This is a genomic window from Pseudomonas sp. IT-P176, from assembly GCF_949767245.1.
Classification (GTDB): domain Bacteria; phylum Pseudomonadota; class Gammaproteobacteria; order Pseudomonadales; family Pseudomonadaceae; genus Aquipseudomonas.
This window is the reverse complement of the sequence record NZ_CATKPN010000090.1, coordinates 1-55,617: the sequence shown is the minus strand read 5'-3', so window position 1 is coordinate 55,617 and position 55,617 is coordinate 1. Positions and strand designations below refer to the sequence as shown.

The 55,617-nt window shown below is 60.8% G+C and carries 53 protein-coding genes and 1 tRNA gene; 33 read left to right on the top strand and 21 right to left on the bottom strand.

Annotated elements, in window-relative coordinates:
- Positions 1-42: 42 nt before the first annotated feature.
- Positions 43-1,494, bottom strand: a complete 1,452-nt coding sequence (pyk, locus tag ACM6IP_RS23015; protein ID WP_095165807.1) for a pyruvate kinase — start codon at positions 1,492-1,494, stop codon at positions 43-45.
- A gap of 156 nt (positions 1,495-1,650) precedes the next feature.
- Between pyk and ACM6IP_RS23010 the strand changes: the two genes are divergently transcribed.
- Both ACM6IP_RS23010 and ACM6IP_RS23005 read left to right on the top strand, forming a co-directional pair.
- Positions 1,651-2,022: a hypothetical protein gene (locus ACM6IP_RS23010; protein WP_095165805.1), complete on the top strand. Its 372-nt coding sequence runs from the start codon at positions 1,651-1,653 to the stop codon at positions 2,020-2,022.
- A gap of 230 nt (positions 2,023-2,252) precedes the next feature.
- Positions 2,253-2,612, top strand: a complete 360-nt coding sequence (locus tag ACM6IP_RS23005; protein WP_414862336.1) for a PilZ domain-containing protein — start codon at positions 2,253-2,255, stop codon at positions 2,610-2,612.
- Between the two features lie 24 nt (positions 2,613-2,636).
- Here ACM6IP_RS23005 and ACM6IP_RS23000 read toward each other — a convergent pair whose 3' ends face one another.
- From ACM6IP_RS23000 to ACM6IP_RS22975, 6 genes are read right to left on the bottom strand one after another with little or no spacing between them, the layout of a single operon-like run.
- A complete protein-coding gene (locus ACM6IP_RS23000) occupies positions 2,637-3,968 on the bottom strand; it encodes a DUF58 domain-containing protein (RefSeq protein WP_414862335.1) in 1,332 nt (443 codons plus the stop codon).
- 40 nt (positions 3,969-4,008) lie between these two features.
- On the bottom strand, positions 4,009-5,010 hold the full coding sequence (locus tag ACM6IP_RS22995) for an AAA family ATPase (RefSeq protein ID WP_095165800.1): 1,002 nt from the start codon (positions 5,008-5,010) through the stop codon (positions 4,009-4,011).
- On the bottom strand, positions 5,007-6,167 hold the full coding sequence (locus tag ACM6IP_RS22990; protein ID WP_414862334.1) for a DUF4350 domain-containing protein: 1,161 nt from the start codon (positions 6,165-6,167) through the stop codon (positions 5,007-5,009). The genes ACM6IP_RS22995 and ACM6IP_RS22990 overlap by 4 nt, the downstream gene beginning before the upstream one ends.
- Positions 6,164-7,705 carry a DUF4129 domain-containing protein gene (locus ACM6IP_RS22985; protein WP_401126355.1) on the bottom strand — a complete coding sequence of 514 codons (1,542 nt, stop codon included), beginning with the start codon at positions 7,703-7,705 and terminating at the stop codon, positions 6,164-6,166. Before ACM6IP_RS22985 ends, ACM6IP_RS22990 begins: the two co-directional genes overlap by 4 nt.
- On the bottom strand, positions 7,692-8,672 hold the full coding sequence (locus ACM6IP_RS22980) for a stage II sporulation protein M (protein ID WP_414862333.1): 981 nt from the start codon (positions 8,670-8,672) through the stop codon (positions 7,692-7,694). Before ACM6IP_RS22980 ends, ACM6IP_RS22985 begins: the two co-directional genes overlap by 14 nt.
- A complete protein-coding gene (locus tag ACM6IP_RS22975) occupies positions 8,669-9,394 on the bottom strand; it encodes an RDD family protein (protein WP_401126358.1) in 726 nt (241 codons plus the stop codon). Before ACM6IP_RS22975 ends, ACM6IP_RS22980 begins: the two co-directional genes overlap by 4 nt.
- A gap of 185 nt (positions 9,395-9,579) precedes the next feature.
- Here ACM6IP_RS22975 and sbcB point away from each other — a divergent pair, with 185 nt between their 5' ends.
- A complete protein-coding gene (gene sbcB, locus ACM6IP_RS22970; protein WP_414862332.1) occupies positions 9,580-11,007 on the top strand; it encodes an exodeoxyribonuclease I in 1,428 nt (475 codons plus the stop codon).
- A 99-nt stretch (positions 11,008-11,106) separates the two neighbouring features.
- Here the strand turns inward: sbcB and mvaT are convergent, their stop codons facing one another.
- Positions 11,107-11,481: a histone-like nucleoid-structuring protein MvaT gene (gene mvaT, locus ACM6IP_RS22965; RefSeq protein WP_005790963.1), complete on the bottom strand. Its 375-nt coding sequence runs from the start codon at positions 11,479-11,481 to the stop codon at positions 11,107-11,109.
- Between the two features lie 346 nt (positions 11,482-11,827).
- On the opposite strand from mvaT, the gene purU reads away from it, so the two are divergent.
- Positions 11,828-12,676, top strand: coding sequence for a formyltetrahydrofolate deformylase (gene purU, locus ACM6IP_RS22960; protein ID WP_095165714.1), 849 nt, complete (start codon positions 11,828-11,830; stop codon positions 12,674-12,676).
- A 71-nt stretch (positions 12,677-12,747) separates the two neighbouring features.
- Positions 12,748-12,921 carry a hypothetical protein gene (locus tag ACM6IP_RS22955; protein ID WP_174244594.1) on the top strand — a complete coding sequence of 58 codons (174 nt, stop codon included), beginning with the start codon at positions 12,748-12,750 and terminating at the stop codon, positions 12,919-12,921.
- Positions 12,922-12,939: 18 nt separating this feature from the next.
- Here ACM6IP_RS22955 and ACM6IP_RS22950 read toward each other — a convergent pair whose 3' ends face one another.
- Positions 12,940-14,829 carry a methyl-accepting chemotaxis protein gene (locus tag ACM6IP_RS22950; protein ID WP_095165712.1) on the bottom strand — a complete coding sequence of 630 codons (1,890 nt, stop codon included), beginning with the start codon at positions 14,827-14,829 and terminating at the stop codon, positions 12,940-12,942.
- Positions 14,830-15,020: 191 nt separating this feature from the next.
- On the opposite strand from ACM6IP_RS22950, the gene ACM6IP_RS22945 reads away from it, so the two are divergent.
- Positions 15,021-16,508 carry a helicase HerA-like domain-containing protein gene (locus tag ACM6IP_RS22945; protein WP_414862331.1) on the top strand — a complete coding sequence of 496 codons (1,488 nt, stop codon included), beginning with the start codon at positions 15,021-15,023 and terminating at the stop codon, positions 16,506-16,508.
- A gap of 123 nt (positions 16,509-16,631) precedes the next feature.
- Here the strand turns inward: ACM6IP_RS22945 and ACM6IP_RS22940 are convergent, their stop codons facing one another.
- On the bottom strand, positions 16,632-17,087 hold the full coding sequence (locus ACM6IP_RS22940) for a DUF721 domain-containing protein (RefSeq protein WP_095165711.1): 456 nt from the start codon (positions 17,085-17,087) through the stop codon (positions 16,632-16,634).
- A gap of 307 nt (positions 17,088-17,394) precedes the next feature.
- Between ACM6IP_RS22940 and secA the strand changes: the two genes are divergently transcribed.
- From secA to ACM6IP_RS22920, 4 genes are all read left to right on the top strand, one after another.
- Positions 17,395-20,130: a preprotein translocase subunit SecA gene (gene secA, locus ACM6IP_RS22935; RefSeq protein ID WP_095165709.1), complete on the top strand. Its 2,736-nt coding sequence runs from the start codon at positions 17,395-17,397 to the stop codon at positions 20,128-20,130.
- A gap of 138 nt (positions 20,131-20,268) precedes the next feature.
- Positions 20,269-21,486 carry a bifunctional glutamate N-acetyltransferase/amino-acid acetyltransferase ArgJ gene (gene argJ, locus ACM6IP_RS22930; RefSeq protein WP_159997643.1) on the top strand — a complete coding sequence of 406 codons (1,218 nt, stop codon included), beginning with the start codon at positions 20,269-20,271 and terminating at the stop codon, positions 21,484-21,486.
- Between the two features lie 100 nt (positions 21,487-21,586).
- Complete coding sequence (locus ACM6IP_RS22925) at positions 21,587-22,219, top strand: glutathione S-transferase family protein (RefSeq protein ID WP_414862330.1); 633 nt, start codon at positions 21,587-21,589, stop codon at positions 22,217-22,219.
- Positions 22,216-23,160: a Nudix family hydrolase gene (locus tag ACM6IP_RS22920; RefSeq protein WP_414862329.1), complete on the top strand. Its 945-nt coding sequence runs from the start codon at positions 22,216-22,218 to the stop codon at positions 23,158-23,160. The genes ACM6IP_RS22925 and ACM6IP_RS22920 overlap by 4 nt, the downstream gene beginning before the upstream one ends.
- A gap of 96 nt (positions 23,161-23,256) precedes the next feature.
- On the opposite strand, the gene ACM6IP_RS22915 is transcribed toward ACM6IP_RS22920, so the two are convergent.
- The 3 genes from ACM6IP_RS22915 to ACM6IP_RS22905 are packed head-to-tail and all read right to left on the bottom strand — an operon-like array spanning position 23,257 to position 26,840.
- Entirely contained in the window at positions 23,257-23,838 is a 582-nt protein-coding gene (locus tag ACM6IP_RS22915; protein ID WP_095165702.1) for a cob(I)yrinic acid a,c-diamide adenosyltransferase, read from the bottom strand.
- A 2-nt stretch (positions 23,839-23,840) separates the two neighbouring features.
- Entirely contained in the window at positions 23,841-25,877 is a 2,037-nt protein-coding gene (locus ACM6IP_RS22910) for an ATP-binding protein (RefSeq protein WP_095165700.1), read from the bottom strand.
- Between the two features lie 45 nt (positions 25,878-25,922).
- A complete protein-coding gene (locus ACM6IP_RS22905) occupies positions 25,923-26,840 on the bottom strand; it encodes a putative 2-dehydropantoate 2-reductase (RefSeq protein WP_320332899.1) in 918 nt (305 codons plus the stop codon).
- 144 nt (positions 26,841-26,984) lie between these two features.
- Between ACM6IP_RS22905 and ACM6IP_RS22900 the strand changes: the two genes are divergently transcribed.
- Positions 26,985-27,470: a YajQ family cyclic di-GMP-binding protein gene (locus tag ACM6IP_RS22900; protein ID WP_095165697.1), complete on the top strand. Its 486-nt coding sequence runs from the start codon at positions 26,985-26,987 to the stop codon at positions 27,468-27,470.
- 136 nt (positions 27,471-27,606) lie between these two features.
- Positions 27,607-28,443 carry a mechanosensitive ion channel family protein gene (locus ACM6IP_RS22895; RefSeq protein ID WP_095165695.1) on the top strand — a complete coding sequence of 279 codons (837 nt, stop codon included), beginning with the start codon at positions 27,607-27,609 and terminating at the stop codon, positions 28,441-28,443.
- 247 nt (positions 28,444-28,690) lie between these two features.
- Here the strand turns inward: ACM6IP_RS22895 and ACM6IP_RS22890 are convergent, their stop codons facing one another.
- Positions 28,691-29,989 (bottom strand): OprD family porin, encoded by a 1,299-nt coding sequence (locus ACM6IP_RS22890; protein WP_159997635.1) that lies wholly within the window; start codon positions 29,987-29,989, stop codon positions 28,691-28,693.
- Between the two features lie 910 nt (positions 29,990-30,899).
- Here ACM6IP_RS22890 and ACM6IP_RS22885 point away from each other — a divergent pair.
- Together ACM6IP_RS22885 and ACM6IP_RS22880 are read left to right on the top strand one after the other, a co-directional pair.
- A complete protein-coding gene (locus ACM6IP_RS22885; RefSeq protein WP_095166122.1) occupies positions 30,900-31,325 on the top strand; it encodes an HIT family protein in 426 nt (141 codons plus the stop codon).
- A 3-nt stretch (positions 31,326-31,328) separates the two neighbouring features.
- On the top strand, positions 31,329-31,535 hold the full coding sequence (locus ACM6IP_RS22880) for a SlyX family protein (protein ID WP_159997633.1): 207 nt from the start codon (positions 31,329-31,331) through the stop codon (positions 31,533-31,535).
- A 94-nt stretch (positions 31,536-31,629) separates the two neighbouring features.
- Here ACM6IP_RS22880 and ACM6IP_RS22875 read toward each other — a convergent pair whose 3' ends face one another.
- Entirely contained in the window at positions 31,630-32,235 is a 606-nt protein-coding gene (locus ACM6IP_RS22875) for a cold-shock protein (protein ID WP_095165690.1), read from the bottom strand.
- 380 nt (positions 32,236-32,615) lie between these two features.
- Here ACM6IP_RS22875 and ACM6IP_RS22870 point away from each other — a divergent pair, with 380 nt between their 5' ends.
- The 19 genes from ACM6IP_RS22870 (at position 32,616) to nadA (ending at position 47,875) form a co-directional block, all read left to right on the top strand.
- Positions 32,616-33,086: a Dps family protein gene (locus ACM6IP_RS22870; RefSeq protein WP_414862328.1), complete on the top strand. Its 471-nt coding sequence runs from the start codon at positions 32,616-32,618 to the stop codon at positions 33,084-33,086.
- Between the two features lie 297 nt (positions 33,087-33,383).
- Positions 33,384-33,719 carry a ribbon-helix-helix domain-containing protein gene (locus ACM6IP_RS22865; RefSeq protein WP_095165686.1) on the top strand — a complete coding sequence of 112 codons (336 nt, stop codon included), beginning with the start codon at positions 33,384-33,386 and terminating at the stop codon, positions 33,717-33,719.
- 177 nt (positions 33,720-33,896) lie between these two features.
- Positions 33,897-34,118: an FmdB family zinc ribbon protein gene (locus ACM6IP_RS22860; protein WP_010457489.1), complete on the top strand. Its 222-nt coding sequence runs from the start codon at positions 33,897-33,899 to the stop codon at positions 34,116-34,118.
- 107 nt (positions 34,119-34,225) lie between these two features.
- Positions 34,226-36,001, top strand: coding sequence for an aspartate--tRNA ligase (gene aspS / locus ACM6IP_RS22855; RefSeq protein ID WP_401126375.1), 1,776 nt, complete (start codon positions 34,226-34,228; stop codon positions 35,999-36,001).
- Positions 36,002-36,114: 113 nt separating this feature from the next.
- A complete protein-coding gene (locus ACM6IP_RS22850) occupies positions 36,115-36,861 on the top strand; it encodes a YebC/PmpR family DNA-binding transcriptional regulator (protein WP_095165683.1) in 747 nt (248 codons plus the stop codon).
- Between the two features lie 190 nt (positions 36,862-37,051).
- The gene (gene ruvC / locus ACM6IP_RS22845; RefSeq protein WP_008147379.1) at positions 37,052-37,576 is read left to right on the top strand and encodes a crossover junction endodeoxyribonuclease RuvC; all 525 of its coding nucleotides are present in this window, start codon (positions 37,052-37,054) and stop codon (positions 37,574-37,576) included.
- A gap of 119 nt (positions 37,577-37,695) precedes the next feature.
- Positions 37,696-38,307, top strand: a complete 612-nt coding sequence (gene ruvA, locus ACM6IP_RS22840) for a Holliday junction branch migration protein RuvA (RefSeq protein ID WP_095165679.1) — start codon at positions 37,696-37,698, stop codon at positions 38,305-38,307.
- Complete coding sequence (gene ruvB, locus ACM6IP_RS22835) at positions 38,308-39,369, top strand: Holliday junction branch migration DNA helicase RuvB (protein ID WP_095165677.1); 1,062 nt, start codon at positions 38,308-38,310, stop codon at positions 39,367-39,369. It begins immediately after the preceding gene.
- Positions 39,370-39,505: 136 nt separating this feature from the next.
- Positions 39,506-39,973 (top strand): tol-pal system-associated acyl-CoA thioesterase, encoded by a 468-nt coding sequence (ybgC, locus tag ACM6IP_RS22830; protein ID WP_095165676.1) that lies wholly within the window; start codon positions 39,506-39,508, stop codon positions 39,971-39,973.
- Positions 39,963-40,658, top strand: a complete 696-nt coding sequence (gene tolQ / locus ACM6IP_RS22825; RefSeq protein ID WP_034149144.1) for a protein TolQ — start codon at positions 39,963-39,965, stop codon at positions 40,656-40,658. Before ybgC ends, tolQ begins: the two co-directional genes overlap by 11 nt.
- A gap of 23 nt (positions 40,659-40,681) precedes the next feature.
- Positions 40,682-41,134, top strand: coding sequence for a protein TolR (gene tolR / locus ACM6IP_RS22820; RefSeq protein ID WP_162530237.1), 453 nt, complete (start codon positions 40,682-40,684; stop codon positions 41,132-41,134).
- Complete coding sequence (gene tolA, locus ACM6IP_RS22815; protein WP_401126378.1) at positions 41,134-42,213, top strand: cell envelope integrity protein TolA; 1,080 nt, start codon at positions 41,134-41,136, stop codon at positions 42,211-42,213. The genes tolR and tolA overlap by 1 nt, the downstream gene beginning before the upstream one ends.
- Positions 42,214-42,230: 17 nt before the next feature.
- Complete coding sequence (gene tolB / locus ACM6IP_RS22810; protein ID WP_174244593.1) at positions 42,231-43,511, top strand: Tol-Pal system beta propeller repeat protein TolB; 1,281 nt, start codon at positions 42,231-42,233, stop codon at positions 43,509-43,511.
- A 52-nt stretch (positions 43,512-43,563) separates the two neighbouring features.
- The gene (gene pal, locus ACM6IP_RS22805) at positions 43,564-44,061 is read left to right on the top strand and encodes a peptidoglycan-associated lipoprotein Pal (protein WP_003178634.1); all 498 of its coding nucleotides are present in this window, start codon (positions 43,564-43,566) and stop codon (positions 44,059-44,061) included.
- Positions 44,062-44,067: 6 nt separating this feature from the next.
- Positions 44,068-44,895, top strand: coding sequence for a tol-pal system protein YbgF (ybgF, locus tag ACM6IP_RS22800; RefSeq protein WP_320332896.1), 828 nt, complete (start codon positions 44,068-44,070; stop codon positions 44,893-44,895).
- Positions 44,896-45,062: 167 nt separating this feature from the next.
- Complete coding sequence (queE, locus tag ACM6IP_RS22795; protein ID WP_095165669.1) at positions 45,063-45,710, top strand: 7-carboxy-7-deazaguanine synthase QueE; 648 nt, start codon at positions 45,063-45,065, stop codon at positions 45,708-45,710.
- Position 45,711: 1 nt separating this feature from the next.
- Positions 45,712-46,404 carry a 7-cyano-7-deazaguanine synthase QueC gene (gene queC, locus ACM6IP_RS22790; RefSeq protein ID WP_159997625.1) on the top strand — a complete coding sequence of 231 codons (693 nt, stop codon included), beginning with the start codon at positions 45,712-45,714 and terminating at the stop codon, positions 46,402-46,404.
- Positions 46,405-46,467: 63 nt separating this feature from the next.
- Positions 46,468-46,543, top strand: a tRNA-Lys gene (locus ACM6IP_RS22785).
- Positions 46,544-46,816: 273 nt separating this feature from the next.
- Positions 46,817-47,875, top strand: coding sequence for a quinolinate synthase NadA (nadA, locus tag ACM6IP_RS22780; protein ID WP_095165666.1), 1,059 nt, complete (start codon positions 46,817-46,819; stop codon positions 47,873-47,875).
- Between the two features lie 74 nt (positions 47,876-47,949).
- On the opposite strand, the gene ACM6IP_RS22775 is transcribed toward nadA, so the two are convergent.
- The 6 genes from ACM6IP_RS22775 to gcvH form a co-directional block, all read right to left on the bottom strand.
- Complete coding sequence (locus tag ACM6IP_RS22775; RefSeq protein WP_095165665.1) at positions 47,950-48,438, bottom strand: RDD family protein; 489 nt, start codon at positions 48,436-48,438, stop codon at positions 47,950-47,952.
- Between the two features lie 97 nt (positions 48,439-48,535).
- Entirely contained in the window at positions 48,536-48,748 is a 213-nt protein-coding gene (locus ACM6IP_RS22770) for a cold-shock protein (RefSeq protein ID WP_003175786.1), read from the bottom strand.
- Positions 48,749-49,149: 401 nt separating this feature from the next.
- Entirely contained in the window at positions 49,150-50,274 is a 1,125-nt protein-coding gene (gcvT, locus tag ACM6IP_RS22765; protein ID WP_401131319.1) for a glycine cleavage system aminomethyltransferase GcvT, read from the bottom strand.
- A 42-nt stretch (positions 50,275-50,316) separates the two neighbouring features.
- Positions 50,317-51,693 (bottom strand): L-serine ammonia-lyase, encoded by a 1,377-nt coding sequence (locus tag ACM6IP_RS22760; protein WP_095165661.1) that lies wholly within the window; start codon positions 51,691-51,693, stop codon positions 50,317-50,319.
- Between the two features lie 204 nt (positions 51,694-51,897).
- Positions 51,898-54,750, bottom strand: a complete 2,853-nt coding sequence (gene gcvP, locus ACM6IP_RS22755) for an aminomethyl-transferring glycine dehydrogenase (RefSeq protein WP_414862327.1) — start codon at positions 54,748-54,750, stop codon at positions 51,898-51,900.
- Between the two features lie 11 nt (positions 54,751-54,761).
- Positions 54,762-55,145 (bottom strand): glycine cleavage system protein GcvH, encoded by a 384-nt coding sequence (gcvH, locus tag ACM6IP_RS22750; protein ID WP_095165658.1) that lies wholly within the window; start codon positions 55,143-55,145, stop codon positions 54,762-54,764.
- Positions 55,146-55,617: the final 472 nt, after the last annotated feature.

Below are 55,617 nucleotides of genomic sequence, written 5' to 3'. Positions count from 1 at the left end.
CCATTCACATGGCGGGGCTTTGGTTTTTCAGCGCTTGGTCAATCAGACCATCTTGTCGCCAACGTGCAGGATTTTCATGCCGTTGGTGCCGCCGATGGTGTGGTAGCTGTCGCCCTTGGTCAGGATGACCCAGTCGCCTTTCTCGACCACGCCGCGAGCCAGCAGCTCGTCGATGGCCGCCTGGCTGACTTGCTCAGGTGGCAGGGATGCCGGGTCGAACGGGACGGTGTAGACGCCACGGAACATCGCCGCGCGGGCCTGGGTTTCACGATGCGGGGAGAACGCGTAGATCGGCACCGAGGAACGAATGCGCGACATGATCAACGGCGTGTAGCCACTTTCGGTGAGGGCGATGATCGCCTTGACGCCCGGGAAGTGGTTGGCGGTGTACATGGCGGCCAGGGCGATGCTCTGGTCGCAGCTTTCGAAGACCTTGCCGATGCGGTGGCTGGAGGTCTTGCTGGTCGGGTGCTTTTCCGCGCCGACGCAGATACGCGCCATCGCCTGCACAGCTTCCAGTGGGTACAGGCCGGCAGCACTTTCCGCCGAGAGCATCACGGCGTCGGTGTAGTCGAGCACGGCGTTGGCCACGTCGGACACTTCGGCGCGGGTCGGCATCGGGTTCTGGATCATCGACTCCATCATCTGGGTCGCAACGATCACCGCTTTGTTGTGGCGGCGTGCGTGCAGGATGATCTTCTTCTGGATACCCACCAGCTCGGCGTCGCCGATTTCCACGCCGAGGTCGCCACGGGCAACCATCACTGCGTCGGAAGCCTTGATCAGGCCATCGAGGGTTTCGTCGTCGGCCACGGCTTCGGCACGTTCGATCTTGGCCACCAGCCAGGCGGTGCCGCCGGCTTCGTCGCGCAATTGACGGGCGTATTCCATGTCGGCGGCGTCACGCGGGAAGGACACGGCGAGGTAGTCGACCTGCATTTCGGCGGCGAGCTTGATGTCGGCCTTGTCTTTTTCAGTCAGGGCCGGAGCGGTCAGGCCGCCACCACGACGGTTGATGCCCTTGTGGTCCGACAGCGGGCCGCCGATGGTCACGGTGCAATGCAGTTCGGTGGCGCTGGCGGTATCAACACGCATTACCACGCGGCCGTCGTCGAGCAGCAACTCGTCGCCAACGCCGCAGTCCTTGACCAGGTCCGGGTAGTCGATGCCGACCACTTGCTGGTTGCCTTCGGTCAGAGGATGGCTGGTGGAGAAGGTGAATTGATCACCGATCTTCAGCTCGATCTTCTTGTTGGCGAATTTGGCGATACGGATTTTCGGGCCTTGCAGGTCGCCCAGCAGAGCGACGAAGCGCCCGTGCTTGGCCGCGAGGTCACGGACCAGCTTGGCGCGAGCCTTGTGCTCGTCGGGGGTGCCGTGGGAGAAGTTCAGGCGGGCAACGTCCAGGCCAGCGAGAATCAGCTGTTCGAGAACTTCCGGCGAGTTACTGGCCGGGCCAAGGGTAGCGACGATTTTGGTACGACGGACGGACATGCAAAGACTCCTGAGTTCAAGCGCTGAGTGAGGCTACTATGCTGGGAAGTTGTAGTCATTGTTCGTTTGCACTACTTATTGGATTCTTTATTGAACACGCCGCACTGAAGATTTTTGCCGCCGGGTCGATACAAAGCCCAAGACAGGAGAACTCTCATGCGATTCGTGCTTTTAGCTGCCCTGGCCCTGAGTGTCGTGGGCTGTACCCGTTGGTCGATGGACCATCACCTGAACACCGCCTACCGTGCCTACGACGCCGGCAACTGCGAGCGGGTGATGCTCGAACTGTCCCAGGTCGATCGCAAGAGCCGGGCGCGGCGCTACATCCAGCCTGAAGTGTCGATGTTGCGTGGCCAGTGCCTGGAGCGGCAGAAGCTCTATGTCGATGCCGCCCAGACCTACCAGTTCATCATGGCGCAGTACCCGAACAATGAGTACGCCTACCGTGCCCGCGCGCGCCTGGAAACCTTGCAGTCGCTGGGCTGGTACCCGCCGCGCAGCGCCAGAAGCATTCCCGCGGCATTGTAATGTCGGGTCTCATTTAACCACTGGCCGTGTTTCAGCCTTGAGCTAGTCTCTAGTGAGACGTTTCAGCGGGTCGACCCTGGACGTCGTTGATACCTGAGAACGGCAGAAATAGCGCGAGCGCAACGCGGGGGCGTTCGCACCGTAATCGGGGACAGCGAGCTCGCTCTGCCGGCTCGTTGCGAAGCAGTAGTGCGACCCTGCTCAAGGGCCTTGGCAAAGCGATACTCAGTATGTTCACAGAACGCCGGATCGAGCGGCACCAGTTGCCGTATTTTCTCAAAGTCTTCAACCGTATCACCGACAAACCCATTGGCTACATCGGCAATGTCTCGGAAGACGGGCTGATGCTGATCAGTCAGTTGCCGCTGATGCTGGGGGCGGTCTTTGACTTGCGCCTGAAGATCCCCGACGGCGATGGAACCTGTCAGGTCATCGACCTGCGGGCCTGTTGCCTGTGGTGCCATGAAGACGCCACGCCCCATCATTACGACGCCGGGTTCGCCCTGCAGAATCCCCCGCCTGAATACGGCCAGATGGTCAGCGCGTTGCAGCGCTATTTCAGTTTTTATCCGGTCTCGGCATCGGCCTAGCCCCGGCCCCAGGCAGGGGCAGCGCTAAAGCACGCCAGCTTTCTTCCAACTCAGGTAACGGGTGACCAGTTCGGTGCCCAGCTCACCGGGACGGGTGTCCAGCACCGGCACGCCATGGGCGCTCAAGCGTTCATGCTGATCGGCCCGGGCGTTCAGGTAGTCCACCGTGCCGCAGTAGGCCAGGGCTTCGGGCAAGGTTTGCACCGGGACCTGACGTAGCCGGTCGAGGACTTCCTCGCGCAGGCTCGCCACCAGCACCCGGTGCTGTCGGCCCAGGCGCTGGACCGCGCCGAGCAGGGTTTCGTCGGCTTCATCGCGCAGGTTAGTCACCAGCACCACCAGTGCCCGGCGCTGCTGGCGGGCGAGCAGTTGGCTGGCGGCGGCCTGGTAGTCAGCAGGGCGCTGGCTGCTGTCCAGGTCATAGAGGTTATTGAGCAGCACGTTCAATTGACCGTTGCCCTTACTCGGGGGCAGGTAGCGCGCCTGCTCGGTGGCGAACGTCATCAGGCCGACCGCGTCGCCCTGGCGCAGGGCGATGTAGCTGAGCAGCAGGCACGCATTGAGGGCGTGATCGAAGTGCGACAACTCGCCCTCCTGACTACGCATCGAGCGACCGCAGTCGAGCATGAAGATGATCTGCTGGTCCCGTTCGTCCTGGTACTCCCGGGCAATCGGTGTGCGTTGTCGGGCCGTGGCTTTCCAGTCGATCTGGCGCAGGCTATCGCCTTCGCGAAACTCGCGCAGTTGATGAAACTCCAGTCCCAGCCCGCGCCGCTGGCGCTGGCGTACGCCCAGTTGGCTGAGCCAGTTGTCGACCGCCAGCAGTTGTGCGCCATACAGGTGGGCGAAATCCGGATAGACCCGGGTGCTGTCCTGCAACGTCAGGTACCTGCGGGCCGACCAAAGCCCCAAGGGCCCCGGCAGGTTGATTTCGCAACGCTCGAAACTGAAGTGCCCACGGCGCAAGGGGCGCAGTCGGTAGCTGAGTAGGTGAGTCTGGTCGGGATGCAGTTCGACCGTCTGGGGCAATCCCTCGAAGTCCAGGCCATCGGGAACATGATCGAACAGCTGCACGCTCAGGGGCTGTACGTAATCATGTTGCAGGCTGATCTGCACTTCGCTCCAGCGCCCCAGTGCCAGGCTGCCGGGCAGTTGCCGTTGCGCCCTGGGGGAGGGCCGGCGAATCAGGCGCGCAGCGTCGAGCAGGGCCAGCAGCAACAAAGCCAGCAACAATCCCCAGTTAATCGCCAGCAAGCTAGGTGCCACGTCGACGCCCAGGGCCCGGCAGGCGCCCAGCACGATGCTCAGCCCCAACAGGGTGGCGAGCCAGGCCAGCAGCAGACGGGTCGGCTTCATGGTCAGGGCTTCCCAGGGACGATCATCGTCATGGTGCTATTCACAATCTGGGCGCCGGAACCTGGTCAAGCATTAGCTTGAGTACCTGGTCGACGTCCAGCCCTTCGATGTCCAACTCCGGTGCAATCCGCACGCGGTGGCGCAGCACCGCCAGCGCGCAGCCCTTGATGTCATCCGGGATAACGAACTCACCGCCGCGCAGCAGTGCCCGCGCCCGGGCCACCCGCACCAGCGCGATGGAGGCTCGAGGACCGGCGCCCAGAATCAGCCCCGGCCAACTGCGGGTGGTGCGGGCCAGGCGTACGGCATAGTCCAGTACCTGCTCATCCAGCGGCAGGTCGCTGGCAATCCGTTGCAGGGCGAGGATGTCCTTGGCTTGCAGCAAAGTGCGCAGCGGTTGCACGTCGAGCATGTCAGCGCGGGTCGAGCGGCTGACCTGGCGCACCATGTCCAACTCCTGCTCGGCATCGGGGTAGTCCATGCGCACCTTGAGCATGAACCGATCGAGCTCGGCTTCCGGTAGCGGGTAGGTGCCTTCCTGTTCGATGGGGTTTTGCGTGGCCAGGACCATGAACGGCTGGGCGATCGGCAAGGCGCGACCTTCCAGTGTCACCTGGCGTTCCTGCATGGCTTCGAGCAAGGCGGCCTGGGTCTTGGCCGGGGCGCGGTTGATCTCGTCGGCCAGCAACAGGTTGGTGAACAGTGGGCCCTTGCGCAACTTGAACTGCTCGGTCTGCAGGTCGTAGACGGCATGCCCGGTGACGTCGCTGGGCATCAGGTCGGGGGTGAATTGAATCCGCGCGAAGTCGCCGCCAAAGCAGCGGGCCAGGGCGCGCACCAGCAAGGTCTTGCCCAGGCCCGGCACACCCTCGAGCAGCACATGGCCCCCGGCAATCAAGGCGCTCAACACATCGTCGATCACGCTTTCCTGGCCGATCACGGCCTTTCTCAATTCGACACGCAGGGCTTGCGCCAGTTGGCTGGCGCGTTGCCGTTGTTGCGCTGCGCGGGGTTGGCTAGGCGGTTCGAAGGCTTCACTCATAAGGCATTCCTGAGGGTTTGCAGGTGGGCGACCTGGCGGCTGAATTCGCTGCTGGACAGTCGTCGTTTCGCCAAGGGACCGAGCAACTGGCCAATGGTGTCGGCCGGGTGGCCGGTCAAGCGTGCGATGACCTGCCATTGTTCGGCAGTTTCCAGCTGTTCCAGGCCCGGGTGCCGCTGCCGGGCGCGGCGTTGCACATCGTGTTGCAGGCCTTGCAGAAGGCTGTGTTGCCCGGCGTTGCGCAGCAGGAAATCAGCACTGGCGCCCACGTGCTCCTGCAACTGCCGGCGAGCCTTGGTCGCTGGGGCGATTAATGGGCCCTGGCGCCAGCCGACGTGCCAGCACCACAGGCCAAGCAATGCAGCGAGAGCCACCAGCGCCTGGGGGAAATAGCGCAGCAACAGGGTGAGCAGGTGGTCGTGGTCAATGTCGAACAGCAGGGTGACTTCGGTGTCGGCGTTCAGGTACCAGAGCAGCCAGGCGTTGTCATAGTGGCCGATGTTGGGGTTTTTCCACAGGTCGGCATCGGTGATCACCGTGATCAGGCCTTCGCCGTAGGGCAGTTGCATCATGTGCGTGGCCAGGGCGCTGTTGGCCCAGGCCTGGGCCAGGTTGTGCGGGTCTTCGAGGTGGAACTGCGGATCGAAGCTGGCATAGGCCGGCGCTTGTTCGTCTTCCAGGTAAAGCTTGGTCAGCGTGGGATAGGGGTCTGTCGTAGCCTCGGGCGGTGGTTCCTTGAGGTCCTTGCTCATGGATTGCTGCACCTGGACCCGGTCCAGCAGCAGGTCGGCGCTTTTGCCGGCCTTGGCGTCCCACAGGGCCTCGGCAACCAGCAGCAGGCGGCCGCCGGCGTGGGCCCAGGCCAGCACTTGCTCGACCTGCGCCGGGGTCATGTCGACACGCTCCCCCAGGAGCAACAGGCTGTGTTGCCGGGAGGGCAGCGGGGGCAGGGTCTCGAGGCTGTTGGCGTGGCTGACGCGCAGCCCTTGCTGGCGCAAAAAGTGCTCGGCGGCCAGGTACGGGTTGGCCTGGGCTTCGGGGGAGGGGCCGTGGTCGATGGTTTCTGCATAGGGCGTGGCCTGTAGGAACAGGTAGACCGCGACCGCCGCTAGCAGCCCGGCCAGCAGTGTGCCGAGAACCATCTGCAGCCGGTTCATTGACCCACTCCGTGGCCGAACAGCGCGCGCCAACCTGCGCAGAGTTGTGTTTGCAGGGCGAGTGGCGGGACGCGGTGACCGTAGGCGATATTTTGCCAATGCACGGTGAGGGTGCTGCTGAAGGCATGCAGTTGCGGCTGCTGCAGACGCTGGACATGGTCCAGCACCTGGCCTTCGGTGTCGGCACTGGTCAACGGCAACGCGTAGTCGTGCAGCAAGCGCACCAGCAGCGCCCGATACAGCAAGCCGAGGGCCTCACGGGGCTGGCTCGCCCAGAGCCGCTCGACCTCGGCGGCGACGTCGTCCGGCAGGGAGTCACGACCTAGGTCGAGGCCGAACAGTTGCGCCGGCAGCGGGCGCTGGGGGCTGAGTTGAGGTGCCGGGCGGCGGCTGACGAAGGTCTGCAGCCACTCGCGGTAGCGCCAGGCCAGTAACACCAGCAGGCCGATGACCGTCGTCCACAACAGGACTTCGATGATGGACGCCAGGCTGGCCAAGCGCGGGCTGTCGAACAACTCGAGCAACGCCTTGAGCCAGCCGGGTGCCTGGCCCGCCTGGGTTCGTTCGGGCTCGCCGTCACCCAAGCGATAGCGGGTCAGGGTCTCGGTGTTCTTGAACGGCGGGGCGTCGAGTATGGCATTGATGGCGCTGCTGGCAGCCTGGCTGTTGAGGGGTTGCTGGAGCAGGCGCGGGCTGGCGGGCGCGGCGCTCGATTCGGCGGCCAGCAGCGGTTGCCCGGCAGGCCCTACCAGCAGCAGGCCGAGCATCAGCACGCTGGCGACCACCGCGCTCAGGCGTTGGCGCAAGCGCCGGAATACCAGCTCGATGTCCCAGGCTTCCAGCGTGGTGCGCCGGTTCAGGTACAGGCTGAAACCACAGGCCACATACACCGGTTCCCAGACGATCAGGATCAGCACGTACAGCGCGTTACTCAGGTGCTCAAGCCACAGCCAGTCCTGAGCGCTGCTGGCGATCATGGTTTGCCAATCCCAATCCAGTTCGATCTGCCCAGGCAGGAACAGGTAGAACAGGCTGATGGTGCCGATCCACAGCACGCTTTCCAGCAGCATCCCAATGAGTGTCAGCCAGCGCGCTGCCCCGGCGTCGCGTTGCTGCAACACCGCCAGGCGCTGCTGGCGCGCCACGCCGCCAAGTCCCTCTAGCTGCAGCACCGGCAAGGTGAAGCTGCGGCTCAGGCTCAGGCGTCGCCAGGTCAGGCTGGCGAGCAACTGTGGCTTTAGCAGGCGTGGCCATTGGCGCAAGGCCTGCTGCACGCTGGGCGCCTGGCCGAACAACGCGCTGGAAAGGATGTACAACGGCAGGCGCTCGAACGCCGGCTTCAGCCACCAGAACAGCCCCAGGGCGAGTGCGGGGGATTCCCACAGCAGCACGCTGAGCAGGACAAACACTGGCACGGTGACCAGCGCCCAACTGCCCATCAGCACCCGGCGATGACGCTGGCTCAGCAGGATCCCCAGGTCCATGGCTTCCCAGGTGGTGCGTGGGCGAATCACGACGCTGGCGTCATTCAGGCGCATGGCGACCCCGTCCCGCACCGAACAGGTAGAGCCCCACCAGTAACCACAGGGCCGCCCCGACCAGGTATTTGCTCAGCGGCGCCGGCCCAGTGCGTGCCGACCAATAGGCCTCGATGAACGCAGCAATCAGCAGGAACAGCATCACCCCGCAAATCATCAGCACGCTCTTGCGCGCGGCCAGGCGCAGGGCTTCACCACGGGGTAGCCGCCCGGGGGCGATCAGCGCCCAGCCCAGTTGCAAGCCCGCCGCACCGGCCAGGGCGATGGCGCTGAGTTCAAAGGCACCGTGGCCGACGACGAACGACCAGAAGCTTTCGCCGTAGCCGATGCGCGTCAGGTGGCCGGCGATGGCCCCGATCAGCAGCCCGTTGAACATCAGGAAAAACACACTGCCCAGGCCAAACAGCAGGCCGCTGGCGAAGGTCTGAAAGGCTATGCCGATGTTGTGCATGATGTAGTAGCCGAACATCACCCAGTTATCGCTGGCGGCGCGCTCGGTGTCGCGGCCCAGGTGTCCGGCGGCCGGGTCGTACATACCTTGCATCTGCGCGACCTGATCGCCCGGCATGATGCTGTAGACCAGGTCGGGAAACAGGTACACCAACAAGGCGGTGCCCAGCAGCGAGCCGAAAAACAACAAGCCGGCCGCCAGCACGAACGGCCATTGCTCACGCACCAGGCGCGGAAAGCCGGCCAGGACAAAGGCTAGCAACTGGGCGCCGAGGTGGCTGCGATGGCGGTACAACTGCTGGTGTCCGCGCAGCACGAGGTGCTGCAAGGGGTCGACCAGGTAACTGCTGTAGCCGCGCTCCTGCGCCAGCGCCAGGTGTTGGCACAGGCGCCGATAGTCCCTGGGGAATGCGCGGGCCTCCTCGGCGCTGGCCTTGCCGCGCTCCAGTAGATCGAGCCGGTGGGCGAACTGCTGCCAGTGGGCTTGATGGCGGATTTCGAACTGGCTTTGCTTCATGTCGGCCCCAACAAGCCACGGGCGATGCCATTGAGCTCGGCGACTGCCTGCGTCGGCGCGACCTGCAGCGGCTCGGCGAGCAGCGTCGCCAGTTCAGTGACCCGTGCGCTGGAAAGCTGCGCCTGGCGTTCGGCAAAACCCAGCACTGCGCGTTGCTCATTCAGGCTCAAGGTAAAAGGCGCGCGCAGGGGCTGGGCGGCTGGCAACTGCGGGCAGTGTACCGGCTGTTCGCGATAGATCACCAGGGTGCCGGCGGCCATGTCGCCCAGGCGCTTGAAGGTCGGATGCTGCAGGCAACTAATGGCGCCCAGGGCGTAGCCCAGGGGCAGCATGTCGACGAACCGCAGTAGGTTGCGGATCAGCGAGGCCGACCAGCCGACCGGGGTACCGTCGTCCTGCACCACGCGCAATCCCAGCAGTTGTTTTCCGGGCGAACGGCCTTGGTTGAGGACTTCGAACAGCACCATGTACCACCAACTGACGACAAACAGCAGCAGCGAGCCCAGCCCCATACCCAGCTTGCCGAGAAACCCCAGGCCGAGGAACAGCAGGCCCAGTACCAGGGCGCGCAGCCCAAGGTCGATGGCAAATGCCAGGGCGCGGGGCGGCAACCCGGCCGGGCGCAGTGGCAAGTCGATGCCTTCGGGCGTTTCGACCTGGTACCGCGTATCCAGAGGCGGGGGCAGCGGTGCTTTCCTTGGCAGTGCTGAGGTAGGGATCATGGGCAGCCTGGTGATGGAGCCAGTTCGGGACGTTACCTGGGCTCGATGCTAGCAGCCTTCGCCAGCGCAAACGACCTGTGTCTGGGCGATCCTGACTTTGCCACGTAACGTTCTAAAGCAAGATAGCTGGCCGGCGCAGCGCTTGAGCGCCTAGACTTCGTCGGTCTCAAGTTCAGGAACAGCCCGTGACCTCTATCTTCTGGTACGACTACGAAACCACCGGGATCACCCCGCGCTGCGACCGCCCGCTGCAAGTGGCCGGGATCCGCACCGACTTCGAACTCAACGAGATCGATGCGCCGGTCAATCTCTACTGTCAGCCCAGTGACGACATCCTGCCGCATCCGGCCGCCTGCGCGATCACCGGGATCACCCCGAGTCGCCTGGCCGAGCAAGGTTTGAGCGAGGCGGATTTCATGACCCGGGTGCATGCCCAACTGGCAGCTCCAGGGACCTGCGGCGCCGGTTACAACACCTTGCGTTTCGACGATGAAATGACGCGCTACAGCTTGTACCGCAATTTTTTCGACCCCTATGCTCGCGAATGGCAGGGCGGCAACAGCCGCTGGGACCTGATCGACGTGGTGCGTGCGGCCTATGCATTACGCCCGGACGGCATCGCCTGGCCGCAGGAAGAAGGGCGTGTCACGCTCAAGCTCGAACGCCTGACGGTCGCCAACGGCCTGGACCACGGCCAGGCCCACGAAGCCTTGTCCGATGTGCGCGCCACCATTGCCCTGGCGCGGCTGATTCGTGACCGTCAGCCCAAGCTCTATGACTGGCTGTTCAAGTTGCGCAGCAAACAAAAAGTCATGGACCAGATTCGCCTGCTGCAACCGATGGTGCATATCTCCGGGCGCTTTTCTGCCGAGCGCAGTTATGTGGGCGTCGTCCTGCCGCTGGCCTGGCATCCGCGCAATCGTAATGCACTGATTGTCTGCGACCTGCACCTGGACCCCGAGGGCCTGCTGGCAGATGACGTCGAAACCCTGCGTCAGCGCCTGTACACCCGCCATGCGGATTTGCCCGAGGGGGCGCTTGCGGTGCCGCTCAAACTGATTCACATCAACCGCTGCCCGGTAGTGGCGCCGTTGTCGGTATTGCGGGCCGAGGATCAGCAACGACTGCAATTGGACATGGCGCTGTATCAGGCGCGCGCGCTGCGGCTAAGTGACGCACAGGAACTTTGGCGAGATAAAGTTCCAGCCATTTATGCCCAGGACGACTTCACCCCCAGCGATGACCCTGAGCAACAGTTGTACGATGGTTTCATTGGTGACCGTGACCGACGTTTATGCGAGCAAGTGAGAGCGGCCGACCCACAGCAATTAGCGCAAGAACAATGGCCGTTCGATGATGAACGTTTACCGGAATTATTATTTCGATATCGCGCGCGTAACTTCCCCGAGACCTTGAATGAACAGGAGCAAGAACGCTGGAAATTATTTTGCCAGCAGCGTTTGAGCGATGCTCGATGGGGAGCGCCCAATACCGTGCAGGCATTTGATCAAGCCTGCGAGCAATGGTCGCAGAATGCCGCGGGCGGAACGCTTGAGGTTCTGCAGGAATGGCGCGAGTACGTGGCGCTATTGCGCAAACGTTTGGATATTTGAAATGCCCTGATGAAATGTGTTGAATAACATGGATAAAAAAACGCCAGCGAAAGCTGGCGTTTTTTTGTTCGCAAGTGAACCTGCGAGACGGGTCGCGGCTTAGCCCAGCAGGGTTGCCCAGCCTTCAACCACGTCGCCGCCCCACTTGGCTTTCCACTCTTTCAGAGTCTTGTGGTTGCCACCTTTGGTTTCGATGACTTCGCCGTTGTGCGGGTTCTTGTATTGTTTAACCTTGCGTGCACGCTTGGTGCCGGTAGTTTTCACTGCGCCGCGTGGGGCTTTAACTTTAGATTCCGGATCCAGCAGGGCGATGATATCGCGCAGGGATTTGGAGTATTCGCCCATCAGGGTGCGCAGTTTGCCTTCGAATTCCAGCTCGGTTTGCAGTTTGTCGTCTTGGGACAGGTTCTTCAAACGGGCTTGCAGCTCTTTGATAGCTTCTTCGGTGGCGCGGTATTCGTTGATCAGGGACATGAGGACTACCTTATGTTAGGCACAGGATGCAGGGGACAGTGGCGCAATAATAGTCAGGGTGTTTCATCAAGTAAACATATAAGCGAACTTTTATTTGATTTGATTAGAGTCAATGGCAGACAAATACACTGACAGTTAAAACATCAGCGGTAATGATCACAGTTATTCACAAAGGCCTTCTTGCGTATTCTCACAAGGCGTCCTGCGCCAGCATGCAGTGCTGCTAATCGGTCGACGACGGCCTGCTTGCGCAGGCGGCAGATGGGACAATTGCTGATCAATACTGCAGTTTTGCTGCGCAATCGCTAGAATGGCGGCCTTTGCGAAGTTCTGGAGTTTTCCCCCTATGCGCACTTTTCGGCTAGTGATCGCTTGCCCGGACGGCGTCGGCATCGTTGCTAAGGTCAGTAACTTTCTGGCGTCACACAATGGCTGGATCACTGAAGCGAGCCATCACTCGGACAATCTCAGTGGCTGGTTCTTCATGCGTCACGAAATTCGGGCCGACTCCTTGCCGTTTGGTCTGGAGGCCTTTCGTGAGGCATTTGCCCCGATCGCCGAAGAGTTCTCGATGAACTGGCGTATCACCGACACCGCGCAGAAAAAACGCGTGGTGTTGATGGCCAGCCGTGAATCCCACTGCCTGGCCGACCTGCTGCACCGCTGGCACAGCGACGAGCTGGACTGCGAAATTTCCTGTGTGATCTCCAACCACAACGACCTGCGCAGCATGGTCGAGTGGCACGGCATTCCTTACTACCATGTGCCGGTGGATCCGCAGAACAAAGAGCCGGCGTTTGCCGAAGTGTCGCGCCTGGTCAAACAGCACGATGCTGAAGTGGTGGTGCTGGCGCGCTACATGCAAATCCTGCCGCCTGAGCTGTGCAGCGAGTACGCGCACAAGGTGATCAACATCCACCACAGCTTCCTGCCGTCGTTCGTGGGGGCCAAGCCTTACCACCAGGCGTCGATGCGTGGTGTGAAGCTGATTGGCGCCACTTGCCACTACGTCACCGAAGAGCTGGACGCCGGTCCGATCATCGAGCAGGACGTGGTGCGCGTCAGCCACAGCGATAGCATCGAAGACATGGTGCGTTTCGGCCGTGACGTCGAGAAGATGGTGTTGGCCCGCGGCCTGCGCTATCACCTGGAAGACCGCGTGCTGGTGCATGGCAACAAGACCGTGGTGTTCTGATTCGCCGCCGACAGGCACGAGGGCCTCAAGCGTTGTACGCTTGAGGCCCTTTTTTATTGAAGGTGCGGACCATGAGCGATCCACTGGACAAGGCCACCTCCACAGCCCCCGCCACCCTGGGTGAAGGCTGCCTGAGCCGTTACGACCCCGATGACTTGAGTAGCGAGGACGGCACCGAGTTTCCCGGTGCGGCCGAGTTGTGGCAGCAGTTACAGGACCAGCCGGAACCTGAAGGCAAGTCCTGACAGATCCTGCCAGCGCATTCAGATACGGAAACTGCCCACCAGTTGCTTGAGGCGCGCCGCCTGTTGTTCCAGGTCGGAGCAGGCCCGCAAGGTCGACTGCAGGTTTTCCACACCTTCCTGATTGAGGGTGTTGATCTCGGTGATGTCCACGTTGATCGACTCCACCACGGCAGTCTGTTCCTCGGTGGCCGTGGCCACCGACTGGTTCATGCCGTCAATCTCGCCAATGCGCAGGGTCACGCTGTTCAGGCGCTCCCCGGCGAGGTTGGCGATCTCCACGCTGTCCTGGCTATGGCGCTGGCTGTCGCCCATGGTGCTGACCGACTCGCGGGCGCCGACCTGCAGCTCCTCGATCATGGTCTGCACCTGTTGCGCCGACTCCTGGGTGCGGTGCGCCAGGTTGCGCACCTCATCGGCCACCACTGCAAAACCGCGTCCGGCCTCACCGGCCCGTGCGGCCTCGATCGCCGCGTTGAGCGCCAGCAGGTTGGTTTGCTGGGAGATGCTGGTGATCACTTCGAGAATCTGCCCGATGTTCACGGTCTTGCTGTTGAGCGACTCGATGTTGCTGCTGGAAGCGCTGAGCATGCTCGACAGTTGATTCATCGCGGCGATGCTGCGATCGACCACTTGCTGGCCATCCTCGGCCAGGCTGCGGGCATCGCTGGCCTGGTGCGATGCTTGCGCGGCGTTGCGCGCGATTTCCTGGGTGGCGGCGCCCAACTGGTTGATGGCGGCCGCGACGCTGTTGGTGCGGCTCGATTGTTCATCGCTGTTGAGCATCGACGAGTTCGAGGCGCTGACCACCCGCAAGGCCACTTCGTTGACCTGCTCGGTGGCTGACGAGACTTCGCGGATCGAGCCGTGGATGCGCTCGACGAAGCGGTTGAACGCAACGCCCAGGGTGCCGAATTCATCATGGTTCTGGATGGTCAGGCGGCGGGTCAGGTCGCCCTCACCGTCGGCGATGTCCTGCATGGCGCGGGTCATGACGTGCAATGGCTGGATCAACAAGCGGATCAGCATGCCGAGCAGGGCGATGATCACGGTCACGGCAATCACCGTGGCGACTATTGCCGAAGTGCGGAACTCGCTGAGCATCGCGAAGGCGGTGTCCTTGTCCACGGACAGGCCGATGTACCAGTTGACCGATGGCAGGCCCTTGATCTGGCTGAAGGTGAAAATGCGCGTCTTGCCGTCCACCTCGACTTCGCTGAAGTCGCTGCCGATGCGCGGGGTGCTGTGCGGATAAGCCTCGCTGAGGGACTTCATCACCAGGGATTTGTCCGGGTGCACCAGGATCTTGCCGTCGGCGTTGACCAGGAAGGCATAACCCATGCCGTCGAAGTCCACGGCCTTGAGGTTGTCGATCAGGGTCTGCAGGCTCAGGTCGCCGCCCACCACCCCGACATTGCTGCCGGCTTTTTTCGAGGCGCTGGCAATGGAAATAATGGTCTGGCCGGTGGCCGCATCGACATACGGTTCGGTCAGCGTGGCGCTGGCGCTGTTCTGCGCGCCGGTGTACCAGGGCCGTCCACGCGGGTCGAAGCCGTCGGGCATTTTCACATCGGGACGGATGGTGAAGCTGCCACCGGCATTGCCCAGATAGGAGGCCATGAAGGTCGAAGTCAGGGCTTTTTGTTCCAGCAGCTCGGCGACGTGCGCATCATCGGCATTGATGGCGATGTTCTGCGCCAGGTTATCGATCAGAAGAATGCGCCCGGACAGCCAGGTCTGAATGTTGCTCGCGGTGACATCCCCCATTTCATTGAGGTAGCTGTCGAGGTCCTGGCGAATTGCATTGCGCTGCAGATAATCGTTGTACAGCGTAAATGTGGCGAACGCGGCAATGACGATAAGGGCGGCGGCAAGCAGGATTTTGTGGCTGAAGCGCAGATTGTTGTTCATGGCTTGTGGTGTCCGCTAATGTCTTATTGTGTGGGGCGTGTTGCGACAAAAAAGCGCGCACGATAGGCGCTGTGGCACATAAGCTGATATTTCCGTGGATCCTTAGGGAATTATCTGACCTGATATTCAGTCTGGTCTCTCGCTTATCTCTATCGGCTGTGTAGGACCAAAGCTTAATCATGGGTGACAAAATGCCTGATTCATTAAAACTCGTTATTGGCGCCGACCTTCAGGGCCAGCCGATTGCCCAGGCCATGCGCCTGGCCAACCGCCACGGATTGGTGGCGGGCGCCACCGGGACCGGGAAGACCGTCACCCTGCAACGCCTGGCAGAGGCGTTCAGTGATGCCGGGGTCGCGGTGTTTGCCGCTGACATCAAGGGCGACCTCTGCGGGCTGGGGGCGGCGGGCAATCCCCAGGGCAAGGTGGCCGAGCGGATTGCCGGCATGCCATGGCTCAACTACCAGCCGGCGGCCTATCCAGTGACGTTGTGGGATATCCACGGGCAGTCTGGTCATCCGTTGCGTACAACCTTGAGTGAAATGGGCCCGTTGTTGCTCGGCAGCCTGCTGGAATTGACGGACAGCCAGCAGTCGGCGCTGTATGCCGCCTTCAAGGTGGCCGATCGCGAGGGCTTGTTGCTGCTCGACCTCAAGGACCTCAAGGCCCTGCTCAACCACCTCAAGGACAACCCCGAGCTGCTCGGCGATGACGCCGCTCTGATGACCACCGGCTCCAGCCAGGCGCTGTTGCGGCGCCTGGCCACCCTGGAGCAGCAGGGCGCCGAGGCGCTGTTCGGCGAGCCGGCGTTGCAACTGCAGGACATCCTCGCCCCGGCCAGCGATGGCCGCGGGCGCATCCATCTGCTGGATGCCAGCCGCCTGGTGCATGAGGCGCCGAAGGTCTATGCGACCTTCCTGCTGTGGTTGCTGGCCGAACTGTTCGAGCAACTGCCGGAGCGCGGCGACGCCGAGAAACCGCTGCTGGCGTTGTTTTTCGACGAGGCGCACTTGCTCTTTGCCGGCACGCCCAAGGCCTTGCAGGAACGTTTGGAGCAGGTGGTGCGGTTGATCCGTTCCAAGGGCGTGGGGGTGTATTTCGTCACCCAGTCGCCGGGCGATTTGCCGGATGACGTGCTGGCCCAGTTGGGTTTGCGCATCCAGCACGGGTTGCGGGCATTTACCGCCAAGGAGCAGAAATCCCTGAAGGCGGTGGCGGACGGTTTCCGCCCCAACCCGGCGTTCAGCGCACTGCAAGTGCTGACCGACCTGGGGATTGGCGAGGCATTGGTCGGGACCCTGCAAGAGAAGGGCACGCCGGAGATGGTCCAGCGGGTGCTGGTGGCACCGCCGCAATCGCGTATCGGGCCATTGAGCGAAGCTGAGCGTGCCGCGCTGATTGCCAACTCACCGTTGGTCGGGCGTTACGACAAGCCGATCGACCGCGAGTCGGCCTATGAAGTGCTGGTGGGGCGCAAGGGCCTGGCGCCGGAGGCCGAGGCCGTGCCGGACAAGCCGGCGGCAGAGGAGCCGAGCTTCACTGAGCAGGCCGGCGAGTTTCTCGGCACCGCCGCCGGGCAAGCGCTGAAGTCGGCGATGCGCCAGGCGGCTAACCAGTTGGGCCGGCAGTTGGTGCGCGGGTTGATGGGGTCGTTGCTGGGGGGCAGCAAGCGTCGCTGACGGTGTTTGTCGGAGCGCCGGGCGGCGCTCCGCTTGCTCGTGATGGCTTTCGCCGTGTCACCGCAAAGGTGGCGGGTCTAGCGTTATCGCTAGCCTGCTCCCACCTTCATAAATGAATTGTGCTCAGGCCTTGGGCTTGGCGTGTGCCGCCAGGCGCTCCAGGGCTGCTCGCAGATTGGGATCGGTAATCCCGTCAGCCGTGGCCTGGATGGTGGCCGCCGCGTCACTGGACAGGTCCATGGTGTGGCCGGCCGCTCCTTGCTGCACGGTGGGCGGTTGAACCTTGAACAGAATCCGCGTCAGGCTGGCGAACTCGTCGAAGGCCTGCAATTGACGTTGCAGGCGTTTTTGCTGGTAGCGCAAGCGGGTGGCCCAGTGTCCGTCGGTGACGATCAACAGCAGGCTGCCTTCGCGCCAGGAGGCGACGTGGCAATGTTCGCGGGCTGCCGGCTGCAATTGGCTTTCGAGCAAGCGCTGCAGATGACCCAGGCGTTGTGCGTGGCCAAATATGGCTTTTAACGGTTTGGCTTCGCGTAGCAGAACGGCGGGTGCTCTGGCCGTAAGAGGGCGAAATGCCATGATCAGACACCTGAAGTAACAGAGCCGCCATGGTAGCAGAAAGCGCCGGATCCGCCCGAGCCATTGCTTTGTTACCGCTTTACTCATTAAATCAATGAGTAACTTCTGCTGCAAATGGCTTGAAGTTCAGTAAAAAGCCCTTATTTTAAGTGAGCCCCGTCACAACGCTGTGCCAGCATCGTGGAATAACGCCACTTTCCTCACCATCGTTTCCGGGTAGAATGCTCGTTCGCATGCGGCCATGAGGGCTGCTCGGGCGACTCACGGGGCCGCCCTCCATCCCTTTAGTGTGGAAGATCCTGCCGATATGTTTGCGCCTTTGTTAAAGAAACTTTTTGGAAGCAAGAATGAGCGTGAAGTCAAACGCATGCTCAAGACGGTGCAACTCGTCAATGCCTTCGAAGAGCGAATGGTGGCCCTTTCGGACGATCAATTGCGTGCCAAGACAGACGAGTTCAAGGCCCGCTTCGCCAAAGGGGAGACCCTCGACAAGCTGCTGCCAGAGGCCTTTGCGGTAGCCCGCGAAGCCGGCAAGCGCGTCATGGGCATGCGCCACTTCGACGTCCAGTTGATCGGCGGCATGACCTTGCACGAAGGCATGATTGCCGAAATGCGTACCGGTGAAGGCAAGACCCTGGTGGCGACACTGGGCGTTTACCTCAACGCACTGTCCGGCAAAGGCGTGCACGTGGTCACGGTGAACGACTACCTGGCCCGCCGCGATGCCAACTGGATGCGTCCGCTCTATGAATTCCTCGGCCTGACGGTCGGCGTGGTCACGCCGTTCCAGCCGCCGGAAGAAAAGCGCGCGGCCTACGCCTGCGACATCACCTACGGCACCAACAACGAATTCGGTTTCGACTACCTGCGCGACAACATGGCGTTCAGCATGGAAGAAAAATTCCAGCGCGAACTCAATTTTGCCGTGATCGACGAAGTCGACTCGATCCTCATCGACGAAGCCCGTACCCCACTGATCATTTCCGGTCAGGCCGAAGACAGCTCCAAGCTCTACATCGAGATCAACAAGCTGATCCCGCAACTGGAACTGCATGTCGAGGAAGTGGAAGGCGTCGTCACCAAGGCCGGTCACTACAGCGTCGACGAGAAGACCCGCCAGGTCGAACTCAACGAAGCCGGTCACCAATACATCGAAGAAGTGCTGACCCGCATCGGCCTGCTGGCTGAAGGCGAGAGCCTGTACTCGGCGCACAACCTGGGCCTGTTGACCCACGTGTATGCCGGCCTGCGCGCACACAAGCTGTTCCACCGCAACATCGAATACATCGTGCAGGATGGCCAGGTAGTCCTGGTCGACGAACACACCGGCCGTACCATGCCGGGCCGTCGTTTGTCCGAAGGCCTGCACCAGGCCATCGAGGCCAAGGAAAACCTGAACATCCAGGCCGAGAGCCAGACCCTGGCATCGACCACCTTCCAGAACTACTTCCGTCTGTACAACAAACTGTCCGGCATGACCGGTACAGCCGACACCGAAGCGTTCGAATTCCATCAGATCTATGGCCTGCAGGTCATGGTCATCCCGCCGAACAAGCCGCTGGCGCGTAAAGACTACAACGACCTGGTGTTCCTCACCGCGGACGAGAAGTACGCCGCCATCGTCACCGACATCAAGGAAAGCATGGCCGCGGGGCGCCCGGTTCTGGTGGGCACCGCGACCATCGAAACTTCCGAGCACATGTCGCGCTTGCTCGATAAGGAAGGCATCGAGCACAAGGTTCTGAACGCCAAGTTCCACGAAAAGGAAGCCGAGATCATTGCCCAGGCCGGTCGCCCAGGCGCGCTGACCATTGCCACCAACATGGCCGGTCGTGGTACCGACATCCTGTTGGGCGGTAACTGGGAAGTGGAAGTGGCTTCCCTGGAAAACCCGACGCCGGAACAGATCGCCCAGATCAAGGCCGACTGGCAGAAGCGTCACCAGCAAGTGCTCGAGTCGGGCGGCCTGCAGGTGATTGCCTCGGAACGTCACGAATCGCGCCGTATCGACAACCAGTTGCGTGGTCGTGCCGGTCGTCAGGGTGATGCCGGCTCCAGCCGCTTCTACCTGTCGCTGGAAGACAGCCTGATGCGTATTTTTGCCTCTGACCGGGTGAAAAACTTCATGAAGGCCCTGGGCATGCAGCCTGGCGAAGCGATCGAGCACCGCATGGTGACCAACGCCATCGAAAAGGCCCAGCGCAAGGTTGAAGGTCGTAACTTCGACATCCGCAAGCAATTGCTGGAGTTCGACGACGTCAACAACGAACAGCGTAAAGTGATCTATCACATGCGTAACACGTTGCTGGCCGCCGACAACATCGGTGAGACCATCGCCGACTTCCGCCAGGACGTACTCAACGCCACCGTTTCGGCGCACATTCCTCCGCAGTCGCTGCCTGAGCAGTGGGACGTTGCCGGTCTGGAAGCAGAGCTGGAAAGCGGTTTCGGGGTGAAGCTGCCGATCCAGCAATGGCTCGACGAAGACGATCACCTGTACGAAGAGACCCTGCGCGAGAAGCTGATGCAGGAGCTGATCGCCGCCTACAACGAAAAAGAAGACCAGGCAGGCGCCGAAGCCCTGCGTACCTTCGAGAAGCAAATCGTGCTGCGCGTGCTGGACGACCTGTGGAAAGACCACCTGTCGACCATGGACCACTTGCGTCACGGTATCCACCTGCGTGGCTACGCCCAGAAGAACCCGAAGCAGGAATACAAGCGCGAGTCGTTCACGCTGTTCTCCGAGCTGCTGGATTCGATCAAGCGCGACTCGATCCGGGTCCTGTCCCACGTTCAGGTACGCCGCGAAGATCCGATCGAAGAAGAGCAACGCCTGCGTCAGGAAGCCGAGGCGCTGGCCGCCCGCATGCAGTTCCTGCACGACGAAGCGCCTGGCCTGGAGCAACCGGAACTGTTGGGTGAAGAGGTCGATGTGGCCCTCGCCACCGCGCCGGTACGCAACGAGCAGAAGCTGGGCCGCAACGAGCTGTGCTACTGCGGTTCGGGCAAGAAGTTCAAGCATTGCCACGGGCAGATCCAGTAAAACCCGTCGTCAACGCTGAAATACCCGCGCCGCGACCGGCATCAGCCGTCGCGGCGTTTTACCATTCGAAGCACCAACGCCGCGCGCCGAAAAGCGTGGCGATCCGGGTGCAGACATTATCTAGTGAGGAGCGCATTCATGGCTGTTGGTCTTGGTCCTTTGCCTACGTTGCACCCGGTTGCCGGTTTTGAACTCGGTATCGCTTCGGCTGGCATCAAGCGCCCTGGGCGCAAGGATGTCGTGGTCATGCGCTGTGTCGAAGGCTCGACCGTCGCCGGGGTGTTCACCTTGAACGCCTTCTGCGCCGCGCCGGTGATCCTGGCCAAGCAACGGGTCCAGGGCGCGGTGCGTTACCTGCTGACCAACACCGGCAACGCCAACGCTGGCACCGGTGAGCCGGGCCTGGCGGCCGCCGAGCGGACCTGCGCCAAACTGGCCCAACTGACCGGCGTCGACGCGAGCCAAGTGCTGCCGTACTCCACTGGGGTGATCGGCGAACCGCTGCCGGTGGAGAAAATCGAAGGCGCGTTGCAGGCGGCCCTCGATGACCTGTCGCAAAACAACTGGGAAGCCGCGGCCACCGGGATCATGACCACTGACACCCTGCCCAAGGGCGCCAGCCGGCAGTTCCAGCACGACGGCGTGACCATCACCGTAACCGGCATCAGCAAAGGCGCCGGGATGATTCGTCCGAACATGGCGACCATGCTGGGCTACATCGCCACCGACGCCAAGGTGTCCCGCGAAGTGCTGCAGAACCTGCTGCTGGACGGCGCGAACAAGTCGTTCAACCGCATCACCATCGATGGCGATACCTCGACCAACGACTGCTGCATGCTGATCGCTACCGGCCAGGCGGCCCTGCCGGAAATCACCGAGGCCAGCGGTCCGTTGTTCGCGGCGCTCAAGCAAGCGGTGTTCGAGGTGTGCATGGACGTGGCGCAGGCCATCGTGCGTGACGGCGAAGGGGCGACCAAGTTCGTCACCGTGGAAGTCAACGGCGGTGGCAATCACCAGGAATGCCTGGACGTCGGCTACACCGTGGCGCACTCGCCGCTGATCAAGACCGCGCTGTTCGCCTCCGACCCGAACTGGGGCCGGATCCTCGCCGCCGTCGGCCGTGCCGGCGTGCCGGACCTGGACGTGAGCAAGATCGACGTGTTCCTTGGCGAGGTGTGCATCGCCAGCCGTGGCGCACGCGCAGCCAGCTACACCGAAGCCCAGGGCTCGGCGGTGATGCAGCGTGAGGAAATCACCATTCGCATCGAACTGGGCCGTGGTGACTGCAGCGAAACGATCTGGACCACCGACCTGTCCCACGAATACGTGAAGATCAACGCCGAATACCGCACCTGACGCACTCCGGGCAGGCCTTGCTCCTCCTATAGGAGCAAGGCCTGCCCGCGATGGAGGCCGCAGGCCTCCCACTTGTCCCCTCAGCCAAAGGTCCCCGAACATGAGCTACCACCTGATCATCGGCGACAAACTACATTCCTCCTGGTCCCTGCGCGGTGCCCTGGCACTGGATCTCGCTGGCGCGACCTACACCGAAGAACTGATCAAACTCAACCAGCCCGATACCCGCGAGCGGTTGCTCAAGCATTCGCCGACGGCCAAGGTGCCTCTGCTCAAGACCGAGCACGGGACCATTGCCGATTCGCTGGCGATTGCCGAGTACCTGGTCGAGCGTTTCCCGGACGTGGGGCTCTGGCCCAAGGACATCGCTGCTCGCGCCCAGGCGCGTTCGGCGTGTGCACAGATGCACAGCGGCTTTTTTGCCATGCGCGGCAACATGCCGTTTGACCTGAGCCGTGACGCGCCACTGACGCCGATGCCGGCCGAGGTGCAGGCAGAGATCCAGCGGATGCTGGCGCTGTGGGCCGAGTGCCGCGCCGCCGCCACTGAAGCCGGGCCGTTCCTGTTCGGCACGGTCAGCCTGGTCGATGCGTTTTTTGCCCCGATTGCCGTGCGTTTGCGCACCTATCAGGTCGAACTGCCGGCGGCCGACGCGGCCTATGTCGAGACGATTTACCAATGGCCAGCCTTCAAGGCCTGGCAGCAAGCCGGCCTGGAGGAAGTAGCGCGGTGAAACGAGTCCATGTAGCCGCAGCGGTGATCCGCGATGCCAGCGGCAAGATCCTGATCGCGCGTCGCGCCGATAGCCAGCACCAGGGCGGTCTTTGGGAGTTTCCCGGGGGCAAGGTCGAGGAGGGCGAGTCGGTTCAGGCCGCGCTCGCCCGCGAATTGCAGGAGGAGCTGGGTATCGGCGTCACGGCCGCGCGGCCGTTGATCAAGGTCCAGCATGATTATCCCGATAAGCAGGTGCTGCTGGACGTCTGGGAGGTGTCGGCCTTCAACGGCGAACCCCACGGTGCCGAAGGCCAGCCATTGGCCTGGGTCACTGCACGGGAGCTGGGCGACTACGAGTTTCCCGCGGCCAACCAGCCGATCGTTGCGGCGGCGCGCTTGCCCGCTGAATATCTGATTACCCCAGGGGACCTGGAAACCCCGGCCCTGCTGCGCGGAATCCAGAAAGCCATCGCCGGCGGCATCAAGCTGATCCAGCTGCGGGCACCCAACGGTTACGACCCCAAGTACCGCGATCTGGCGGTGGATGCGGTGGGCTTGTGCGCTGGCAAGGCACAATTGATGCTCAAGGGGCCGTTCGAGTGGTTGGGGGATTTTCCTTCGGCCGGTTGGCATATCACGGCGGCACAACTGCGCAAGTACGCCAGTGCCGGGCGTCCGCTGCCGGCTTCGCGCTGGTTGGCGGCGTCCTGTCACAACGCTGAGGAGTTGAGCCTGGCCGAGCAGATGGGCGTGGACTTTGTCACCCTGTCGCCGGTACAACCGACCCAGACTCATCCTGACGCTGTGCCATTGGGCTGGGAGCAGGCTTCGCAGTTGATCGCCGGTTTCAGCAAGCCGGTGTTCCTGCTGGGCGGGGTCGGTCCTGAAGAACGGCAGAAGGCCTGGGACGCAGGGGCCCAGGGTGTCGCAGGGATTCGGGCGTTCTGGCCTGAGGCCTGATGGGGTGTTGCGGGCCTCTTCGCGGGCAAGCCGCTCCTATTGTGGGAGCGGGCTTGCCCGCGATGACGGCCTTGAATACGCGGCTAATCTACGGGGCTAAGCCTCTGGTTTAGCCGCCGCCTGCCACAGAATCTCGCTGACCCCCTGGCGCTTGGCAATCAGGCGTGCCGCCACGAACAGCAGATCCGACAAACGATTGATGTAGGCCAGGCCCACCCCGGCCAAAGGCTCGATTGCATTCAACTGCTGGCAACGGCGTTCGGCACTGCGGGCCAGGCTGCGGCAGACGTGGGCCTGGGCGATCAGCGCCGAGCCACCTGGCAAAATGAAATTCTCCAGTGGCCCCAGTTCCTCGTTCCAGCTATCGATGGCCGACTCCAGGCGTTCGACTTCCGCCCCATTCAGTGCCTGGTACACCGGCATCGCCAGTTCGCCACCGAGGTCGAACAGGCGATGCTGGCACGGCTCCAGGACTTCGCTGACTTGCCTCAGGCCAGGATAGACCTCGCTCTGCTCCGCCAGTGCCGCCAGCAGCAGGCCGAGCTGGCTGTTGAGGGTGTCGACTTCGCCGATGGCTTCGACGCGCGGATGGTCCTTGGGCACGCGGCGACCGTCGCCCAGCCCGGTTTCCCCGGCATCGCCGGTGCGGGTGTAAATCTTCGACAGGCGAAAGCCCATGCTTAGCGCTCCAGTTGTTTGAGTTCGTGAGAGGCGAGGGGGGAGCCGGCCAGGGGTAGGCGCAAAGTGAAGCAGGTGCCTTGGCCCAGGGTCGACTGCACTTCCATCTGGCCTTTGTGGTTGTTGGTGATGATGAAGTACGACACCGAAAGCCCCAGGCCTGTGCCCTGGCCGATTTCCTTGGTGGTGAAGAAGGGTTCGAAGGTGCGTTTGCGCACGTTTTCGCTCATGCCGATACCGTTGTCTTCGACCTGGATCTCGGCCCAGGGCGGGTTCAGGCGGGTGCGCAGGATGATGCGCCCGGGTTCGCTGTCGTCTTCGCGCAGGTGAATCGCCTGGGCTGCGTTTTTCAGCAGGTTGAGCAGCACTTGTTCCAGTTCGTTGGCGGTGCCGGGCACCGGCCCCAGTTGCGGGTCGAACTGGCGAATGATGGCCTGGCCCTTGAAGTCGAAGCCAATGGCCAGGTCGAAGTCGTTGCCGGCAATCTCCACGGCCTGGTCGATCAGGGCCGGCAGGTCGCAAGGGGCCATCTGCCGGTTGCTGCGGCGGCTGAAGCTGAGCATATGGGTGACGATCTTCGCGGCGCGGGCTCCGGCCTGCTGGATGCCATCCAGCAGTTGTGGGACTTCCCGGCTTTGCAGGTACTGATTGACGTTATCCAGTTCGACACCAACCTGCTCGGCGGTCTCGAGGTTTCTTGGCAACTCGTTCGACAGGCGGCGGCGGATGTTTTGCACGTTGTGCAGGATGGCGCCCAGGGGGTTGTTGATTTCGTGGGCCATACCCGCCGCCAGGCCGCCGACCGAAAGCATCTTCTCCGACTGCACCATCATTTCTTCCAGGGACAGGCGCTGGGTGATGTCGTCGATCCGAATCACCACGCCGCGCCCAGCCCCACCCATCAGCGGATAGAAGGTCAGGGCGTAGTGCTTGGCTTCATCGTCCTTGACCCAGGTGACCCGTTCGATCTTGACCACGCTGTGTTGCTCGACGGTTTCCTTGAGCTGCGGCAGGAACGGCTTGAGCGGCTCAAAGGCGAGGAAGATCGGCTGGTTCAGCGCTTCGTCCAGGCGGGTCCCGGAAAGCGCGCTGGCCTCCTGGTTCCACTGGGTCACGTAAAGTTGCTCATCGAGGGCGATCAACGCCGAGGGCATGGAATCGATGATGCTGTTGAGGTAGTTCTGGAACCCGGTGAGCTTCTTCTCGATCTTGCTGCGTACCTGGACTTCCAGCTCCAGCTTGCGGTTGGTGTGCCGGGTTTCCTCGGCGAGGCCCTGGGCCTGGTCGTAGGCGGCCTGGGAGTCGTCGCGGGCGCGCTTGAGTTGTTGTTCACGGGCTTCGATGCGCGAAAGCATGGTGTTGAAGGCTTCGGCGAGGCTGCCGATTTCATCGAGGTTGCCCCGGGAGGCACGCAGTGCGTAGTTCTCCTCGCGGGTGACCTGGCGCGACAGCTCTTCGAGTTGATGGATGGGCTGGGTAATCAGGCGTTTGATCTGCTGGGCGATCAGCAGCCACAGCAGCACGCTGAAAATCAGGATCCCCAGGCTGGCGGTGAACGTGCCCGTGTAGAACGCCACCGGCAATTCGCTACTGGCCACCAGCAGCAAATGACCGGGCTCCTGGCCCGGGCGCAGCAGGGTGATCACTTGATTACTGCGAAACTCGGTGGCTTGCCAGCCTTCGATATGGCGATAGCGCTTGGGCAGCTCAAGGGGGTCGCCCCGTTGCACCTGGGCCAACAGTCGACCCTGGGCGTCGTACAGCGCGGCGGCGCGCAACGGCGTATAGCTGTTGAGTTCGTTGAGCAGTTTTTCCCCATCCGCGGGCGAGTTCAGGGCCTGGCTGGCGATCGACGGGTTGGCGACCAATCGGCCGATGGTCTGCAGGGCTTGTGGCGCCATGCTTTCCTGGGAGATCCAATAGGCGGCGCTGATAAAGGTCAGGTTGGCCACCAGCAGGACGGTGATCAACAGCACCAACAGGGCAGCCAGCAGTTTCTGGCCGACCGGTAGGTTTTCAAGGCGCTGGCGCAAGGGCATCGGGGTCGTCGCTGAAGTAGAACAGGAGGCCAGCGTAGCCGCTGCTCAGTCGCTGGGCAATCCGCGTGTGCGCAGGTGGGTCATCAGGCGCTGCTGCAGCTGGTTGAGGTGTGGCAGCACCAGTTGGTGGCGTGTGGCGACCTCGCAGGCGTGGCCCAGCAGGTAGCTGATTTCGGTGCGGCGCTGGTTGGCCACGTCCTGGTACATGGACGAGTAGTTGGCTGCGGTAGCCAGGATCACCCGTTCGACTTCCTGCTGCAGGTCTTGCGCCGCCGCGGGCTGGCCACAGCGTTCGAGCAACTGGGCAAGTTCGCTGCACAGGGTGGCGACTTCGCACTGGTGCTGCTGCAGGCCGCCATTGCGGCAATCGTGGAGCACCGTCAACGGATTGATCGCACAGTTGAGCGCCAGTTTGCGCCACAGCCGGGTCAGGATGTCCACGCTCCAGGCATGGGGGATGCCGGCGGCATCAAGGTCGTCGAGCCAGATCGGTGCCACTGGGTGGCTGCTATCGCCGAGCCAGGTGTAGCCATGGCCGGCGAACACCACCCGCCAATCGCCATCACGAAACGCGCCTTCGGTACTTGAGGCAAAAATACAGCGCGCCTGGGGCACCCGTGCGGCGACGGCGTCCTGGCTGCCGAGGCCGTTCTGCAGCAGGATCAACTCGGCGTCAGGGGTCAGGCGATGGGCCAGTTGCGCGACGGCGGCCTCGGCGTCGTAGGCCTTGCAAGCTACCAGCAGGCGCTCGATCGGCGCGTCGTTGTCGAGGGTTTCGGCCGGCACCGGATAACGCTGGGCCTGGCCCTGTTCCACCAGGGTCAGGCCGCCGGCCGCCTGATATGCCTGCAAGCGTGCCCTATCGCGCACGATCAACCGCACCGGCAGGCCGGCGCGCGCCAGGCGAGTGGCCCACAGGGTGCCGAGGCTGCCTGCGCCGAGGATATGCCAGGTGGTCGACATCAGTTTTGTGCTCTGATTGGCAGGTGCATGTGCGGCTCGCAGATTCGAATGGGCAAGACCCGTTATAATCAGCGCGGATTTTAACCGCAAGCCAGGCGTGCACCTGAGTTATTGTGCGCGGCCATTTTTTATTGGAGAGATTACATGCCGTCGTTCGACGTGGTATCCGAACTGGACAAACACGAAGTCACCAACGCGGTCGAAAACGCCGTCAAGGAACTCGACCGTCGTTATGACCTGAAAGGCAAAGGCAGCTTCGAGTTCAAGGAAAAGGACCTGACCGTCAACCTGACCGCCGAGGCCGACTTCCAGCTCGAGGCGATGATCGAGATCCTCAAGCTGGCGCTGGTCAAGCGCAAGATCGACGTACAGTGCCTTGAGGTCAAGGACGCCTACGCCTCCGGCAAGCTGGTGAAGCAGGAAGCCGTCCTCAAGGAAGGCATCGACAAAGAGCTGGCGAAGAAGATCGTGGCTCACGTCAAGGACGCCAAGCTCAAGGTCCAGGCTGCCATCCAGGGCGAGCAGGTACGCATTACCGGCAAGAAGCGCGATGACCTGCAAGATGCGATCGCCGCATTGCGCGCCAAGGAATTCGGCATGCCGCTGCAGTTCAACAACTTCCGCGACTGATCAGTCATCGGGGAACCTCTCGGCGTAATTGACGTCCGAGGCCCAAGCAACAGCAGAAATGATTGAGCCCTGAACGGTTCGATCTTTCTGCTGCTTGGTTTTTAAGTGCCGGGTAGCCGGGAATCAGGAGAGAAAGATGGATTTGAACGCTGAAGTGGACAACCTGGTCAAGGCTTCCCAGGCCTGGATCCCGATGATCATGGAATACGGCAGCCGGGTGCTGCTGGCGGTCCTTACCCTGGCCATTGGCTGGTGGTTGATCAACAAGCTGACCCACAAGGTCGGCAAACTGCTGGCGCTGCGCAATGCCGACCTGGCTTTGCAGGGGTTTATCAGCAGCCTGGCGAACATCGTCCTCAAGGTACTGCTGGTCGTCAGTGTCGCGTCGATGATCGGTGTCGAGACCACCTCCTTTGTTGCTGCCATCGGTGCCGCAGGCCTGGCCATTGGCCTGGCGTTGCAAGGCAGCCTGGCGAACTTCGCCGGTGGGGTGCTGATTCTGCTGTTCCGCCCGTTCCGTATCGGCGACTTCATTGAAGCCCAGGGCACGGCGGGTACTGTCGACAGCATCCAGATCTTCCACACGATCATCCGTACTGGCGACAACAAGACAGTCATCGTGCCTAACGGCGTGCTGTCCAACGGCATCATCACCAACACCAACCGTCAGTTGACTCGCAAAGTCGTGTTCGATGTGGGCGTGGACTACGAAGCAGACCTGCAGAAGGCGCGTGCCGTACTGCTGGAACTGGCCAAGGATGCGCGGGTACTGGCCGATCCTGAGCCGGTGGCCGTGGTTTCGGTCCTGGGTGACAGCTCGATCACACTATCGCTGCGAGTCTGGGTGAAGACCGCAGACTACTGGGATGTGATGTTCCACTTTAATGAACACTCCCGTGATCGCTTGAAAGCGGCGGGTATTGATATTCCGTTTCCGCAGCGCGTGATTCGAGTAGTTCAAGAAACTGCGTAAAGTAAAAGCTCTACAGCTTGGCTTGCTGGTCAGGCAGTGAGTTAGAACCCAAGGGGCGATAAACCCCTTGGGTTTTTTTATATCGGTAGTTTGCAAATAGAGTGCGTGCTTACTATTAGCTTGCTATCAAATTGTTCCTGATGAATGTTTGTACTTGTCATCAAGTTGCAATAAAAAAGCCCCCCACCTTTTCAGGTGAGGGGCTTTTATTTGAGCCAGGCTCAAGACGCTAGGCAATAACCACTGATTACAAAATGTTCAGAGGGTATTCAGCGATGATACGCACGTCGTTGTTGTCGGCGGTGTATTCAGCGTTGTAAGCGTTGTTTGCACGGTAGATTGCGCTACGCAGACGCAGGGACAGATCCTTGGCCGGACCTTCCTGGAACACATACTTCGTTTCGAAGTTGAATTCGTGTTCCTTACCTTCGGAACCGCTGGCGGTGTCGATGTTGTTACCGTAGACATAACGGGACATGAAGCTCAGGCCAGGCACGCCGTAGGTGGCCATGTTCAGGTCATAACGAGCCTGGTACGACTTCTCGTCCTTGCCGATGAAGTCGGAGATCTGGATGGAGTTGGCTACGAAGATCGTGCCGTTACCATCAACGCCGTACAGGTAGTTGGTGTCACCGGAAGACTGCTGGTAGCCCAGGGTGAATTTGTGCGCGCCCAGGCTGTAGGCAGCTGCCAAGCTCCACAGTTTGTTGTCCAGAGGGCCGTACAGCGCTGCACCCTGGTCTTTGGTTTTGTAGGCGTTCAGGTCGAAGTTCAGCGACTGATCGTCATTGATCGGCAGGGTGTAGTTGGCGTTGATGTATTGCTTCTTGAAGTAGTCGTCTACGTCGGAAGCAGCAAAGCCGGCTACGAAGTTATCGGTGAACTGGTAGGTAGCACCACCGATGTTGGCGCTGGTCAGGCCAGGAGTGTGTGCACCGTTGATGCTGTCCTTGCCCATGCCAGTCTGCGAGCTCAGCGCAGTCAAGCGACCCAGGTTGACTTCCAGGCCCTTGATTTCTTTACTGGTGATGATGGTGCCTTCAGCAACTTCTGGCAGCAGGCGGCTGTCGTCAGTCGAGAAAACCGGGCTGGCAACGAATTGACGGCCGTATTTCAGAGTGGTGTCGGAGAGACGGAACTTGATTGCCGCGCCGCTTTTCGATTGGGTATCTTCCGGGTTGCCATCGCTGTCGCGGGCAAACAGACCGTTACCAGCACGACCTGCACCGCCATCAAGCTTGGCAGTACCCATTACCATGGCGTCCAGACCTACGCCGATGGTGCCTTGAGTGAAGCCGGACTCGTAGGTAATCAGTTCGCTGATACCGGTGTCCTGACGATAGCCGCTCTTGTAGCCGCCACCTGGCTTGGCAATGTTGCCAGCACCGTTACGGAAGTCGCGGTTCATGTACTCGATACGAGTCTTGGCTTTCAGACTTTGGTCTTCAATAAAGCCTTTGGCTTCGTCCTGGGAGGACGCGATTGCGAACTGCGAGGTGCCTGCTGAAACAGCCAGTGCGATCATGCTCCACTTCATCACGCGCATCGTGATTTGCTCCTTTGGTTTTTTTGAAGAGTTCTGCCGTCCCACCTGTTTTTTTATCTGGGCGGCTCTTTCTTTTTGTGTCGGCGCAAACTTATATCACGCCGACAATGTTGGCGATACTTGCGCTTTCAACCTTTCAGCTTCTTTACGGCCCTGTCGCAATATGCGCGTTGGAGGTCGTATTTTTGCAAAATCTGTGCATTCGGACTGACAACTTCAGCGCTGTTTTACAAGGCTTGTACGTCAGAAAAAGTGTCCTTGTCTTGCACTTGAATCTCCGTGGGCTTCCGTGCCGCTATTGTTATGGGTCTAAAGGGTTCCACTTCCAGCGGACGCCTTATAGACGATGTGGGAATGAATGCAACAAGCGTGCACAAATCGGCTTTTTGCCTGCGGTTTTTTCTGAAACGCCCGTTTTAACTCACAAAACCGAATAAACACGGGGTCTTCGAGACCGTTTTGTTTGCGCTTGACTCCGTAGCTCTTCTGGTGTTGCACCATGACTGTGCATGGGTGAGAACACAAAATGTTACCGGTTCACCCTTTGGGGTGTGTAAACGGCGGATGCTCGGAGAAATCAGCTTAGACGTGGATGGATTTTTTGCCGGTTTTTTTTCGGCTTTTGCATGGGCTTCACACTTTTGCCGGGGTTGGCCCGGGTCCAGGAGGGGGGGGCGCTGTTGGGGCGGCACGGCGGTAGTTCCGTCATGGTGCGTGCGGATGATAAATGTTCTGTGCTGGGGCGTTTGCCGGGTAGAGCGCGGCATGGCGCCTGGGTTGGCGCGCGTGGCGCTGATTTTTCGCCGTGAACCGCATCGGGTTCGCGGGTATGCTGCGCATGTATGGCCGGCGCAGCAGCCTCGAGGGCTGGCGCCAGGCCCCAATCATCGACTATGCAGGAGTGCCCGCGGTGTTTGCTTTGGATTCACGACTTGAACAAGACACCCTGACCATTGGGGATTTCCCGCTCAGCCGCTTGCTGTTGTCCAATGACTCGAATTATCCCTGGTTCATCCTGGTTCCGCGCCGTGCGGATATCAGTGAGTTGTTTCAGTTAGAGGCGGCCGATCAACAGCAGTTGTGGCGGGAAACAACACTGTTGGCCGAAACACTCAAGGATTCGTTCGACGCCGACAAGTTGAATGTGGCGACCTTGGGTAATGTGGTCAGTCAGTTGCACATGCATGTCATCGTGCGTAAACGTGAGGACGCTGCCTGGCCGGCTCCGGTCTGGGGCAAGCACCCGGCACGCCCCTATACCGCCGAGCAAGTGGCGGCGATTCGTGAGCGCCTGCGTCTGGTGTTGAGCGATGGTTTCACGTTTCTGGAGGGTTGAGTCATGAGCCTGGAAGAGCGCGTTATGGACCTGGAAAGTCGCCTGGCGTTTCAGGATGACGCCATCGAGGCGATGAATGATGTGTTGGTGACCCAGCAGCGGGTTGTCGAGCGACTGCAGTTGCAGATGAACGCGCTGCTCAAGCGTCAGGAAGAAATGGCCGGCCAGTTCGAGACGTTCGAAGAGGACGCGCCGCCGCCGCACTATTGAGTGTCAGTGGCCAATACCGATTGGCAGGCAATAAAAAACCGCGAGCAGCTGGGCTGTATCGCGGTTTTTTTTCGAGCGGGTAACGAGGTCGGGATCAGCGACGCGGCAGGGCCGCGATCACGTCTTCCGCTTGCAGGCCTTTATCCCGGTTCATCACCGAGAACTCCACGCGCTGGCCTTCGACCAGGACGCGGTGACCCTCGCCACGAATGGCGCGAAAGTGCACAAAAATATCATCCCCGGAGTCGCGGGAAATGAAACCGAAACCCTTGGAGGTGTTGAACCACTTCACGGTGCCGGTATCCCGGTTGGTCATGTCGTAGTTCTGATGAGTCGCGGCAGCGGGTGAAGACTTGTAGAAGCTGGTGGCCAGATGCAGCAGGACTGCGACCAATGCAACGATCAGGCTGAACAGCACCGCGGGGTGACCGCCGATTTCCGGCATCGGTGCCAGCAGGGTCAGGGTTTGCAGGACAACGGCAAGCACCAGCAAGGCGCTGACCAGGTTTTGCAGTTGATGGCGAGGACCTTTGTTCCAGTACGGGATCACCGGAGCGAGGGTCAGGTTGAGCAGACCGAAGAACGCCAGGTACAGCGCGTCAGGTTGTTGCAGGTAAGGTACGGCTTCGGTTCGCAAGCTAGGAATGAAGGACAACAGCAAAGCTGCTGCGCCCGTTAGCAGGTGGACGATTTTCAACATTTTAATTGACTCACGTTAAGACGGATCGCAAGGAAGAGCTGATTGAGTACGGTTCGCTTCTGAACAATGGGAGGCGGTGGACACGCACCCGGTATCAGCCTATGCACAGCACGCGGGGAAATAGCGGCAGTGACACGGCGTCTATTTAACAGCAAAGACCGTACCTTCTCAAATCAGCGCGGAGGGCGCGTGCTCCGGGGTGGCCGGCGATTTGCACGAGGGCGTCGGGCGGTGGTGGCCGAAGGCTTGTTTTAGACGCTTCAAGCCGTATTTACGGGCGCCGATCGGTCATCACCGGCGCGACCGGCACAGAGCCGGGACTCTTGCTACAGTGAGGGCGCACCTGTGCAACGGACTTCATCACCGACAAGGGGAACAGCATGGCAATTGATATTGGTATCAGCGAGACGGATCGCAAGTCCATCGTCGATGGGCTTTCGCGCTTGCTGTCGGACACGTATGTGCTCTATCTGAAAACCCATAACTTCCACTGGAATGTCACAGGGCCGATGTTTCGTACCCTGCATTTGATGTTCGAAGAACAATACAACGAGTTGGCCCTGGCCGTGGACCTGATTGCCGAGCGTATTCGTGCATTGGGTTTTCCGGCCCCTGGCGCCTATTCAATCTACGCGCGACTTTCCTCCATTAAAGAAGAAGAGGGGGTGCCCAGCGCCGAAGAGATGATCCAGCAACTTGTCCAGGGGCAGGAAGCGGTCACCCGTACAGCACGCGGGATATTCCCGCTGCTGGAAAAAGTCAGCGACGAACCCACCGCAGATCTGCTCACGCAACGCATGCAAGTTCATGAGAAAACTGCCTGGATGCTGCGCTCGCTGTTGGACGGCTAGTAGTCCCGGCCTGGCTGATGGTGTCGGCTTGTCGGCACCATCAGCGTGGGGTGTCGTGCCCGGACCTATGAAAGCTCCCGGGTGTTGATGGCGCGTTTCCCAGGCTCTTGCGGGACTCTTCCTGCGCCATCTTTCCGTTTCGTTGTTGCACGTAGGGGAGTGTTAATAGTCTTGTTGCTGCTGTCGGCTTGTCCTACATCAGTGGTTATAAAGGCATATGGAAATATGTTTTTGCTTACGTTTTTATAGCGACACGGAGCGTTGTTATAAATGGAATGGCAAAGGAGTGTCAGTTATATGATTGGAATCTTAGCGTCAGAAGCCGATGAAGTTGCTAGGCCTCAGGATATAAAGATTGATCCCTTCGTTCGTGAGTTTGACATGGGCCTGGCACAGCCGCAGGCCAGGTCGGTGCGCTTGAATGGGTTCGCCACCTGCCTGCGGCTGGAGCAGGTCTACTGGAATATCCTGGGCAGTATTGCGAGGAATAATTGCTGTTCGGTCAACGCCTTGCTGTCTCGGGTTGATCGCGAAGTACATCTGCGTCATGGCGGGGTGAAGAACTTCAGTGGCCTGGTCCGGGTGATGTGTGTAGTGCACAGCTTGAACCAGGGTGCTGTGGGCGTTGAATGACGCAGGGGTGTCGGGGCAGGACGGCCGGCACGCCCAAGTGCCGGCCGTCCATCTGCTCCGGATGCGGTCCCTGTGCAGCGTTACGGCTGCACAGGCTCGATTTAATCGATATAATCCCGCTCTTTGCCGCCAAACCCATTGTTTGCGCGGGATGAACCTGATCGCCGAGACAACCCCATGCCGATGTACGACTATCAATGTGCTTCCTGTGGTCATCAGTTGGAAGCCATTCAGAAGATCAGCGCAGCACCGTTGGTCGACTGCCCTGCCTGCCAGGCACCCGAACTGAAAAAAATGTTGTCGATGCCGGGCTTCCGCCTGAGCGGTACCGGTTGGTACGAAACCGACTTCAAGACCGGGTCGAAGAAGAATCTGGCCGGTGGCGACAAAGCTGACTAAGTTGAACGACACACCGAGCTCTTGCATTATCTGGCACTTCATTCAAGTGCGGCGGTGCAGCAAGACCTCCCATCGAATTTCGAATTACGAGAAGTGAAACCACTACCATGATGCGCAGCCATTATTGCGGCCAACTGAACGAAAGCCTGGAAGGTCAGGAAATTACCCTTTGCGGATGGGTCCATCGTCGTCGTGACCACGGCGGGGTGATTTTCCTCGATATCCGTGATCGTGATGGTCTGGCCCAAGTGGTATTCGATCCGGATCGCGCCGAGAGCTTCGCCGCCGCCGATCGCGTGCGCAGCGAATACGTGGTCAAGATCACCGGCAAGGTACGCCTGCGTCCGGCCGGTGCCACCAACGCCAACATGGCCTCGGGCATGATCGAAGTCCTGGGTTACGAGCTTGAAGTGCTGAACGAAGCGGAAACCCCGCCGTTCCCACTCAACGAGTTCTCCGACGTCGGCGAAGAAACCCGCCTGCGTTATCGCTTCCTCGACCTGCGTCGCCCGGAAATGCTCGAGAAGCTGCGCCTGCGTTCGCGCATGACCACCAGCATTCGTCGTTTCCTCGACGAGAACGGCTTCCTCGACGTCGAGACGCCGATCCTGACCCGCGCCACGCCAGAGGGCGCTCGTGACTATCTGGTCCCGAGCCGTACCCACGCCGGTTCGTTCTTTGCGTTGCCGCAATCGCCACAGCTGTTCAAGCAACTGCTGATGGTCGCTGGCTTCGACCGCTACTACCAGATCGCCAAGTGCTTCCGTGACGAAGACCTGCGCGCTGACCGCCAGCCGGAATTCACCCAGATCGACATCGAAACCAGTTTCCTCGATGAAAACGAGATCATGGGCATCACCGAAAAAATGATCCGCAACCTGTTCAAGGAAGTGTTGGATCTGGAATTCGGTGAATTCCCGCACATGACCTTCGAAGAAGCCATGCGCCGTTACGGTTCCGACAAGCCGGACCTGCGTAACCCGCTGGAACTGGTAGACGTTGCCGACCAGCTTAAAGAAGTCGATTTCAAAGTCTTCAGCGGCCCGGCCAACGATCCGAAATGCCGGATTGCCGCACTGCGCGTTCCTGGTGCAGCGAGCATGCCGCGCAAACAGATCGACGACTACACCAAGTTCGTCGGCATCTACGGTGCCAAGGGCCTGGCGTACATCAAGGTCAACGAGCGCGCCAAGGGCGTCGAAGGCCTGCAGTCGCCTATCGTCAAGAACATTCCTGAAGCTAACCTCAATGTGATCCTCGATCGTGTTGGCGCAGTTGACGGCGACATCGTGTTCTTCGGTGCCGACAAGGCCAAGATCGTCAGTGAAGCCCTGGGCGCATTGCGGATCAAGGTCGGTAATGACCTGGACCTGCTGACCTGCAAGTGGGCACCGATGTGGGTTGTCGACTTCCCGATGTTCGAAGAGAACGACGACGGCAGCTTTACCGCCTTGCACCACCCGTTCACCGCACCGAAGTGCACGCCGCAAGAGCTGGAAGCCAACCCGGCGACCGCGCTGTCGCGTGCCTATGACATGGTGCTCAACGGTACCGAGCTGGGTGGCGGTTCGATCCGTATCCACCGCAAGGAAATGCAGCAATCGGTGTTCCGCCTGCTGGGTATCAGCGAAGCGGAACAGGAAGAGAAATTCGGCTTCCTGCTGGACGCCCTGAAGTACGGCGCACCGCCCCACGGCGGCCTGGCCTTTGGCCTGGACCGTCTGGTGATGCTGATGACCGGCGCCCAGTCGATCCGTGAAGTGATCGCGTTCCCGAAAACCCAGAGCGCGGCATGCGTGATGACCCAGGCCCCGGGCCTGGTGGATGCCAAGGCTCTGCGCGAGCTGCACATCCGTTTGCGCGAGCAGCCAAAGGCTGAGTAAGGCTGGCCACCCTGGCGTATCCCTGGATACGCCAGGGGTCAGATCCAGCGTGTATTGCCCGCTCGCCTTCCAGGGTGTGCGGGCATTGTTTTAAAGAGAATTCGGAGCGAGTTATGGCGGGTCATTCCAAGTGGGCGAACATCAAGCACCGCAAAGAACGTCAGGATGCCAAGAAAGGCAAGATTTTCACCAAGTGGATTCGTGAGCTGACAGTCGCGGCCCGTCAGGGCGGCGGCGATCCTGGCTCCAACCCACGGCTGCGACTGGCCCTGGACAAGGCCCTGGGCGCGAACATGAGCCGTGACATCATCGATCGCGCCGTGGCCCGTGGGGCTGGCGCTGCCGACACCGATGACATGGTCGAACTGAGCTACGAAGGTTATGGCCCCGGTGGCGTGGCGGTGATGGTCGAGTGCATGACCGATAACCGCAACCGCACGGCGGCGGCGGTTCGACACGCCTTCAGCAAGTGTGGCGGCAACCTGGGCACGGATGGCTCGGTGGCTTACCTGTTCGAACGCAAGGGGCAGATCTCCTTTGCCCCGGGTATCGACGAAGACGCCTTGATGGAAGCCGCGATGGAGGCTGATGCCGACGACGTGGTGACCAACGAAGACGGTTCAATCGACGTATTCACCTCGTTCGCCGGTTTTTATGCCGTGCGCAACGCTCTGGAAGCGGCGGGCTTCAAGGCCGATGATGCGGAAATCGTGATGCTGCCAACCACCAGTGCCGAACTGGACCTGGAAGGCGCCGAGAAGGTGCTCAAGCTGATCGACATGCTCGAAGACCTGGATGATGTGCAGAACGTCTATTCCAATGCGGACATCCCCGAGTCGGTGGCCCAACAGCTCGGCTGAAGGGCGACGCAGATCTAGTGTGGGAGTCGGGCTTGCCCGCGATGACGTCGGCAGGCTCGACATTGATGTTGAATGTTCTACCGCTATCGCGGGCAAGCCCGGCTCCCACAGGGTTCTCGGTAGGGCTACAAAGTGTGCATCCGGCACAGCCTGCTCTATGCTGGCCTCACTCTCTTAACCCGCAGGCGTTATGACATTAATTCTTGGTATCGACCCCGGTTCACGCATTACCGGTTATGGCGTGGTACGCGATACCGGTCGTGGCTGCGTGTATGTGGCGTCGGGTTGCATTCGCACCGGCAGCGGTGAGTTACATGAACGGTTGCAAATTGTTTATCGCGGCGTGCGTGAGGTGATCCAGACCTACGGTCCTGTGACCATGGGCATCGAGAAGGTCTTCATGGCCCGCAACGCCGACTCCGCGCTGAAGCTCGGCCAGGCCCGTGGCGCGGCGATTGTCGCGGGGGCCGAAGAGAGCCTGGAGATCGCCGAATACACCGCTACCCAGGTCAAACAGGCGGTCACCGGTACCGGTGCAGCCAACAAGGAGCAGGTGCAGATGATGGTCATGCATATGCTCAAGCTCACCAGCAAACCGCAAATCGATGCCTCGGACGCCTTGGCCATTGCCATTTGCCATGCCCATACCCGCTCCAGCCTGTTGCCCCATGGGCTGGGGACGGCGCGCAGTCGTGGCGGTCGCCTGCGCCTGTGATCTGATAGCATCCACCCACGAGATTTTATTGGTTGAGCGATTTGCGCCTGGACTGTCGGCGACCTCGCTCACTTTGCTCTTCGAACGCCTGATCTGGCTAACGCTTAAGGATTTGAAACGTGATTGGACGTTTGCGCGGCACCTTGGCTGAGAAACAGCCGCCGCACCTGATACTGGATGTCAACGGCCTGGGCTATGAGCTGGAAGTGCCGATGACCACCCTCTATCGACTGCCGTCGATCGGAGAGCCGATAACCCTGCACACCCATTTGGTGGTGCGCGAAGATGCCCAGTTGCTTTATGGTTTCATCGGCAAGCGTGATCGGGACTTTTTCCGCGAGTTGATCCGTCTCAATGGGGTCGGTCCGAAACTGGCGCTGGCGTTGATGTCGAGCCTTGAAGTCGATGAACTGGTGCGTTGCGTGCAGGCCCAGGACACTTCGGCGCTGACCAAGGTGCCGGGTGTCGGCAAAAAGACCGCCGAGCGCTTGCTGGTGGAACTCAAGGACCGCTTCAAGGCCTGGGAAGCCGTGCCGAGCATGTTTGCCCTGGTGCCGAACCAGCCTGATGGCCCGGCGCAACCGGTGGCTTCGGCGGAGAATGACGCGGTCAGCGCGCTGATCTCCCTGGGCTACAAGCCGCAGGAAGCCAGCAAGGCGATTTCCGCGATCAAGGAGAAAGGCTTGAGCAGTGAAGACCTGATTCGTCGTGCCCTGAAGGGAATGATCTAAGTGATTGAAGCTGATCGTCTGATTACCGCCACCGGTGGCCCGCGTGACCGTGAAGAAGTCCAGGATCGGGCCATTCGTCCGGTCAGCCTGGCCGAATACATTGGCCAGCCGACCGTTCGCGAGCAGATGGAGCTGTTCATCCAGGCGGCGCGCGGGCGCAACGAATCCCTGGACCACACGCTGATCTTCGGTCCGCCGGGCCTCGGTAAAACCACGCTGGCCAACATCATCGCCCAGGAAATGGGTGTGTCGATCAAAAGCACCTCGGGCCCGGTCCTGGAGCGCCCCGGCGACCTGGCGGCACTGCTGACCAACCTCGAACCCCATGACGTGCTGTTCATCGATGAAATCCATCGCCTGTCGCCGATTGTCGAGGAAGTGCTGTACCCGGCCATGGAGGACTTCCAGCTCGATATCATGATCGGCGAAGGCCCGGCGGCACGTTCCATCAAGCTCGACCTGCCGCCGTTCACCCTGGTGGGGGCGACCACCCGCGCCGGCATGCTGACCAACCCGCTGCGCGACCGCTTCGGCATCGTCCAGCGCCTGGAGTTCTACAGCACCGCCGACCTGGCGACGATCGTCAGTCGTTCGGCCGGTATCCTCGGGCTGCCGCTGGACCCTGAAGGGGCGTTCGAAATCGCCCGCCGGGCCCGCGGTACGCCACGTATCGCCAACCGCCTGCTGCGGCGGGTGCGGGATTTCGCCGAAGTCCGGGCCAAGGGCCACATCACCAAGCCGATCGCCGACCTGGCGCTCAACCTGCTGGACGTCGATGAGCGTGGTTTCGATCACCAGGACCGGCGTTTGCTGCTGACCATGATCGAGAAGTTCGATGGCGGCCCGGTGGGGGTCGACAGTCTGGCGGCGGCCATCAGTGAAGAGCGGCACACCATTGAAGACGTGCTGGAGCCGTACCTGATCCAGCAGGGCTACATCATGCGCACTCCCCGTGGGCGGGTAGTGACCCGGCATGCTTATTTGCACTTTGGCCTGAACATTCCGACGCGCATGGGTGAAATGCCCGCAGTAGACGCATTTCTGGATGCAGTGGACGATTAATGACGGTCTGCGCCGATTTATTCGGGTTTTGTGTGGTCCTAGGTGGCTGGCGAACCCTTGTTTGGCAGCAAAGGCGCAGAAGAATGAAAAACAGTTGCCTGGCTGGATTGGCAACCTGAGGAGTAAGCACTAGAGTATGCGCGCGCAAAACGGGCTAGAGTCGTTCGCACATCGTTGTCGCGTTTATTACGAGGACACCGATGCTGGCGGCATCGTGTATTACGTTAATTACCTCAAGTTTATGGAACGGGCTCGGACCGAGCGGCTACGTGAGTTGGGCTTTGCCCAGTCACAGCTGGCAGGCGAGGACCTGTTGTTTGTCGTGCATTCCAGCGAAGCGCGCTACCACGCGCCGGCGCGACTGGACGACGAGCTTGTGGTAAGTGCTGAAGTAATCGAATTGAACCGTGTCAGCCTGCGCTTCAAGCAGCAGGTCAGGCGAGCCGCGGATAATGCACTGCTCTGCGAAGGGCAGTTTTTGGTGGCCTGTGTGCGCACCCATAGTTTGAAACCCCGGGCCATTCCCGAAGCTCTACGTGCGGCCTTTGCCGACGTGAGCGGCGCGGGTACACACTCAAAGCAGGAGATAAAGCGTGGAAGCTAACGTCGTCGACCATTCCTCCATGTGGAGCCTGGTTAGCAATGCCAGTATCGTGGTGCAACTGGTAATGCTGACCCTGGTAGCCGCATCGGTGACCTCATGGATCATGATCTTTCAGCGCAGCAACCTGCTGCGTGCCGGTCGACGTGCCCTGGAGAGCTTCGAGGAGCGCTTCTGGTCGGGTATCGACCTGTCCAAGCTGTACCGTCAGGCGGGCAGCAACCCTGATCCGGATTCGGGCGTCGAGCAGATCTTCCGTGCCGGCTTCAAAGAGTTCTCCCGTCTGCGCCAGCAACCGGGTGTTGATCCGGAAGCGGTCATGGAGGGCGTTGCCCGTGCCATGCGCGTGGCTATTTCCCGCGAAGAAGAGAAGCTCGAGCAGAGCCTGCCATTCCTCGCTACCGTTGGTTCGGTCAGCCCGTATATCGGCCTGTTCGGTACCGTCTGGGGCATCATGAACTCTTTCCGCGGCCTGGCCACTGCCCAGCAAGCGACCTTGGCCACCGTGGCCCCGGGTATCGCCGAGGCACTGATCGCCACCGCCATCGGCCTGTTCGCCGCCATTCCGGCCGTAATTGCGTACAACCGCTTTGCCGCGCGCAGCGAAACCCTGATCAGCCGCTACTACACCTTCGCCGATGAATTCCAGGCGATCCTGCACCGTAAAGTGCACACCAGCGAAGAATAAGCAGGTATTTCCCAATGGCTTTAATCGCTCGAGCTCGCAAAAAGCGCAAGCCGGTCGCCGAGATGAACGTAGTACCTTACATCGACGTGATGCTGGTACTGCTGGTCATCTTCATGGTGACCGCGCCGATGCTCAATCAGGGCGTGAAAGTTGATTTGCCCAAGGTTTCCAGCGAAGCCTTGCCGCAAGACAACAACACCCAGGTCCTGACCATTTCGATCAAGGCTGACAAGACCTACTACTGGAACCTTGGCAGCGAAGTCGACACCGAGAAGCAGCAGGACCGGGCAATGACCCTGCCGCAGATGACTGATGCGGTGACCAAGATCATTCGCGCCGGCAACGAAGGTGGCAAGCACACCCAAGTGTTCATTCGTGGCGACAAGACCGTCGACTACGGCGCCGTCATGGGCGCGATGGGTGGGTTGCAGAAAGCCGGAGTCGGTAACGTTGGCTTGATTACCGAGGCGCCCTGATGCAGCAACAGCGAGAGCCAACAGCCTCGGAAAGCTACTTCTGGCCTAGTGTCTGGGCAATTGGCTTGCACGTGCTGGTGTTCGGCATGCTGTTCGTCAGCTTTGCCTTTACCCCGGAGCTGCCGCCGGCCAAGCCGATTGTCCAGGCGACCCTGTACCAGTTGAAATCGAAAAGTCAGGCGACCACCCAGACCAATCAGAAGATTGCGGGTGAAGCGAAGAAATCCGCTGCGCGCCAGACCGAAGTCGAACAGATGGAGCAGAAGAAGGTCGAGCAGGAAGCGGTGAAGGCTGCGGAACAAAAGAAAGAAGAGGCGGCTCAAAAGGCCGAGGAAGCCAAGAAGGCCGACGAGTCGAAGAAAGCCGACGAAGCGAAAAAGGCTGATGAAGCCAAGAAAGCCGATGAAGCAAAGAAGACCGCCGAGGCCAAGAAGGCAGAAGAGAAACAATTGGCTGATATAGCCAAGAAGAAAGCCGAAGAAGAAGCCAAGAAGAAAGCTGAAGAAGAGGCCAAGAAAGCGGCCGCTGAAGAAGCGAAGAAGAAAGTAGTCGAAGACGCGAAGAAAAAAGCCGCGGACGACGCCAAGAAGAAAGCTGAAGCGGACGAGGCGAAGAAGAAAGTCGCCGATGATGCGAAGAAGAAAGCTGCTGCCGATGCTGCGAAGAAAAAATCGCAGGAAGCGGCACGTAAATCCGCCGAAGAGAAAAAGGCCCAGGCCCTGGCAGATTTGCTTTCCGACACGCCGCAGCGTCAGCAGGCCTTGGCCGATGAACGAGGCGATGAAGTCGCGGGCAGTTTCGACGACCTGATTCGTGCACGTGCAGCGGAAGGCTGGGCGCGTCCTCCTTCGGCACGCAAGAACATGACGGTCGTGCTGCAAATTGGCATGTTGCCCGATGGTACGGTGACTTCGGTCACGGTAGCCAAGTCCAGTGGCGATGGTCCGTTCGACAGCTCGGCTGTAGCAGCGGTCAAAAACATTGGACGTTTGACAGAAATGCAGGGAATGAAGCCGAGCGATTTCGCTCCCTATCGTTCATTCAAGATGACATTCACACCTGAGGATCTAGCCTTGTGAGAAACCTTCTTCGAGGAATGCTTGTCGTTATTTGCTGCATGGCAGGGATAGCGGCGGCGGATGAAAAGAACATTCTGGTCACCAGCGGCAGTGATCGGGCGACCCCGATCGCGGTAGTGCCGTTCGGCTGGCAGGGCGGCAGCGTGCTGCCGGACGACATGGCGGAAATCATTGGTAACGATTTGCGCAACTCGGGTTACTACTCGCCTATTCCCAAGCAGAACATGATCAGCCAGCCGACCCAGGCCAGCGAAGTCATCTACCGCGACTGGAAGGCCCTGGGCGCCCAGTACATCATGGTCGGCAGCATTGTTCCGGCCGGCGGTCGCCTGCAGGTGCAGTACGCCCTGTTCAACGTCAACACCGAGCAGCAAGTGCTGACCGGCAGCGTTTCCGGCGGCGTTGACCAGTTGCGCGACATGGCGCACTACATTTCGGACCAGTCCTTTGAGAAGCTGGTGGGCATCAAGGGCGCGTTCTCGACCCGTCTGCTGTACGTGACGGCCGAGCGTTTCTCCGAGAAGAACACTCGCTACACCCTGCAACGCTCGGACTATGACGGTGCGCGTGCAGTGACCCTGCTACAGTCCCGCGAGCCGATCCTGTCGCCGCGTTTTGCCCCCGATGGCAAGCGTATCGCCTATGTCTCCTTCGAGCAGAAGCGTCCGCGGATCTTCATGCAGAACATCGACACTGGTCGTCGTGAGCAGATCACCAACTTCGAAGGCCTCAACGGTGCTCCAGCCTGGTCGCCGGATGGTTCGCGCCTGGCGTTCGTACTGTCCAAGGACGGTAACCCGGATATCTACGTGATGAACCTGGGTTCGCGCCAGATCACCCGCGTGACTGCAGGGCCTGGCATCAACACCGAACCGTTCTGGGGCAAGGATGGCTCGACCATCTACTTCACCTCCGACCGTGGCGGCAAGCCGCAGATCTACAAGACCAGCGCCAGTGGCGGCGGTGCCGAGCGCGTAACCTTTATCGGCAACTACAACGCCAACCCGAAATTGTCGGCCGACGAAAAGACTCTGGTGATGATCCATCGCCAGCAAGGTTTCACCAATTTCAAGGTGGCGGCCCAGGATTTGCAGCGCGGTAGTGTAAAAATCCTAACTGATAGCACTCTGGACGAGTCGCCTACTGTTGCGCCCAACGGCACCATGGTAATCTACGCCACCCGCCAGCAGGGCCGGGGAGTCTTGATGCTCGTGTCCATCAATGGACGCGTAAGGCTCCCGCTTCCTACCGCACAAGGCGAAGTCAGAGAACCTTCCTGGTCCCCTTACCTGAACTGACGCGGCGCTATACGTTGTACTTAACACATTGGGGTTCATTAGGAGTTTCACGATGGAAATGCTGAAGTTTGGTAAGTTTGCTGCGCTGGCCCTGGCCATGGCTGTAGCTGTAGGTTGCTCGTCCAAAGGCGGCGACAACGCCGGTGAAGGCGCTGTTGATCCAAACGCTGGTTACGGCGCTAACACTGGTGCTGTTGACGGCTCCCTGAGCGAAGAAGCTGCTCTGCGCGCAATCACCACCTTCTACTTCGAATACGACAGCTCGGACCTGAAGCCAGAAGCCATGCGCGCTCTGGACGTTCACGCCAAAGACCTGAAAGCAAACGGCGCTCGCGTTGTTCTGGAAGGCAACACCGACGAACGTGGTACTCGTGAGTACAACATGGCACTGGGCGAGCGTCGTGCGAAAGCCGTTCAACGCTACCTGGTACTGCAAGGTGTTTCCCCAGCTCAGCTGGAACTGGTTTCCTACGGCGAAGAGCGTCCAGTTGCTACCGGCAACGACGAGCAGTCCTGGGCTCAAAACCGTCGCGTCGAACTGCGTAAGTAATTCGTCATGCGAACGTGCCGTCGTGCTGTAACTGTCCTGGCTCTCAGCCTCGCGCCATTGCTGGCGTGGGCTGCGGTTCCTGTGGTCGATAACGATTCCGGTTATAACAATAGCGGGAGCAGTTATCCGCCTGCGGGTTACGGTACGAACGGCGCCTATGCCGGGGGAGGGGTTTCGGCCCCTGTCTCGGCACAGGGCGAGCTGTTCAACCAACTGCAACAGATGCAGGAACAGATCGCGCGCCAACAAGGCGTGATTGAAGTTTTGCAAAATGATGTTTCGCGCATGAAGCAAGAATCCCTGGAGCGATACCAGGATCTTGACCGGCGCATAGGATCGGGCGGTGCACCCGCTGCGGCTCCTGAAAATTCTCCAGCCGGTGGCAATAGCGCCGTCGGTGCTGCTGCAGGTGCGGGCGCTGCGGCGCAAGCCCCTGCCGCCAGCAGCGAACCGGGTGATCCAGCGAAGGAAAAGCTCTACTACGATGCTGCCTTCGACCTGATCAAGGCCAAGGACTTCGACAAGGCCAGCCTGGCTTTTGCCGCGTTCCTGCGCAAATACCCGAACAGCCAGTACGCGGGCAATGCCCAATACTGGCTGGGTGAAGTGAACCTGGCCAAAGGTGATCTGCAAGGCGCCGGCCAGGCTTTCGCCAAGGTTTCGCAGCTGTATCCCAAGCACAACAAGGTGCCGGACTCGCTGTACAAGCTGGCCGATGTCGAGCGTCGCCTGGGGCACGCCGACAAGGTCAAGGGCATTTTGCAGCAGGTGGTCAGCCAGTATCCTGGCACCTCCGCCGCGCAGCTGGCCCAGCGTGATCTGCAGCGCATGTAAGGCAGTTTGACCCGTGTTTCAAGAAACCCGCGCTTGTCGCGGGTTTTTTCGTTAGAATTCACGCCCTTTTTAGCAACACCGCTTTTTGGGATCTGCGCGTTGGCGGGGTTCCATCAAGTGCCTGACGGAGGCGGACAGCCTGTTTAGCTGTTACGCCCGTGGCGACTATGCAAGATACATTGAGAATTACCGAAGTTTTTTACTCGTTGCAGGGTGAAACGCGCACTGCCGGGCTGCCCACTGTTTTTGTGCGCCTGACCGGTTGTCCGTTGCGTTGCCAGTACTGCGACAGTGCCTACGCCTTTACCGGCGGAACTGTGCGACCACTCGACGAGATCCTCGAGCAGGTGGCCGGTTTCCGCCCGCGTTATGTTTGTGTGACCGGCGGCGAGCCGCTGGCCCAACCTAACGCCATCCCTCTACTCAAGCAGTTGTGTGACGCCGGTTACGAAGTGTCGCTGGAAACCAGTGGTTCCATCGACATCTCGGCGGTAGATTCGCGGGTCAGCCGCGTGGTCGACCTGAAGACCCCGGGCTCGAAGGAAGCACACCGTAACCGCTACGAGAATATCGAGCTGCTGACGTCCAACGACCAGGTCAAGTTCGTGATCTGTTCCCGCGAGGACTACGACTGGGCTGTCTCCAAGCTGATCCAGTACGGTCTTGACCGGCGGGCTGGTGAAGTCCTGTTCTCACCGAGCCATCACGATCTCAATGCACGTGACCTGGCGGACTGGGTAGTTGCCGACAACCTGCCAGTGCGCTTGCAATTGCAACTGCACAAATATCTTTGGAACGACGAGCCGGGGCGCTGACATGACTGAACAACTGAATACTGTAGAAAAGCGTGCGGTCATCCTGCTGTCCGGAGGCCTGGACTCGGCGACCGTGGTGGCCATGGCCCGTGCCGAAGGCTACAGCTGCTACACCATGAGTTTTGACTACGGCCAGCGCTCCCAGGCCGAATTGCACGCCGCTGCGCGGGTGGCCCGGGACCTGGGGGTGGTCGAGCACAAAGTGATCGGCCTGAACCTGAACGGCATAGGCGGCTCGGCCCTGACCGACAGCAGCATCGATGTGCCAGAGACCCCGGGTGAAGGCATCCCCGTGACGTATGTGCCGGCTCGCAACACGGTGTTCCTGTCCCTGGCCCTGGGCTGGGCTGAAGTGCTGGGCGCGCGGGACATCTTCATTGGGGTCAACGCCGTGGACTACTCGGGTTACCCGGATTGCCGTCCGGAGTTCGTCGAGGCTTTCGAGCGCATGGCCAACCTGGCGACCAAGGCCGGGGTCGAGGGCAATGGCTTCCGCATCCAGGCTCCGCTGCAAAACCTCAGCAAGGCGCAAATCGTCGAGGCTGGCGTCAAGCTGGGGGTCGACTATGCGCTGACCGTTTCCTGCTATCAGGCGGACGATCAGGGCCGTGCCTGCGCCAAGTGCGACAGCTGCCGCCTGCGTGCGGAAGGCTTCGCAGCAGCCGGAATCAGCGACCCAACCAACTATTTTTGATTTATTTTCACTTAGGTGTTGAATAGTCCTTAAAAATCAGTATTATACGCACCACAACGAAGCGGGTCGTTAGCTCAGTTGGTAGAGCAGTTGGCTTTTAACCAATTGGTCGTAGGTTCGAATCCCACACGACCCACCATATTTGGCGGTTTAGAAAATCCGGAAGGCCCACGCAAGTGAGGATTTCCGGGTTTTTTTTTGCCTGCGATTCCTGTCTCGGGCAATCGCAATGCTTGCACCGCGCGCCTGGGTGCAGAATGATCTTTTGCATCTCGGGGATATTCTGTAGCCTTGCGCAGCTTCAACGCTGTCCGTGCCTGATGAATACTCACTCTCCCGGCGGTACCCTGATCGGTCCGGAGCCGGGTGTATACTCGACTTTCGCGCGAAAGCGCCCGCAGGTCTTGCGATCATGACGCAAATTTCCGAACGCCTTCTGGTTCAAGCCCACCTCGACGCCAAGCAGCCCAAGCCGCTGACCGCCGCAGAGGAGGCCCATTACCGCGCCGCCATCGCCGCTGAGCTCAAGGCTCAGGACGCGGTGCTGGTTGCTCACTTCTATTGCGACCCGATCATTCAGGCCTTGGCCGAAGAAACTGGCGGCTGTGTTTCCGATTCCCTGGAGATGGCCCGGTTCGGCAATGCGCACCCGGCCAAGACCGTGGTGGTAGCCGGCGTGAAGTTCATGGGGGAGACCGCGAAGATCCTCAACCCGGAAAAACGCGTGCTGATGCCAACCCTGGAAGCGACCTGCTCGCTGGACCTGGGTTGCCCGGTCGACGAGTTTTCGGCGTTCTGCGACCAGCACCCGGAACGCACCGTGGTGGTGTATGCCAACACCTCGGCGGCGGTCAAGGCGCGGGCGGACTGGGTGGTGACCTCCAGTTGTGCACTGGAGATCGTCGAAAGCCTGATGGACAACGGCGAGACGATCATCTGGGGCCCGGACAAGCACTTGGGTACCTACATCCAGCGCAAGACCGGCGCCGACATGCTGCTCTGGGACGGTGCCTGCATCGTCCATGAAGAGTTCAAGGCCAAGCAGCTCGAAGACATGAAGGCGCTGTACCCGGACGCTGCGATCCTAGTGCACCCGGAATCGCCGACGGCGGTGATCGAGTTGGCCGACGCGGTGGGTTCCACCAGTCAGTTGATCGCAGCAGCACAGAGCCTGCCGCACAAGACGCTGATCGTGGCCACCGATCGCGGGATTTTCTACAAGATGCAGCAGCTGTGCCCGGACAAGGTGTTTATCGAAGCCCCTACGGCCGGCAACGGCGCGGCCTGCCGCAGTTGCGCGCATTGCCCGTGGATGGCGATGAACACCCTGGAGCGCACGCTACAGTGCCTGCGTGAGGGTTCGGGGGAGATCTTCGTCGAGCCGGCGCTGATCCCACAGGCGATTCGCCCGTTGAAGCGCATGCTCGACTTCACGGCGGCTGCGCGGATGAAGCTCGCCGGCAACGCCTGAGGTCTGTCAGCTAGGCACACACAACCTGTGGGAGCGAGCAAGCTCGCTCCCACAGTGGTTTTCGTACGGCTGAATTACTTGGTTTTCTTCGGGACTCGAACCAACTGGCTATTGGAGTACATGTCGTGCCAGCTGCGTTGCTGTTTGTCGAACAGTGTCCAGAAGAAGCCCAGGCCGGCGCACAGCAGTGACGCAATCGATACCACGAAGCGCAGCAAGGCCTGCCACAGGCTGATGGCCGAACCGTCGGCGTTCTGCACGCGGATGCACCACACCTGCATGCCCAGGGTTTGGCCGGAGTAGGTCCAGAACTTGGCAAAAAAACCAAATAGCACAAACAGCAATACGGTGGAGAGCAAGGGGTCGCCATCCAGTGCGCCGGCATCGGTCAACGCACGCATCCGCTCCTCGCCGATGATTGCCATCTGCACCATCTTGTAGAGGCCGCCGGTGACGATCATCAGGGCAGTGCACAACAGGAAATCGTAGAACATCGCTGCCAGGCGACGCCCCAGGCCGGCGACGGGGAATTCACCCTGGGGGCTTAGCAGGCGTTTCGACATGGAGTGGCTCTCGATTGAAAAAAGAAGCCATTTTACGGGTTTGCGCGCACAAAAAAGCCCCTGATGTCAGCATCAGGGGCTTTTTCGTTACAGAAGATTAGGCTTCTGCTTGAACTTCGTCAGCCTGCATGCCTTTTTGGCCCTGCACCGCAACGAAGGTCACTTTCTGGCCTTCTTTCAGGCTCTTGAAACCGTTGCCCTGGATGGCACGGAAATGCACGAACAGATCCGGGCCGCTTTCTGGAGTGATAAAACCAAAACCTTTTTCGTCGTTAAACCACTTGACGGTGCCGCTCTGACGTTGGGACATTTCTTATTTCCTTTGACGCAAAAAATTGATGACAGCCTCTTTCTCATGAAAGAGTACTGGGGCTGGTTGCAGGAAAGAAGAAGACGTAGAACGGGTGTAGCAAACTTGTTGGCTACTGCCCAGGTCACGATTCCAAGCGACCCATGCAAACACAGTGGACAAACTCTACGCCAACTACGGCAGAAAAAACAAGCCCCCCTGCAAGCCTTGTATAGCTAGGCCTGTGGCGGTTTTTGGGCTTGCCCATGGGGCTTATTCGATAGGCTCGTTCAATTGTTTTCGATTGTTATAAGGTAAGTTCAAAATCGAAGCTTAGAGTCAAAAAACTGCACTATTTTATGGCAGTTGCGTTACAGATTAGTGCACTGTTACGCAACTGCGTTACTTATCGGAACAGTCTATCAACCACGATAGTAGCGTTGTGGAACGAATGGCATTTTGCTTACAAGCAATGGCACCTGTTTGCCGCGTACGATCGCCCAGACCTGGGTATCGAGTGCCAGGTAGGCGCTGTCCAGGTAGCCCATCGCCAATGGACCGCCGAGGGAAGGGCCGAAACCACCGCTGCAGACGCTGCCGATGATTTCGCCGGCGGCGTTGACGATTTCTGCGCCCTCACGCACCGGAGTGCGTTCCTGGGGGAGCAGGCCGACACGTTTGCGGCTGACACCGTTTTGTTGCTGGGCGAAGATCGTTTCGGCTCCGGGGAATCCACCGGCACGCGCGCCATCGGCACGGCGTGGCTTGGAGATGGCCCACAGCAGGCTGGCTTCGATCGGGGTGGTGGCGCTGTTCATGTCATGGCCATACAGGCACAGGCCGGCTTCCAGGCGCAGCGAGTCACGCGCGCCGAGGCCGATGGCGGCCACTTCCGGCTCGGCCAGCAGGGCGCGGGCCAGGGTCTGGGCATTGGCGGCGGGCACGGAGATCTCGAAACCGTCTTCGCCGGTGTAGCCCGAGCGACTGACAAAGCACTCGACCCCCAGCAGGGACACGCGGGTGAACTGCATGAAGGTCATCTGCGCCACCTGCGGCGCCAGGCGGGCGAGCACGGTCACCGCTGCCGGGCCTTGCAGGGCGAGCAGGGCGCGTTCCTCGAACAGCGGCTCGATCTGGCACTGATCGCCCAGATGCTGGCGCAGGTGAGCCAGGTCCTGGTCCTTGCAGGCCGCATTGACCACCAGGAACAGTTCGTCGTTGCCCAGGTTGGCGACCATCAGGTCGTCGAGGATGCCGCCTTGCTCGTTGGTGAACATGGCGTAGCGCTGCATGCCCACCGGCAGGTCGATGATGTCCACCGGCACCAGGGTTTCCAGAGCCTTGGCCGCATTGGCGCCAGTCAGGCGGATCTGCCCCATGTGCGAGACATCGAACAGCCCGGCCTGCTCACGGCAGTGCAGGTGTTCTTTCATCACGCCCAATGGGTACTGCACCGGCATGTCGTAGCCGGCGAACGGCACCATGCGCGCGCCCAATTCGATGTGCAGTGCGTGCAGCGGGGTTTTCGACAGGGTTTCGGTGGACATATTCAGCTCCTGAAAAAGTCAGCGGATGCGGGGGAGCACGCATCAGCATTCGATAATGTTGACGGCCAAACCGCCACGGGCGGTTTCCTTGTATTTGCTTTTCATGTCGGCGCCGGTCTGGCGCATGGTGCGGATCACCTTGTCGAGGGAGACGAAGTGCTGACCGTCGCCACGCAAGGCCATGCGCACCGCGTTGATGGCCTTGACCGAGCCCATGGCGTTACGCTCGATGCACGGCACCTGGACCAGGCCACCGATGGGGTCGCAGGTCAGGCCAAGGTTGTGTTCCATGCCGATCTCGGCGGCGTTTTCGACTTGCTGGACACTGCCGCCCAGCACTTCGCACAACGCCCCGGCAGCCATCGAGCAGGCCACGCCGACTTCACCCTGGCAGCCGACTTCGGCCCCGGAGATCGAGGCGTTTTCCTTGTACAGGATGCCGATGGCCGCGGCGGTGAGCAGAAAGCGCACCACACCGTCTTCGCTGGCACCTGGAATGAAGCGCATGTAGTAATGCAGGACGGCCGGGACGATACCGGCCGCGCCGTTGGTGGGGGCCGTTACCACGCGCCCGCCGTTGGCGTTTTCTTCGTTGACCGCCAGGGCATACAGGTTGACCCAGTCCAGCACCGACAGCGGGTCGCGCAGTGACGACTCCGGGTTCTTGCACAGTTGCCGGTGCCAGGCCGCCGCACGGCGCTTGACCTTGAGCCCGCCCGGCAGGATGCCTTCGTTGCGACAACCGGCATCGACGCAGTCCTGCATCACTTGCCAGATCTTCAGCAGCCCGGCGCGGGTTTCAGCCTCGGGGCGCCAGGCGCTTTCGTTGGTGAGCATGACCTGGCTGATCGACAAACCGTAGGTGGTGCAATGCCCGAGCAAGTCCTTGGCGCTTTTGAACGGGAAGGTCAGTGGCGTGGCGTCCTCGACGATCCGGTCAGCGCCGGCGGCGTCTTCGTCGACCACAAAACCGCCGCCGACCGAGTAGTACTCGCGGCTGCGGATTTGCAGGCCGGCGGTATCGAAGGCGCGAAAAATCATGCCGTTGGGGTGATAGGCCAGTGGCTTGCGAATCATCGCCAGGTGCAGCTTTTCATTGAAGTCGATCGGGTGCTCGCCGAGCAGGTTCAAGCGCCCGCTGCTGCGAATGTCGTGCAGGCGCGCAGCGATGTTCTCGGTGTTTACGGTGTCCGGGTGTTCGCCTTCCAGGCCGAGCAACACTGCCTTGTCACTACCGTGGCCCTTGCCGGTGGCGCCGAGTGAGCCATACAGCTCGACCTTGACGCAGGTGGTGACCGCCAGCAGGTTGTCCCGCCGCAGACCTTCGACAAACCGCGCAGCGGCACGCATCGGGCCGACGGTGTGGGAGCTGGAAGGGCCGATACCAATCTTGAACAGGTCGAACACACTTAACGACATGGTTGTTCTCCGGTTTCTTGTTATGAGGGGCGGCACAGATTCTGAGAACTGGCACTGATCCTTGTGGGAGCGAGCTTGCTCGCGATAGCGGTCGTTCAGTCGACATCCGGCGAATGTCAGTCCGTCATCGCGAGCAAGCTCTCTCCCACAGGGTTTTGTGATGTCCTTTAGAAGTGGGGCGAGTAAACCCGCCCCCTCATTGGGTTAAGCGTAGCTTTCGATCGACGGGCAGGCGCAGATCAGGTTGCGGTCGCCAAACACGTTGTCGACCCGGCCAACCGGTGGCCAGTACTTGCCTTCGATCAACGACGCCACTGGGTACACCGCCTGTTCACGGCTGTAGGGGTGAGTCCACTCGCCGACGATTTCCGCTGCGGTGTGCGGGGCGTTTTTCAGCGGGTTGTCGTCCTTGTCCAGGGTGCCGTTTTCCACCGCGCGAATTTCTTCGCGGATGCGGATCATGGCGTCGCAGAAGCGGTCCAGTTCTTCCTTGGATTCACTTTCGGTCGGCTCGATCATCAGCGTGCCGGCCACCGGGAACGACATGGTCGGGGCGTGGAAACCGAAGTCGATCAGGCGCTTGGCGACGTCATCGACGCTGATGCCGCTGCTGTCTTTCAGCGGGCGCAGGTCGAGGATGCATTCGTGGGCCACCAGGCCGTTGCTGCCGGTGTACAGCACTGGGTAGTGCTCTTCCAGGCGGCGGGAGATGTAGTTGGCATTGAGGATCGCCAACTGCGAAGCACGTTTGAGGCCGGCGCCGCCCATCATGCGAATGTACATCCAGGTGATCGGCAGAATGCTGGCGCTGCCGAACGGTGCGGCGCAGACCGCGCCTTCCTTGCGTTCCATGGCGGCGTGGCCGGGCAGGAACGGGGTCAGGTGCGACTTGACGCCGATCGGGCCGACGCCCGGACCGCCACCGCCGTGGGGGATGCAGAAGGTCTTGTGCAGGTTCAGGTGGGACACGTCGCCACCGAACTTGCCCGGGGCGCAGAGGCCGACCATGGCGTTCATGTTGGCGCCGTCGATGTACACCTGGCCGCCGTTGTCATGAATGATCCCGCAGATTTCGCGGATGCCTTCCTCGAACACGCCGTGGGTGGACGGGTAGGTGATCATCAAGGCCGCCAAGTGCTCGCGGTGTTCGATGGCCTTGGCGCGCAGGTCTTCGATGTCGACGTTGCCGCGGGCATCACAGGCGGTCACGACCACACGCATGCCGGCCATGTTGGCGGTGGCCGGGTTGGTGCCGTGGGCGGAGGAGGGGATCAGGCAGATATCGCGGCGATCATCGCCACGGCTCTGGTGGTAGGCGCGGATCGCCAGCAGGCCGGCGTACTCGCCCTGGGAACCGGCGTTCGGTTGCAGGGAGATCGCATCGTAACCGGTGGCGGCGCAGAGCATCGCCTCCAGCTCATCGGTCAGTTGCTGGTAGCCGGCACTTTGCTCGGCCGGGGCGAACGGGTGCAGTGCGCCGAACTCGGCCCAGGTCACCGGGATCATTTCGCTGGCGGCGTTGAGTTTCATGGTGCACGAACCCAGCGGGATCATGGTGCGGTCGAGTGCCAGGTCCTTGTCGGCCAGCTTGCGCAGGTAGCGCATCAGCTCGGTTTCCGAGTGGTAACGGTTGAACACCGGGTGGCTGAGGATTGGCGATTGACGAACCAGGGCGGCCGGGATGGTGCTTTGCACGGCGGCGGCGAGGGCAGCGAAGTCCGGTAGGGTCTTGCCGTCGGCCAGCAATGCCCAGAGGTTTTCCACGTCGGCTTGCGAGGTGGTTTCGTCGAGGGACAGGCCCAGGCGCTCGGCGTCGATCACCCGCAGGTTGATCCGCTGCGCCCGCGCCTTGTCGTGCAGTTGGGCAGTGTTGGCGCCGGTGTTGAGGGTCAGGGTGTCGAAGAAATGCGCTTGTTCGACAACCAGGCCCAGGGCGTTCAAGCCCTTGGCCAGGATCGCGCTCAGGTGATGAATACGCTGGGCGATCTGGGTCAGGCCCTGCGGGCCGTGGTACACGGCGTACATGCTGGCGATGTTGGCCAGCAGTACCTGGGCGGTGCAGATGTTGCTGGTGGCTTTCTCGCGGCGGATATGTTGCTCGCGGGTCTGCATCGCCAGGCGCAGGGCCGGCTTGCCGAAGCGGTCGACCGAGACACCGACCAGACGGCCCGGCATGTCGCGCTTGAACGCATCTTTAGTGGAGAAGTACGCCGCGTGCGGGCCACCGAAGCCCAGCGGTACACCAAAGCGCTGCGCGCTGCCGATGGCCACGTCGGCACCAAACTCGCCCGGCGGAGTCAGCAGGGTCAGGGCCAGCAGGTCGGCCGCTACGGCGACCAGGGCATTGGCGGCGTGGAAGCGCTCGGTCAGCTCGCGGTAGTCGAACAGGTCGCCGTTGCTGGCCGGGTATTGCAGCAGTGCGCCGAAGAAGGGCGTCACGTCGCTCAGTTCACGTTCGTCGCCCACCACTACATCGATCCCCAGCGGCTCGGCACGGGTGCGCAGCACGTCGAGGGTTTGCGGGTGGCAATGCACGGAGGCGAAGAAGGCGTGGCTGCCTTTGTTCTTGCTCAGGCGCTTGCAGAAGGTCATGGCCTCGGCAGCGGCGGTGGCTTCGTCGAGCAGCGAGGCGTTGGCGATCGGCAGGCCGGAGAGGTCGCTGATCAGGGTCTGGAAGTTCAGCAGGGCTTCCAGGCGACCCTGGGAGATTTCTGGCTGGTACGGGGTGTAGGCGGTGTACCAGGCCGGGTTTTCCAGGAGGTTGCGCAGGATCGGCGATGGCGTGTGGCAGTTGTAGTAGCCCTGGCCGATGTAGGTCTTGAACAGTTGGTTCTTGCTGGCGATGGACTTGATCAAGGCCAGGGCATCGGCTTCACTCAGGCCGTCTTCCAGGCCAAGCACGCTGGTGCCCTTGATGCTGTCGGGAATGACGCTGGCGCTCAGGGCTTCCAGGGAGTCGAAGCCCAAGCTATTGAGCATGGCTTGCTCGTCGCCGGCGCGCGGGCCGATGTGGCGGGCGATGAATTCGTTGGCAGTGGTCAGGCTTACTTGAGTCATGTCAGCGCTCCTCAGGCTTGCGCGTTGGCTTTGATCAGACGGTCGTAGGCGTCTTGATCCAGCAGTTTGGCGACAGCCGATGCATCGGTTGGCTGGAAGCGGAAGAACCAGCCTTCGCCCAGCGGATCTTCATTGACCAGTTCAGGGCTGCTGTCCAGCGCCGGGTTCACTTCCAGCACTTCACCGTCCAGCGGCATGTACACGCCGCTCGCGGCTTTTACCGATTCCACGGTGGCGGCTTCAGCGCCTTTGTCGTAGGACTGCAGCTCAGGCAGTTGTACGAAAACCACGTCGCCAAGAGCATTCTGGGCGAAGGCGGTGATGCCGACTGTAACGCTGCCGTCAGCTTCGGTACGCAGCCATTCGTGATCTTCAGTAAAACGCAACTCGCTCATGGAAACTCCTCAGGGGCCAGACAGGTCTGGTGGACGCGATGGAATGCTCGGGCATAGCCCTGCTTTATGGAGGGTTACCTAGCAAAATCGCGGCCAGTATTTTTTATTTGTTACTAATCAATAGGTTAAGAGATATTTCCAGAGAGGCGGCGAACACAGCTGTAGCGATATCGCTACAGTCTGACACGAGGAAAAAAGCCCATGAGGATCAAAGCCTTGCACAATGCTGGCGGAAAGCCTGTGTAGCGATATCGTTCCGCTGTAGCGCTTTCAGTACAGGTGGAGGTCGCTTTTGCGGTAGGTGATCTATGGGGGCAATGGTTGCCATCGATGACACGCCAAGCTTGATTCAGCGCGGTGTCCTTGCGTCCATCGCGGGCAAGCCCGCTCCCACCCTGGTGGGTGTATGCAGGGGTTGCGAACATCCTCAATCACTGTGGGGGTGGGCTTGCCCGCGATGAGCATAGGTATA

What these genes read in the sequence shown, in the direction of transcription:
- pyk (WP_095165807.1), bottom strand. Translation starts at nt 1,494, where the DNA reads ATGTCCGTCCGTCGTACCAAAATCGTCGCTACCCTTGGCCCGGCCAGT.
- ACM6IP_RS23010 (WP_095165805.1), top strand. Translation starts at nt 1,651, where the DNA reads ATGCGATTCGTGCTTTTAGCTGCCCTGGCCCTGAGTGTCGTGGGCTGT.
- ACM6IP_RS23005 (WP_414862336.1), top strand. Translation starts at nt 2,253, where the DNA reads ATGTTCACAGAACGCCGGATCGAGCGGCACCAGTTGCCGTATTTTCTC.
- ACM6IP_RS23000 (WP_414862335.1), bottom strand. Translation starts at nt 3,968, where the DNA reads ATGAAGCCGACCCGTCTGCTGCTGGCCTGGCTCGCCACCCTGTTGGGG.
- ACM6IP_RS22995 (WP_095165800.1), bottom strand. Translation starts at nt 5,010, where the DNA reads ATGAGTGAAGCCTTCGAACCGCCTAGCCAACCCCGCGCAGCGCAACAA.
- ACM6IP_RS22990 (WP_414862334.1), bottom strand. Translation starts at nt 6,167, where the DNA reads ATGAACCGGCTGCAGATGGTTCTCGGCACACTGCTGGCCGGGCTGCTA.
- ACM6IP_RS22985 (WP_401126355.1), bottom strand. Translation starts at nt 7,705, where the DNA reads ATGCGCCTGAATGACGCCAGCGTCGTGATTCGCCCACGCACCACCTGG.
- ACM6IP_RS22980 (WP_414862333.1), bottom strand. Translation starts at nt 8,672, where the DNA reads ATGAAGCAAAGCCAGTTCGAAATCCGCCATCAAGCCCACTGGCAGCAG.
- ACM6IP_RS22975 (WP_401126358.1), bottom strand. Translation starts at nt 9,394, where the DNA reads ATGATCCCTACCTCAGCACTGCCAAGGAAAGCACCGCTGCCCCCGCCT.
- mvaT (WP_005790963.1), bottom strand. Translation starts at nt 11,481, where the DNA reads ATGTCCCTGATCAACGAATACCGCGCCACCGAAGAAGCTATCAAAGAG.
- purU (WP_095165714.1), top strand. Translation starts at nt 11,828, where the DNA reads ATGCGCACTTTTCGGCTAGTGATCGCTTGCCCGGACGGCGTCGGCATC.
- ACM6IP_RS22955 (WP_174244594.1), top strand. Translation starts at nt 12,748, where the DNA reads ATGAGCGATCCACTGGACAAGGCCACCTCCACAGCCCCCGCCACCCTG.
- ACM6IP_RS22950 (WP_095165712.1), bottom strand. Translation starts at nt 14,829, where the DNA reads ATGAACAACAATCTGCGCTTCAGCCACAAAATCCTGCTTGCCGCCGCC.
- ACM6IP_RS22945 (WP_414862331.1), top strand. Translation starts at nt 15,021, where the DNA reads ATGCCTGATTCATTAAAACTCGTTATTGGCGCCGACCTTCAGGGCCAG.
- ACM6IP_RS22940 (WP_095165711.1), bottom strand. Translation starts at nt 17,087, where the DNA reads ATGGCATTTCGCCCTCTTACGGCCAGAGCACCCGCCGTTCTGCTACGC.
- secA (WP_095165709.1), top strand. Translation starts at nt 17,395, where the DNA reads ATGTTTGCGCCTTTGTTAAAGAAACTTTTTGGAAGCAAGAATGAGCGT.
- argJ (WP_159997643.1), top strand. Translation starts at nt 20,269, where the DNA reads ATGGCTGTTGGTCTTGGTCCTTTGCCTACGTTGCACCCGGTTGCCGGT.
- ACM6IP_RS22925 (WP_414862330.1), top strand. Translation starts at nt 21,587, where the DNA reads ATGAGCTACCACCTGATCATCGGCGACAAACTACATTCCTCCTGGTCC.
- ACM6IP_RS22915 (WP_095165702.1), bottom strand. Translation starts at nt 23,838, where the DNA reads ATGGGCTTTCGCCTGTCGAAGATTTACACCCGCACCGGCGATGCCGGG.
- ACM6IP_RS22910 (WP_095165700.1), bottom strand. Translation starts at nt 25,877, where the DNA reads ATGCCCTTGCGCCAGCGCCTTGAAAACCTACCGGTCGGCCAGAAACTG.
- ACM6IP_RS22905 (WP_320332899.1), bottom strand. Translation starts at nt 26,840, where the DNA reads ATGTCGACCACCTGGCATATCCTCGGCGCAGGCAGCCTCGGCACCCTG.
- ACM6IP_RS22900 (WP_095165697.1), top strand. Translation starts at nt 26,985, where the DNA reads ATGCCGTCGTTCGACGTGGTATCCGAACTGGACAAACACGAAGTCACC.
- ACM6IP_RS22895 (WP_095165695.1), top strand. Translation starts at nt 27,607, where the DNA reads ATGGATTTGAACGCTGAAGTGGACAACCTGGTCAAGGCTTCCCAGGCC.
- ACM6IP_RS22890 (WP_159997635.1), bottom strand. Translation starts at nt 29,989, where the DNA reads ATGCGCGTGATGAAGTGGAGCATGATCGCACTGGCTGTTTCAGCAGGC.
- ACM6IP_RS22880 (WP_159997633.1), top strand. Translation starts at nt 31,329, where the DNA reads ATGAGCCTGGAAGAGCGCGTTATGGACCTGGAAAGTCGCCTGGCGTTT.
- ACM6IP_RS22875 (WP_095165690.1), bottom strand. Translation starts at nt 32,235, where the DNA reads ATGTTGAAAATCGTCCACCTGCTAACGGGCGCAGCAGCTTTGCTGTTG.
- ACM6IP_RS22870 (WP_414862328.1), top strand. Translation starts at nt 32,616, where the DNA reads ATGGCAATTGATATTGGTATCAGCGAGACGGATCGCAAGTCCATCGTC.
- ACM6IP_RS22865 (WP_095165686.1), top strand. Translation starts at nt 33,384, where the DNA reads ATGATTGGAATCTTAGCGTCAGAAGCCGATGAAGTTGCTAGGCCTCAG.
- ACM6IP_RS22860 (WP_010457489.1), top strand. Translation starts at nt 33,897, where the DNA reads ATGCCGATGTACGACTATCAATGTGCTTCCTGTGGTCATCAGTTGGAA.
- aspS (WP_401126375.1), top strand. Translation starts at nt 34,226, where the DNA reads ATGATGCGCAGCCATTATTGCGGCCAACTGAACGAAAGCCTGGAAGGT.
- ACM6IP_RS22850 (WP_095165683.1), top strand. Translation starts at nt 36,115, where the DNA reads ATGGCGGGTCATTCCAAGTGGGCGAACATCAAGCACCGCAAAGAACGT.
- ruvC (WP_008147379.1), top strand. Translation starts at nt 37,052, where the DNA reads ATGACATTAATTCTTGGTATCGACCCCGGTTCACGCATTACCGGTTAT.
- ybgC (WP_095165676.1), top strand. Translation starts at nt 39,506, where the DNA reads ATGCGCGCGCAAAACGGGCTAGAGTCGTTCGCACATCGTTGTCGCGTT.
- tolA (WP_401126378.1), top strand. Translation starts at nt 41,134, where the DNA reads ATGCAGCAACAGCGAGAGCCAACAGCCTCGGAAAGCTACTTCTGGCCT.
- tolB (WP_174244593.1), top strand. Translation starts at nt 42,231, where the DNA reads ATGCTTGTCGTTATTTGCTGCATGGCAGGGATAGCGGCGGCGGATGAA.
- pal (WP_003178634.1), top strand. Translation starts at nt 43,564, where the DNA reads ATGGAAATGCTGAAGTTTGGTAAGTTTGCTGCGCTGGCCCTGGCCATG.
- ybgF (WP_320332896.1), top strand. Translation starts at nt 44,068, where the DNA reads ATGCGAACGTGCCGTCGTGCTGTAACTGTCCTGGCTCTCAGCCTCGCG.
- queE (WP_095165669.1), top strand. Translation starts at nt 45,063, where the DNA reads ATGCAAGATACATTGAGAATTACCGAAGTTTTTTACTCGTTGCAGGGT.
- queC (WP_159997625.1), top strand. Translation starts at nt 45,712, where the DNA reads ATGACTGAACAACTGAATACTGTAGAAAAGCGTGCGGTCATCCTGCTG.
- nadA (WP_095165666.1), top strand. Translation starts at nt 46,817, where the DNA reads ATGACGCAAATTTCCGAACGCCTTCTGGTTCAAGCCCACCTCGACGCC.
- ACM6IP_RS22775 (WP_095165665.1), bottom strand. Translation starts at nt 48,438, where the DNA reads ATGTCGAAACGCCTGCTAAGCCCCCAGGGTGAATTCCCCGTCGCCGGC.
- ACM6IP_RS22770 (WP_003175786.1), bottom strand. Translation starts at nt 48,748, where the DNA reads ATGTCCCAACGTCAGAGCGGCACCGTCAAGTGGTTTAACGACGAAAAA.
- gcvT (WP_401131319.1), bottom strand. Translation starts at nt 50,274, where the DNA reads ATGTCCACCGAAACCCTGTCGAAAACCCCGCTGCACGCACTGCACATC.
- ACM6IP_RS22760 (WP_095165661.1), bottom strand. Translation starts at nt 51,693, where the DNA reads ATGTCGTTAAGTGTGTTCGACCTGTTCAAGATTGGTATCGGCCCTTCC.
- gcvP (WP_414862327.1), bottom strand. Translation starts at nt 54,750, where the DNA reads ATGACTCAAGTAAGCCTGACCACTGCCAACGAATTCATCGCCCGCCAC.
- gcvH (WP_095165658.1), bottom strand. Translation starts at nt 55,145, where the DNA reads ATGAGCGAGTTGCGTTTTACTGAAGATCACGAATGGCTGCGTACCGAA.